Origin of the sequence: Agrococcus sp. SGAir0287 (genome assembly GCF_005484985.1) — a bacterium.
GTDB lineage: Bacteria > Actinomycetota > Actinomycetes > Actinomycetales > Microbacteriaceae > Agrococcus.
The window spans coordinates 1286137-1342569 of sequence record NZ_CP027942.1 but is presented as its reverse complement, the minus strand read 5'-3'; the positions used below and the strand labels follow the sequence as shown (position 1 = coordinate 1342569).

Genomic DNA, 56433 nt, shown 5'->3' with positions numbered 1-56433 from the left:
TCACGAGCGTCGTGCCGAAGCCGGCCTTGAACTCGTGCAGCTCGGAGCCATCGACGAGGCGCGCGATGATCTCCCGCACGTCGTACGGCGTCTGGAGGTCGACGGGCACCGCCGCGGCGAGCGTCGCGGGGTCGACGGCGGGCTCGGAGGCAGCGAGCACCTCCCAGGGCGGCGCGGGGCTCGGCTGCAGGGTCGCGACGATGTCGCGCACGATGCGCAGGGCGTGCTCGTCGTCGTCGGCCAGGTGGTCGGCGACGCCCGACACCGTCGTGTGCAGCTCGCCGCCGCCGAGGTCCTCGGCCGACACGACCTCGCCCGTCGCGGCCTGCACGAGCGGCGGACCGCCGAGGAAGATCGTGCCCTGCTCGCGCACGATGATCGTCTCCTCGCTCATCGCGGGCACGTACGCGCCGCCCGCCGTGGACGAGCCCATGACGCAGGCGATCTGCGGGATGCCGTCCGCGCTCATCCGCGCCTGGTTGTAGAAGATGCGACCGAAGTGCTCCTTGTCGGGGAAGACCTCGTCCTGCATCGGCAGGAAGGCGCCACCCGAGTCGACGAGGTAGACGCACGGCAGCCGGTTCTCGCTCGCGATCTCCTGGGCGCGCAGGTGCTTCTTCACCGTCATGGGGAAGTACGTGCCGCCCTTCACGGTCGCGTCGTTCGCGACGACCATGACGTGGCGACCGGCGACGAGGCCGATGCCGGCGATGACCCCCGCCGCCGGCGCCTCGTCGTCGTACATGCCGGTCGCGGCGAGGGGCGCGACCTCGAGGAAGGGGCTGCCGACGTCGAGGAGCCGCTCGACGCGCTCGCGCGGCAGGAGCTTGCCGCGGGCGACGTGCCGCTCGCGAGACCGCTCGGGCCCGCCGAGTGCGACCGTCTCGAGCCGCGCGCGCAGGTCGTCGACGAGCGCGCGCATGGCCTCGGCGCGCGCCGCGCCCTCGGGCGAGCCCGCGTCGACCGACGTCGTCAGCCGCTCCATCAGCGCCTCGCGAGCGCGAGCCCGGGGTGCTCGAGCAGGGCGCCGACGTCGGCGATGAAGGCGCTCGCCTCCTTGCCGTCGAGCACGCGGTGGTCGAACGACACCGTGATCTGCATGACGTCGCGCAGCGCGATCTCGCCGCGGTGCTCCCACGGCGTGCGCCGCACGGTGCCGAGCGCGAGGATGACGGACTCGCCGGGGTTGAGGATCGGCACGCCGCCGTCGACGCCGAAGACGCCGACGTTCGACACCGTCATGGTCGACGACGTGAGCTCGGCGGGGCTGAGCCGCCCCTCGCGGGCCTTCTCGGCCTGCTCGCGGATGCGCACGGCGAGCTCGGTGGCGTCGAGCAGGTCGGCGTCGTCGACGCTCGCCACGACGAGGCCGCGGTCGGTCGCGACGGCGATGCCGAGGTTGACCGCGCCGTGCACCTCGATCTCGCCGGCGTCGGCGTGGAAGGTGCTGTTGACCTCCGGCGTGCGCGCCGCGGCGAGCAGGATGGCGCGGCACGCCATCGACAGGAAGGTCGGTGCGTCGCCGCCGCGAGCGCGTGCGCGCAGGTCGTCGACGAGCTCGCGCGTCTCGGTGACGTCGACCTGCAGGAAGACGGCGGCGTGCGGCGCCGTGAAGGCGGAGTCGCTCATCGCCTTGGCCGTGTGCTTGCGCAGGCCGGAGACGCGCTCGCGACGCGAGGCGCGCGCCGGCGCCGTGGCGGCCGCAGGCGTCGCGCTGCCGACGCGGTCGAGGTCGGCACGCGTGACGACGCCGCCCTCCCCCGTCGGCTCGACGCTCGACAGGTCGATGCCGCGCTGCCTGGCGAGCGCACGCACCGGCGGGAACGCGCGCACCGGGCGGCGCTCGTCGCGGACGAAGGGCGTGGGCTCGAACGTGCGACGACGACGCGTCGCCCGCGCGCCCGAGCCGAGCTTGACGGATCCCACGAGCACGCTCACTCGCTCCTGCGCGGGCTTCGCCGCCTGCTCGCCGGCGCGGTCCTCGACCGGCAGCGCCGGAGCGGGCTGCTGCTCGGGCTCCGGTGCCTCGGGCGCCGGCGCCTCAGGCGCTGCTGCGGGCTCGGCGCCCTCGACGTCGTACTCGATGAGCGGCGCGCCGACGGCGATCGTCTCGCCCTCGGCGGCGTGCAGCCTGCGCACCGTGCCCGCGTAGGGGCTCGGCAGGTCGACGACCGCCTTCGCCGTCTCGACCTCGGCGAGGATCTGGTTCAGCTCGACGGTGTCGCCCTCGGCGACGAGCCAGCGCACGATCTCGGACTCCGTGAGTCCCTCGCCGAGGTCCGGCAGCTTGAACGTGGTCATCGTGCGCCTCCCTGGGCGGCGGGCTCGGTCGAGCGGGAGTGCCTGCGGCCGAGCGTGCGATCGACGGCGTCGAGGATGCGGTCGACGCTCGGCAGGTAGGACTCCTCGAACGCGCTCGGCGGGTACGGCGTGTCGTAGGCGGTGACGCGCTCGGGCGCCGCCTGCATCGACGCGAAGGCGCGCTCCGCGACGCTCGCGACGAGCTCCGACGAGACGGACGCCTCCTTCGGCGCCTCGTGCGCGACGACGAGCCTGCCGGTGCGCTCGACGCTCGCGACGACGGTGTCGACGTCGAGCGGCGAGATCGAGCGGAGGTCGATGACCTCGATCTCGATGCCCTCGTCGGCTGCCGCCTCGGCGGCCTCGAGCGCCGTCTGGACGACGGGTCCGTAGGTGGCGAGCGTCACGTCGCGTCCGGGCACGAGGATGCTCGCCGCGTCGAGGTCGCGCACGATCGAGCGGTCGACCTCGCCCTTCGACCAGTAGCGCGACTTGGGCTCGAAGAAGAGCACCGGGTCGTCGCTCGCGATGGCTGCGCGGAGCGTCGAGTACGCCTCCTGGGGCGTCGCGGCGGTCACGACGCGCAGCCCGGCGGTATGGGCGAAGTACGACTCGGGGCTCTCGGAGTGGTGCTCGACCGAGCCGATATCCCCGCCGTACGGCACGCGGATGACCATGGGCATCCGCACGCGACCCTTGGTGCGGTAGTGCAGCTTGGCGACCTGCGCGACGATCTGGTCGAAGCCCGGGTAGATGAAGCCGTCGAACTGGATCTCGACGACGGGCCGGTAGCCGCGGTAGGCCATGCCGACGGCGGTGCCGATGATGGCCGACTCGGCGAGCGGCGAGTCGATGACGCGCTGCGGGCCGAAGGTCGCCTGCAGGCCGTCGGTCACGCGGAACACGCCGCCGAGCTGGCCGATGTCCTCGCCCATGAGGAAGACCTTGTCGTCGGCCTCGAGCGCGTCGTGCAGCGCGGCGCCGATGGCCTTGCCGAGCTGCAGCGTCTCGGTGCGGACCTGGGCGTCGACGGCGGTCATGCGTGCTCCTCGGGGACGACGCTCGCGACGAACGCGTCGTGCTCGGCGCGCTGGCGCTCGAGCCGCGCGGTCGGCGTCGTGTAGACGTGGTCGAACAGGGCGCGGTGGTCGGGCACGGACACCGCCGTCACGGCCGCGCGGAGATCCTTCGCGACGGCGTCGCAGCGGATCCGCGCCTCCTCGCGGATGCGGTCGATCGGCGCGCCGAGCGCCTCGAGGTGGCGCTCGAGGCGCACGATCGGGTCCTTCTCGCGCCACGCGGCGACCTCGTCCTCAGAGCGGTAGCGCTTCGGGTCGTCGGTCGAGGTGTGCGGGCCCATGCGGTACGTCATCGCCTCGATGAACGTCGGGCCGCCGCCGGAGCGGGCGCGCTCGACGGCGATGCGGGTCGCCGCGAGCACCGCGAGCACGTCGTTGCCATCGACGCGCAGCGACGGGATGCCGAACCCCGTGGGTCGCAGGGCGAGCGGGAAGCCCGACTGCACGGCCACGGGCTCGGAGATGGCGTACTGGTTGTTCTGGCAGACGAAGATCACGGGTGCCTGGAACGCGCTCGCGAAGACCATGGCCTCGTTCACGTCGCCCTCGCTCGTCGCGCCGTCGCCGAAGTAGGCGACCGCGACGTCGTCGGAGCCGTCGAGCCGCGACGCCATCGCGTAGCCCGTCGCATGCAGCGACTGCGCGCCGATGATGATCTGCGGGGTGGCGAGGTGGTGCTCCATCGGATCCCAGCCCGACTGCTGCACGCCCTTCCAGACGCGCATCGCCTCGCCCTGGTCGACGCCGCGCAGGTACGCGAGGCCGTGCTCGCGGTAGGAGCCGAAGACGAAGTCGGTGTCGCGCAGCGCCCGGCCGGAGCCGATCTGCGCGGCCTCCTGCCCCTGCGACGGCGGCCACAGCAGCAGCTCGCCCTGCCGGGTGAGCGCGAACGCCTCGGCGTCGATGCGGCGCAGGATCGACAGGTCGACGTAGAGGTCGGTGAGCGCGTGCTCGTCGACGTCCCCCAGGTGCGCATCGAGCAGCTCGCTCGCATGGCGCGAGCCGTCGGGGTGCAGCACCGTCAGCGGCTCGTCGAGTCCTGCCGCGAGCGCCGGGTTCGGCGCGGGTGCGGTGAGCGACCTGTCTTCGATCAACGACATGGTGGACCTCCTCGTCCGGCGCGCCTCGTGAGCGCTCGCGGTCCTGGGTGCGGGTCCGCGTCCAGCCACGGTAGCGAGGCGGCGCAGATCGAGCAATCCCGACGCGCCGGATTGCGCAGAATGCTGTTCGACCTGGCATCCGAGGCATAGGATGCACGCCATGCGCATCGTCGACGACACCGATCGGAAGATCCTGCTCGCGATGACCGAGCATCCCCGGTCGACGATCGTCGCGATCGCCGAGCGGCTCGGCCTCGCCCGCAACACGGTCCAGGCGCGCGTGCAGGCGCTCGAGGCGTCGGAGGCGCTGCAGGGCTTCGATCGGCGCCTGCACGCCGAGGCCCTCGGCTACCCCCTCACGGTCTTCATGGCGACGCACGTCGACCAGCCGAAGATCGACCACGTCGTCGCGCAGCTGCGCGAGATCCCCGAGGTCGTCCAGGCGCACGGCATCGCCGGCCAGGCCGACGTGCTCGTGCGCTGCGTGTGCAAGGACGCCGAGGACCTCTACCGCGTGAGCAGGCTCGTCCTGCAGTGCGACGGCGTCGAGCGCACCGAGACGTGGCTGTCGATGGGCGAGCTCATCCCCTTCCGGCTCGCGCCCGTGCTCGAGCGCGACCTCGGCGCCTGATCGTCGGCACGCACGGCATCGCCTGGATGCATGCATCGTCTGCATGCACAGTGCAGCCGATTCGCGCTAGCCTGCCCTCGAGCGCCCGTGAATGCATGCACTGACGGCGGGCCGGCCGACGGGGGATGCGATGCGCGCGAGCGAGCGGGTCTACGCGGCGCTGCGCGACGACATCGAGACGGGCGCGCTCGCGCCAGGCGCCGTCGTCGGCGAGGTCGAGCAGTCCGCGCGGCTCGGCGTCAGCAGGACGCCGCTGCGGGAGGCCATCGACCGGCTCGAGGCCGAGGGCCTCGTCGTGCAGCGCAGCCCGCGCGTCACCGTCGTCGCCGACCTCGACCTCGATCGCATCCGCGACCTCTTCGCCGTGCGACGCGCGCTCGAGGAGTCGGCCGCGCGCCTCGCCGCCGCGCGGCCCGAGCAGGCGCGAACCGCCTTCGCGCCCCTCGCCGAGGCGTTCGCGCGCGCCGATGCCACCGAGGACGTCGGCGCGTACTACGACCGCGTCGCCCACCTCGACGCCGCGATCGAGGAGGCCGTCGCCAACGACTTCCTCGCCAGGGCGCTGCAGCCGGTGCGCGCGCACCTCGGCCGCGTCCGCAGGCTCGCCCGCGACCGCCCGGCTCGCCTCGCGGCTTCGGCGCGCGAGCACGCGCTCATCGCTCGCGCGATCGCCGACGGCGACGGCGACCTCGCCGCGCATGCGACCCACGTCCACCTCCACCACGCCCTCGCGAGCGTCGAGCACGAGCTCGCCGCGACCGTCGACGACCACCGCGCCACCGAGAGGATCCGATGACCGAGCTCCACCACCTCCGCGCCCATCGCAGCGCCGAGCACCTCCCCCGCGAGCGGCAGCTCGCCTGGCGCATCGCCGAGGTCGCTGCCGACCCCGTCCCGGTCGAGGACGACGTCGCCGAGATGATCGTGAACCGCGTGATCGACAACGCGTCGGTCGCGATCGCGAGCCTCACGCGCGCCCCCGTGACGGCCGCACGCGAGCAGGCGCAGCGCCATCCGTACGCTCCCGGCGCGTCGGTCTTCGGCGTCGACGACCGCGTGAGCCCCGAGTGGGCGGCGTGGGCGAACGGCGTCGCGGTGCGCGAGCTCGACTTCCACGACACGTTCCTCGCCGCCGACTACTCGCACCCCGGCGACAACATCCCGCCGATCCTCGCCGTCGCGCAGCACGTCGGTGCCGACGGCGCGGCGCTCGTGCGCGGCATCGCGACGGGCTACGAGATCCAGGTCGACCTCGTGCGCGCCATCTGCCTCCACGAGCACAAGATCGACCACGTCGCGCACCTCGGCCCCTCGGCCGCCGCCGGCATCGGCACGCTGCTCGGCCTCGCGCCCGAGACGATCTTCCAGGCCGTCGGCCAGGCGCTCCACACGACGACCGCGACGCGGCAGTCCCGCAAGGGCGAGATCTCGACGTGGAAGGCGCACGCTCCCGCCTTCGCGGGGAAGATGGCCGTCGAGGCCGTCGATCGCGCGATGCGCGGCCAGACGAGCCCGACGCCCATCTACGAGGGCGAGGACGGGTTCATCGCCTGGCTGCTCGGCGGCTGGGACGCGCGCTACGAGGTGCCGCTGCCCGTCGCAGGCGAGCCGAAGCGCGCGATCCTCGACACGTACACGAAGGAGCACTCGGCCGAGTACCAGGCGCAGGCGTGGATCGACCTCGCGCGCCGCCTCGGACGCGAGCGCCCCGAGCTGCGCGATGCCGCGAACGTCGCCTCGATCGTGCTGCACACGAGCCACCACACCCACCACGTCATCGGCTCGGGCGCGAACGACCCGCAGAAGTACGACCCGACGGCGTCCCGCGAGACGCTCGACCACTCGATCCCGTACATCGTCACGGTGGCGCTGCAGGACGGCGGCTGGCACCACGTCGACTCGTACGCGCCCGAGCGCGCCGGCCGACCCGACACCGTCGCGCTGTGGCAGAAGGTCACGACGGTCGAGGACCCCGCCTGGACCGCGCGGTACCACGATCCCGATCCCGACCGGAAGGCGTTCGGCGGCCGCATCGAGATCACGCTGACGAGCGGCGAGCGCATCGTCGACGAGATCGCCGTCGCCGACGCGCACCCCGCAGGCGCGCGGCCGTTCGGCAGGGCGCAGTACCTCGAGAAGCTGCACACGCTCGCCGACGGCGTCGTCGAGGCGAGCGAGCTCGCACGCTTCGTCGCGCTCGCCGAGCGCCTGCCGGAGCTCACGGTCGACGAGGTGCGCGAGCTGCACGTCGTCGCTCCCGCCGGGCTCATCGCGCCGGCGACGACGAGCGGGCTCTTCTGATGCTCTCCTCCCCCGTCGACGCGCGCGCGAAGCGCCAGGCGTTCCGCCACGGCCTCGCGTCGGGACGCATCCAGCGCTTCCCCGGCGCCTTCACGCCGCTGTCCACCGCGCTCATCGAGGCCAAGGGCTTCGAGGGCGTCTACCTCTCGGGCGCGGTCATGGCCGCAGAGCTCGGCCTGCCCGACATCGGCCTCACGACCCTCACCGAGGTCGCGCAGCGCGCCCACCAGGTCGCACGCCAGACGTCGCTGCCGGTGCTCGTCGACGCCGACACCGGCTTCGGCGAGCCGATGAACGTCGCGCGCACGGTCCACGAGCTCGAGGATGCGGGCGTCGCCGGCCTGCACGTCGAGGACCAGGTGAACCCCAAGCGGTGCGGGCACCTCGACGGCAAGGAGGTCGTGTCGACGGCGACCGCCACCCAGCGCATCGCCGCAGCGGTCGCCGCCCGGCGCGACCCCGGGCTCGTCATCATGGCCCGCACCGACGTGCGCGGCGTCGACGGCCTGGACGCGGCGATCGACCGCGCGAAGGCGCTGCAGGACGCCGGCGCCGATGCGATCTTCCCCGAGGCGATGGCGTCGCTCGACGAGCTCGCCGCCGTCCGCGCCGCCGTCGAGGTGCCGATCCTCGCCAACATGACCGAGTTCGGCAAGAGCCCGCTGTGGACCGCGCAGCAGCTCGAGGACGTCGGCGTGAACATGGTCATCCACCCCGTCTCGCTGCTGCGCGTCGCGTTCGGCGCGATCGAGCGGGCGCTCGACGCGCTCGACGCCGAGGGATCCCTGGCGTCGCAGGTGCCGACGATGCAGACTCGAGCGAGGCTCTACGAGCTCAACGACTACCAGGCGTACGCGGCCTTCGACGCGGGCGTGTTCGACTTCGAGGTGCCCGGCGCACCGAGGCAGGACTGAGAGCAAGGGAGCAGCATGACCGACCAGGACGTCAAGAAGGGCCTCGCGGGCGTCGTCGTCGACACGACGGCGATCTCGAAGGTCAACCCCGACACGAACAGCCTGCTCTACCGCGGCTACCCCGTGCAGGAGCTCGCGGACACGCAGTCGTTCGAGGCCGTCGCGCACCTGCTGTGGCACGGCGAGCTGCCGACCGGGTCCGAGCTCGCGGCGCTGCAGGAGCAGGAGCGCGGCGACCGCGCGCTCGACCCGCTCACGCGCGAGCTCATCGACCGCGCGCCGACGACGGCGCACCCCATGGACGTGCTGCGCACGGCCGTGTCCGCGACGGGCGCGAACGACCCCGACGCGAACGACCCGTCGTCGACGTCGGACCTCGACAAGTCGGTGCGGCTGCTCGCGCGCATCCCGGCGATGGTCGCCTACGACCAGCGCCGCCGCCGCGGCCAGGACGTCGTCGAGCCCCGCGACGACCTCGACTTCTCGGCGAACTTCCTCTGGATGACGTTCGGCGAGGAGCCCGAGGAGGTCGTCGTCGACGCCTTCCGGCGCTCGATGGTGCTCTACGCCGAGCACTCGTTCAACGCGTCGACGTTCACGGCGCGCGTCATCACCTCGACGACCTCCGACCTCTACTCGGCCGTCGTCGGCGCGATCGGCGCGCTGAAGGGCGCGCTGCACGGCGGCGCGAACGAGGCCGTCATGCATCTCTTCGACGAGATCGGCGAGGCGTCGAACGTGTCGACGTGGCTGGATCGGGCGCTCGCCGAGAAGCGCAAGATCATGGGCTTCGGCCACCGGGTCTACAAGCACGGCGACAGCCGCGTGCCGACGATGCGCGCCGCCCTCGACCGGCTCGTCGAGCACTACGGCGCGCAGGACATGCTGGCGCTGTACGAGGAGCTCGAGCGCGAGTTCGTGGAGCGGAAGGGCATCCATCCGAACCTCGACTACCCCTCGGGTCCGGCCTACCACCTCATGGGCTTCGACACCCCGACGTTCACGCCGCTCTTCGTCGCATCGCGGATCACGGGATGGACGGCGCACGTCATGGAGCAGGCCGCGTCGAACGCCCTCATCCGTCCGCTGTCGGCCTACGACGGCCCCGACGAGCGGCACGTGCCGGGCGCGACCGAATGACGCTCGCGGTCGGCGGAATGCGGAGGGCGTCGGCGCCGTTCCTTCGAATGTGAACGATCTGCTGCCTGACGCGACCCGCATGGGTCCCGTCACCCTCCGCACCGCCCACCTCGCGCGCCTCGAGCGCTGGTACCAGGACGGGCCGGGCCTCGAGCCCGTCGGCCACGCGCCCGGCGCCGTCGAGCTCGGCGTCGACGGCGCGACGCTCGTGCGCCTCGAGGAGGCGCCGGACCTGCGCGGTCCGAACCCGCACGACGCGGGTCTCTTCCACACGGCCGTGCTGTACCCCGACCACGCGTCGCTCGCCGCGGCGGTCGTGCGCATGACGCAGGTGCCGGGCATGGTCTTCGCCGGCGTCGGCGACCACCACGTGTCGCAGGCGTTCTACTTCGTCGACCCGGACGGCAACGGCGTGGAGCTGTACGTCGATCGACCGCGCGAGACGTGGCGGTGGCAGGGCGATCGCGTCCACATGACCACGGAGGGATTCGACCCGCGCGCGTTCGTCGCCGAGCACCTCGGCACGAGGGACGTCGCAGGCATCCCCGCGGGAGCCACCGTCGGCCACGTGCACCTGCAGGTGGGCGACGTCTCCACCGCGCGCGACTTCTACGTGGACGCGCTCGGGTTCGCCGAGACGGCGTCCTACGGCGCGCAGGCGCTCTTCGTGAGCGCCGGCGGCTACCACCACCACATGGCGATGAACACCTGGAACTCGGCGGGCGCCGGCCGTCGCGACGACACGCTGGGCCTCGGGCTCGTCGACGTCGTTGTGCCGGGCGCCGACGATCTCGGCGCCGCGCGCGAGCGCCTGCAGGCGCGCGGCGTCGCCGTCGCCGACGACGGCCGCGCGCTGGCGTTCGACGACCCGTGGGGGAACCGCATCCGCCTGAGCGCCTGAGCCGCCGGCGGCCGCGGTCGCGGCGTCGTCAGCGCAGCCGCGCGAGGATCGCTCGTGCACGACGCGCCATCGCCTCGTCGACCATCTGGCCGTCGCCCAGCGTCGCGACCCCCGCATCGCCGAGCGCGTCGAGGGTCGCCCGCGCCCAGGCGACCTCGTCCTCGGAGGGCGCGAACGCGCTGCGGATGCGTTCGACCTGGGCCGGGTGGATCGCGGCGCGGCCGCCGAACCCGAGCGCGGCGCCCGCGCGGCAGTCGGCCTCGAGGCCGTCGAGATCGCGCACCGCGGGGTAGGCGGCCATGAGCGGCGCGGGGAGGCCGGCGGCGCGCGCCGCGACGACGAGCAGGATGCGGGCGTGCTGCAGCACCGCGTCGCTCGACGCGCCGAGATCGGCACGCAGGTCGGCCTCCCCGATCGCGAGCGAGGCGACGGCCGGGTGCCTGCCGATCTCGTCGAGGGACGTCAGCCCGGCGGCGTCCTCGACGAGCGCGTGGATCGGTCGGTCGAGCCGGTCGACGACGGCGTCGACGTCGGCGGCGCCGCGCACCTTCGGCAGCCGCACGTCGACGGCGTGGACGGCGAGCATCGCGAGGTCGTCGCTCGATCCGGCGGCGACGCGCACCTGGAGGCCCGCCGGGCCGTGCTCGGCCAGCCACGCGTCCACGGCCTCCCTTGCCGTCGCCTTCGCATCGGCGGCCACGGCATCCTCGAGGTCGAGGATCACGACGTCGGCGCCGGATGCGACGGCCTTCGCGAAGCGATCGGGTCGATCACCCGGCACGTAGAGCGCGACGGTCATGCGATCCCCCGCTCCCGCAGCGCCGCGAGCTGCTCGGGCGTCACGCCCACCTCGGCGAGCACGGCGGCGGTGTCGGCCCCGTGCCGCCTGCCGGTGTGCTGGACGGCGCCCGGGGTGCGCGACAGGCGGAAGAGCACGTTCTGCATGCGCATGCGCCCGAGCTCGTCGTCGTCGATCTCGAGGATCGTGCCGAGCGCGTCGTACTGCGGGTTCGCCATGACCCCCGCGACGTCGTCGACGACGCCGATCGCCGCCTCGACCCGCTCGAACGCGTCGACGACCTCCGCGAGGTCGCGCGCGCCGATCCAGCCGGCGACGGCGTCGTCGAGCTCGTCGACGTGCGCCGCACGACCCCTGCCGGTCGCGAACCACGGCTCGTCGACGACGTCGGGGCGCCCGACGAGCCGCATGACGCGCTCGGCGATCGACTGCGACGACGTCGATACGGCGACCCAGCGGCCATCGCGCGTCCGGTACACGTTGCGCGGCGCGTTGTTCACCGAGCGGTTGCCGGTGCGCGGCTGCAGGTAGCCGAGCTGGTCGTAGGCGGTGATGCCGCCGCCGAGCAGCATGAGGATCGGCTCGATGATGGCCATGTCGACCACCTGCCCCTCGCCCGTGCGCTCCGCGTGCCGCAGCGCGATGCTGCAGGCGTAGGCGGTGGCGAGCGCGGTGATGCCGTCGGCGAGGCCGAACGGCGGCAGGATGGGCGGGCCGTCGGGCTCGCCCGTGAGCGCGGCGAAGCCGCTCATCGCCTCGGCGATCGAGCCGAAGCCCGGCTGCCTCGCCAGCGGTCCCGTCTGCCCGAACGCGGTGACGCGCGCGAGGACGAGGCGCGGGTTCGCCGCGAGCAGGCGATCGGGCCCGATGCCCCAGCGCTCGAGCGTGCCGGGACGGAAGTTCTCGACGAGCACGTCGGCGTGACGCGCGAGATCGACGAGCAGGTCGCCGCCGTCGGGCGTCGACAGGTCGAGCGTCGCGGCGCGCTTGTTGCGTCCGAGCGTCTTCCACCACAGGTTGACGCCGTCCTTCGCCTGCCCGTGGCCGCGCGCGGCGTCGGGTCGCGAGGGGTGCTCGATCTTCGTGACGTCGGCGCCGAAGTCGCCGAGGAACGTCGCCGCGAGCGGCCCGGCGAACAGCGTCGAGGCGTCGATGACGCGCACCCCCTCGAGCGGACCGGTCATGCTCGCTCCTCGCGATCGGCGGCGTGCAGGTCCCAGGCGAGGCGCAGGCCGATCGCGTCGCTGCGGTCGAGCCCGGTGCGCAGCCAGGCCAGGACGCGCTCGGGCGGCTGCGGGCCACCGTCGGCGTACCAGTCGGAGCCCTCCACGGCGCGCGCGCTGCCGCCGACGAGCAGCACGCGGCGCGTGATCCCGTCGCTGCGCTCCGTCTCGGTCCACTCCCACGGCGTGGGCGCGGGCCGCTCGAATGCCGGATCGGCGGCGGCCTCGCGCCATTCGGCATCTGTGGGCAGCCGTGCGCCGCGATCGCGGGCGAACGCGCGCGCCTCGTCGAGGTCGACGCGCGTCGCCGCGGCGTCCGCGTCGGCGGATGCGGGCTCGCCGCGCCAGGCGGCGAGCTCCCCGACCGTCACGGGGCGCGCGGCGACGGCCACGGATCCCAGCGTCACGGTTCGCTCGAGCCGCTGCACGTCGTGCAGGCGCGGCGGCAGGGGCTTCCACTCCTCGACGTAGGGTGCCTCGCCTTCGAGCCCCGTCTCGCGTCGGCGCCACTCGATCATGTGCGTCCGCGTGCCGGGTGCGATGCGGATGGCGTCGGCCGGCGGCGCACCCGTGCTCGCAGCGTGCGGCACGAGTCGGGCCTCCCGCGCGGGGAACGACGCGTCCGGGTCATGGCGGTCGGCGTCGGCCTCGGCGACGAGCGCTGCGAGCCAGGCGGGCTCCTCCCCCTCCACGACGACGACGCCCGCGATGCCGTGCGCGGGGATCCGCACGACGCCGTCGACCACGGCGGCGCCTGCGGTGACGTCCCACGCGCTGCCCGACGACGCCGGCAGGTACGGGCCCTCGCGGTCGACGTCGACGCGGTTCACGAGCGTCACGAGCGTCGTGCCGTCGAGCCGGAACGTCGAGCCGTAGACCCCGTCGGCCGCGGCGGCCGCCGTCGCACCTCCGAGCGGCGTCCACGCGCCGGCCTCGAGCAGGTCGTGCGCCGCCCGCTGCACGCGCGCCATGCGGCGCAGCGTGGAGCGATCGCGGGCGTTCCAGCCCACCCACACGCCGAAGACCGCGTCCCACACGAGCACGCCGACGCCGTTCATCCAGCTCGACTGCAGCTCCTCGTGGTGGTCGCGGTTCCAGCGGCGCACCGAGTGCAGCATGTGGCGGCGCTCGACGAGGCGGGCGCGCATGACGCCGGGCGCGGTCGAGTCTGCGAACCACTGCGCCCAGGACAGGACGTGGTCGCGCAGGCGCTCGGTCGGCGCGCGAGACTCGCCCTCGAGCGCGAGCGGGCGATCGCCGCCCATCCAGCGCAGGAAGTCCTCGTCGGCGTGCTTGAGGGTGTCGAGGAAGACGCCGTCGACGCCGAGCGCGTCGGCGAGGCGGCGCAGCGCCTCCCCGTCCGAGCGGGTGCGGCCGTCGGCGTCCTTCTCCCGACGCGTGCCCGTGTCCCACGGGTTGTAGTCGACGAACACGCGCACGCCGCGCCCGCGGAGCTCGGCGACGAGCTCGGCGAGCCCGGGCGCGTCGCGGTACCAGTCGAACTGGTTGCGATCGTCGATGCCGATGCACGGGTACGCGTGCCACAGGACGAGCCCGTCGAGCCCGCCGACGTCGGCGTAGGCGGCGAGCAGGCGGTCGGGGGTGAAGCGGCGCTCGCGCCAGTCGTAGAGGCGCTCGTCCCACAGCCAGATCTGCGCGGCGACGCGGCAGCGCGACGCCCACGGCACCGCGTCGTAGGCGGCGTCGTCGTGGGCGAGCCGTGCGCGCGCATCCTCGGCGAGGTGCGCGATCGCGGCCCGCCAGGCCGGCCAGGCGTCCGGATCGTCGGGCGCGGCGAGGATCTTCGCGACGTCGAACGCGGCGGCGTCGAGCCCGCTGTCCGGCGGGACGAGGGTCGGGCGGTCGATGAGCCGGGGCACGAGCGGGTCGAGCGTGTTCGTCGCCGCCTCGTCCGGGTCGTGGGCGCTCATGCGCGCACCGGTGCGAGGGCGAGCGTCCGTGCTGCGAGCGCGTCGAAGGCCACGCCGTCGAAGCCTGCGAGGGTCGTGCGGTAGATCCCGCGGATGGGAGCCGCGAGGTGCGCCGGGATCGCCGCGGTGCCCTGGGCGGCCACGAGCCCGCCGACGGTCGCGCCTGCGGAGTCGGTGTCCCAGCCCGCCGAGACGGCGAGGCCGACGGCATGGCCGAGGTCGTCAGCCCCCCGGATGGCCGCGAGGGCGATCACGGCCGCGTTGTGCAGCACGTGCACCCAGTGCAGGGCGCCGTAGCGCTCGTGCAGCACGTCGAGCGCGGCCTCGTCGTCGAGGTCGGAGGCGGCGAGGTCGCGGCCGAGCCGCACGGCCTCCGCCAGGCGCGAGCCGCTCGGCACGCAGGCGAGCCCCGCCTCGATCGCCTCCGGGGGTGCGGCGCCTGCGACGGCGGCCGCCGCGGCACCGGCCATGCAGGCGGCGCCGTGCACGCCCGCGCGGCGATGCGTGAGGCGCGCGTCGGCGACGGCGAGCCGTGCGGCGCGTGCGGCGTCGCCCGGATGCGCCCAGCCGTAGGCGTCGGCGCGGATGAGTGCCCCGATCCAGTCGACGAAGGGATTGCCCGCCTCCGCCGCCACGTCGGGCTCGTCGCCGGCGAGGAGGTTGCGCAGCGCGATGCGCTCGGCCGTGAAGATTCGGCCCGCCGGCAGGTGCTCGAGCCAGAGCCGCGCGACGTCGTCCGTCGTGAGCGCGTCGCCGTGCCGCTCCTGCGCGACGAGGGCGAGGACGGCGAAGTTGAGATCGTCGTCCTCGGGCATGCCGTCGATGACGCCGTCGAGGCTCGTCGGCCGTGAGCGGCGGTTCCAGGGCCATGCGGCCGCGACCGCGTCGGGCAGCCCCCGCTCGGTGAAGTAGCCGCGCACGGGCCATCGCCCCGTGGCCTCCGCGATGGCGCGGATGCCTGCGCGCGGGATCTTCTCGACGGGCTTGCCGACGAGGCAGCCGATCGCGCGACCGAGCCACGCGCCGCGCAGGCGATCGTCGAGCCCCGGCGCGACGGGCACGGATGGCGGTGCGACGGCCATGGCCGACCACTCGTCGGGCTCGGCCTCGAGCAGCGCGCGCGGCCTCGGTCGCGCGCACGCCGCCGCCGTGACCCGCGTCGCGACCGCGCGCAGCGCATCCGAGGCTCGCGTCGGCGTCGCGCCGGATGCGGGCGCGTCGAGCGATCCGCCCGCTGCGACGAGCTCGGCCTCGAGATCGGCGACGTCGACGCCGTCGAGGCGCGCGGCGGCGAGCGCGTGGGCGGCGAGGTCCTCCGGCTGCGTCCAGGTCAGCCGCAGCATCAGGCGGCGATCCCGAGTCGCTCGGCCACCGACCGGCGCGCGGCGAGCCGCGCCTCGTCGCTCGCGAGCACCTCGCGTGCGACGGCGGCGACGACGCCACCCGGCGCGCGCAGGTCGAGTCGCGACGCGGCGCCGACCTCGTCGATCCACTCGGCAGGCACCGCCGCCTCCCCGCCGAGCGCGCCGGCGACGGCCCCCGCCATGACGGCGATCGAGTCGGAGTCGCGCCCGTAGTTCACGGCGCCCAGCACCGCCTCGCGGTAGTCCCCGCCGCACGCGACGAGCATGCCGAAGGCGATCGGCAGCTCCTCGATGGCCTTGGTGCGGCTCGGCAGCCGCGCATCCATCGCGGGCTGCCGGTAGTGGTCCCCCACCGTGTCGAACGGTCGCACGGCGTCGCGCAGCGCCGCGAGCCCGTCGCCGCGCCAGCCGTCCAGCGACGACGCCGCCTCGACGACGGCCTCGATGGCGGCGCGCGTGCCGTCCTTCGCGAGCGCGAGGGACGCGTCGACGACGCTCGCGACCGTCGCGTCCGGCGCAGCCGCGGCCGCGACCGCCGCGGCGAAGACCCCCGCGGCCTCGCGGCCGTAGCTCGACTGATGCGCGCCGGCGACGTCGATCGCCTCGGCGTAGGCGCCCGCGGGGTCTCCCGCGTTCACGAGACCGATCGGTGCGACGTACATCGTCGCGCCGCAGTTCACGACGTTGCCGACGCCGGCCTCGCGCGGGTCGACGTGCCCGTAGTGCAGGCGCGCGACGAGCCACTTCTCCGCGAGGAACACGCGCTGCAGGGGCAGCGCCTCGGCCTCGAGCTCCGGGATCCACCGGACCTCGCGGATCATGCGCGGCACGAGATGCTCGGCGACGTCGTGCGCCGTGAGATGCCTGCGCACCTCGGCGTAGACGTCGACGAGCAGTCCCGTCATGAGGGTGTCGTCGGTGACGTGCCCGTCGCCCTTGTGGTACGGCGCGATGGGCCGTGCCGTGCGCCAGTCCGCGTGGAACGGGGGCACGATCCCCTCGATCGTCCCGCCGTAGCGCTCCTGGATCACGGCGGGCGGGTTGCCCTCGGCGGCGCCGCCGAGCGCGTCGCCCACCGCCGAGCCGGCGAGCGCGCCGGTCGCGGCGTCCTCAATCGATCGTGCCACTGCGTCCTCGCTCCTGTCCTGTCGTGTCGTGCGCGGTCCGGCGTCCGTCAGGACCCGACCTGATCCCAGCCGTCGGTCAGCCGCTGCTGCAGCTCGTCGAGCGAGATCGTGCCCGCGAGGTACTCCTGGAAGGCGGGCGTCGCGTACTGGTCCTTCCACTGCGGGTAGTCCGCGGCGAGCTGGAACGGTGCGGCCTCGAGCGTCGCGCCGGACGCGAGCATCTCGGACCAGCCGGTCTGCCCATCGGTCGCCGCCTCGAGCTCGGCACGCGCCGCCTCGCTCGCGGGGATGAGGCAGTCGCCCTGCCCGATCGCGGCGAGGTTGTCGGCCTGCATGAAGTAGTCGATGAACGCGGCCGCGCGGTCGACGTGCTCGGACTCGGCGGGAACGGAGAGCGTCTGCGGGCTCGTGCCCTGCGCGCTGCCGTCGGAGCCTGCGAGCGGGGGCAGCACCGTCCAGGCGAAGCCGTCGGGCGCCGAGTCGGCGATCTGCTGCGCCAGGTAGGAGCCGCCGACGTACATGGCGTACTGGCCCCCGAGGAAGCCGGGCAGCACGTCGCCGCCGGACTGCGTGAGCGTCACGGGGTCCAGCGAGGCGTCCTCGTAGGCCATCGCGTGCACGGCCTCGGGCACCGCGAGCTCGCCTTCGCCGACGTCGATCGTCGCGCTGCCGTCGTCGGCGACGTCGAAGAACGTGCCGTCGAAGCCGAGCGCGAGGTTCATGAACGGCGCCGTCGGCTGGCGCAGGCCCCAGCCCACGCCGAAGCGCCCGTCCGCCGTGAGCTGCTGGGCGGTCGAGCGCAGATCGTCCCACGACAGGGCGTCGCCCGAGGGCACCTCGACGCCGGCCTCCTCGAAGGCGGCCGTGTTCGCGAACACGACGTACGACTGCATGACCGTGGGCGCGGCGAAGACCTCGTCGCCGATGCTCACGGCGTCCCAGATGCCCGCGCCCACCGAGTCGACGACGTCGTCCGAGAGGTACGGCGAGAGGTCGGCCAGGAAGCCGTCCTGCGCGAAGCCCGTCATGTCCGAGGCCTCGTTGTGGATGATGTCCGGCGCCTCGCCGCCCTGGAACTGCGTCACGAGCTGGTCGTGCACGTTGTCCCACGAGCCCTGCGTCACCTCGACCTGCGTCTCGGGGTGGTCGGCGTTCCAGGCGTCGACGATGTCCTGCGTCGCCTGGATCGTCGCATCCTGGAACGCGAGCGACTGGAAGGTGAGCGTCACCTCCTCGTCGGGGTCGGTGGACGACTGGGTGCCGCCGCCGCCGCCAAAGGCGCAGCCGGTGAGCAGCGCGGCGCAGGCGCCGATGCCTGCCACCGCCTTCATGGATCGGTGCATGGGGTTCCCTCCCTGGTGAGCCGTCATCCCTTGACCGCGCCCGAGAGCAGGCCGGAGGTGAGACGACGTTGGATGATGGCGAAGAAGACGAGCGACGGGATGCAGGCGAGGAGGCTGCCCGCGGCCAGCTGCCCGAGTGCGACCTGGCCCTCGGAGCCGACGAAGAGCGCGAGCCGCTGGGGCAGCGTCTGCAGCGCCTCGTCCTTGATGAGCACGAGCGCGAAGAAGAACTCGTTCCACGATCCGATGAACGCGAACAGGCTCGTCGCGACGAGTCCGGGACCGAGCAGCGGCATGATGATCGACCGGAGGACGCGGAGGCGGGAGGCGCCGTCCACGGCACCCGCCTCCTCGAGCTCGCCGGGGATCGCGGCGACGTAGCCGCGCAGCATCCACAGCGCGAAGGGCAGCGACCAGACGACGTACACGACGACGAGGCCCGCGAGGGTGTCGTTCAGCCCGATCGGCCGCAGCATGAGGAAGAGCGGGATGATGATGAGGATGAACGGGAAGACCTGGCTGAGCAGGATCCAGCCGGTCGCGAGCCCGCGCAGGCGCGTCTGGAAGCGGGCGAGCGCGTAGGCGGCCGGCAGCGCCACGGCGACCACGATCACCGTCGTGGCGAGCGCGACGACGAGGCTGTTGAGCGCCGCCTGCCCGAGGCCGGCGCGCTCGATCGCGCCCACGAAGTTGTCGAGGTTCCACTGCGAGGGCAGCAGCTGCGGGTCGGGCGACTGCAGCTCCTGCTGCGTCTTGAACGCCGCGGTGACGAGGAAGAGCAGCGGGAAGCCGAGGAAGACGACGAAGAGCGCGAGCGCGACGTATTGCAGTGCGCGCAGCGTGCGGTCGGTCGTGCGGCGGGTGCTCATGCGGTCCTCGCCTTCGCCTGGGCCCGCAGGTAGACGAACAGGAAGACCGCGATCACGACGACGATGACGTTGCCCATCGCGCTCGCCAGGCCGAAGTTGCCGTATCGGAACGCCTCGTTGTAGGCGAAGAGCATCGGCAGCATCGTGCCGTAGGCGCCCGCCGTGAGCACGTACACCAGGGCGAACGAGTTGAAGTTGTTGATGAAGTCGAGCGTCGTGATCGCGACGATGACGGGACGCAGGCCGGGGATCGTGATGTTCCAGAACCGCTGCCAGCGACCGGCGCCGTCGAGCTGCGCGGCCTCGTGCAGCTGGTCGTCGATGCCCTGCAGCCCCGCGAGCAGCGTGATGGTCGTCTGCGGCATGCCCGCCCACACGCCGACGAGGATCACGGCGGGCAGCGCCCACTGCGCCGTGCCGAGCCAGTTCGTGTCGTCGGGCAGCCCGAGCGCGCCGAGCCCGCCGTTGATGGCGCCGTAGGTGGGGTGGAGCATGAACCGCCACATGATCGCGATGATGACGGGCGGCATCGCCCACGGGATGAGCGCGATCGTGCGCGCGATGCCCTGGCCCCAGAGGTTCGCGTTCAGCAGCATCGCGAGGCACAGCGAGGCCACGAACTGGATGAGCGTCACCGAGAACGCCCACACGAGTCCGATCCCGAACGACTGCCAGAACAATGAGTAGTCGGCCAGTCGCACGTAGTTGTCGATGCCCGTGAACGTCGTCACCGCGTTCAGCCCCGATTGCGCGTCGGTGAAGCCGAGGGCGATGCCCTGGGCGAGCGGGTAGACGCTGAAGGCGAGGATGGGGATCATCGCGGGCACGAAGAGCAGGTAGGCGCTCCACTCCTGCCGCCCGCGACGGCGGCGCGACGGCGCGGGAGGCGTCGGCGCCTCCGGCCGCGTGGCGACGGCGGTCATGCGGTCTCCTCCGTGGTCGACTCGCGCACGACGAGCCGCGGCGCGACGGCCGTGGCGCCGGACGGGCCGGCGCCGTCGATGCGCGCGAGCAGCGTGCGCGCGGCGATGCGTGCGCGCTCGTGGGCGCCGAGGTCGACGCTCGTCAGGCTCGGCACCGAGAGCTCGGCCGGCTCCGTGTCGTCGAGCCCGGCGAGCAGCAGGTCGTGCGGCACACGCAGCCCCAGCGTCGCGCACTCGCGCAGCGTGGCGAGGGCCATCGCGTCGTTCGCCGCGACGATGGCGTCCGGCACGCCGCGCGCCAGCAGCGCGCGCGCCGCCGGGCGCGCAGCCGCGTGCGTGAAGTCCTCGGCTACCTCGACGAGCCCCGCGTCGACGCCCTGCGCACGGCACGCGGCGACGAAGCCGTCGAGACGCGTGCGACCCGGCGTGGTGTCCGTCGGGCCCACGACGAGCCCGACGCGGTGCGCGCCGCGCGAGGCGAGGTGCTCGACGAGCAGCGCCATGCCCGATCGCGAGTCCGCCCGCACGCTGTCGATGCCCGCCGCCTCGACGAGGCCGAGGACGACGACCGGCACGGCCGCCCGGCGCACGGCGCGCACGAGCGCGTCCGTGACGCGCAGCGCCACGACGACCGCGCCGTCGACGAGCCCCGCGCTCAACGCGTCGATCGCGTCGACGGGCTCCGCGGGCACCTGCTGCATGAGCAGCCGGATGCCGTGCGCGTCCAGCTCGGACTGCAGCGCGCTCATCATGCGCGCGTACACGGGGTTCGCGGCGTCTGGCACGAGCATCGCGACCTGCCCCGTGCGGCCGGACTGGAGGCCGCGCGCCATGAGGTTCGGGCGGTAGCCGAGGTCGTCGGCCGCCTGCTGCACGCGGGCGATCGTCGCGGTGGACGCGATGCCGCCGTTCAGCGCACGGGAGGCGCTGGCGATCGAGACGCCGGCACGCGCGGCGACGGCTGCCAGCGTCGAGCCCTCGGCCATCGCGTGCTCCCTCGCACCTCGGATGCGCATCCCGTCACCGCTCGGGGCACTGACTGGAAACGTTTACAACGCGACGGTAGCCCACGGCCCCGCCGCTGCGCAAGCGGCGCGGGGGACGCGGACGTCAGTCCGCGGCGGGCAGGTCGAGCGCGATGGTCGGGCAGTCCCGCCACAGCCGCTCGAGCTGGTAGTACTGCCGCTCGTCCTCGTGGAAGACGTGCACGACGAGGTCGCCGAGGTCGATGAGCACCCAGCGGCCGTCGGCGCGGCCCTCGCGACGCAGCGGCTTCGCGCCGAGCTCGAGCAGGTCGTCCTCGATCGCGCGTGCGATCGCCGAGACCTGCCGCTCGGACGAGCCGGTCGCGAGCAGGAACGCGTCGGTGAGCGGGAGCCGCTCCGACACGTCGAGGCCGACGATGTCGGTGCCGAGGACGCCGTCCGCCGCCTTCGCGGCGGCCTGCACGAGCTCGATGGTCCGTTGGGTTGCGGTCACGGTCCTCAGATCCAGCCGGCGATGAAGGCCACGACGGTCGCGCCGACGGCGACGATGCCGATGCCGCCCGCGACGCCGATGACGATGGGGGTCGCGTTGCGCGACCGGCGCTGCGGCGCGATGCGCACGCGAGCGTTGGCGTACGACGAGACGGCGCGGCTCGCGCGCACGGGCTGCGTCTCGGGGCTGCGCACCTCTCCGGCGTCGTCGACGGCGTCGACCTCCGCGGTGTCGATCGTGCCGCGGCTGCGGCCCGAGGACGCGAAGCCGTCGGGCAGATCGATGGAGCCCGTGACGATGACGCCGTCGGCGGTCTCGACCGTGATGGGCTCGTGGGCGCCCGAGGCGGGCAGCACGAGCGCGTTCGCCGTGATCGTGGAGGTGCCGGTGCCGACGCTCGACGCGCTGATGGCGCTCGTGTCGTCGTCGCGCAGGTCGGCGATGTGGTGACGCGAGGTGTCCTCGACGACGTTGACGATGACGGGGATGCGACCGGTCGCGCGAGCGGGCCCGGTGCGCACCTCCTCCTCGTCCTCGTCGTCGACGGCGGGCTGGCGACGATCCTCGAGCTGCGCAGGCGTCGAGTCGGCGATGCGCCGCGACGAGACGCGGGCGTCGGCGACCTCGACCTCGTCGATCTCGAGTCGATCGACCTCGGCGTCGTCGACGGGGTCGAGGTCGTCGACCTCGATGCGGGGCATGGGGGTGCCGGCCGGACGCGTGGGCTCGGGACGATCGCCCTGCAGGTCGGCGAAGACGTCGGCGATCGACTCGTGCTGCTGCGCGGGCTCGTCCGTCGAGTCCTGGGCGGGCCCACGACGGCCGAAGAAGCGGCCGAAGCCGGACGACGAGCCCTGCTCCGCCTCGGCCGCCGCCGCGTCGGCCTCGCGGGCCTCCTGCACGCGGGCCTCGCCCGATGCGGGCACGCCGGCGACGGGGCCCTCGGGGGCGGGGGTCGACTGCGGGCGGAGGTCGGCGATGAGCTCCGAGACGTCGATGGCCTCGGTCTCGGCCGGCTCGGGCGCCTGCTCCGGCTCGGCCGTCGGCGTCGACGGCTCCGCGATCGGTGCTGCGACGGGCGGCGTCTGGCCGGTCGCCTCGGCAAGGGCGCGCTCGCGCTCCTTGCGTTCGCGGCGCGTCAGCGGCGGGCCGTCGTAGTCGGTCATGCGTCGATCATCCTGTACAGAGCGTGCTTGGTGATGTATTGAACCACCCCATCGGGGACGAGATACCACACCGGGTAGCCGGCTCCCACACGGGCTCGGCAGTCGGTGGACGAGATGGCGAGCGCGGGAACCTCCAACGAGGATACCGCGTCGTCGGGGTACCCCAGGACGGAGAGCTGGTGCCCGGGTCGCGAGACGGCGACGAAGTGCGCGAGCTCCCACAGCTCGCCGACGTCCTTCCAGCCCACGATCGACTGGAAGGCGTCGGCACCCGTGATGAAGAAGAGGTCCGCGTCCGGGTGCAGCGCACGCATGTCGCGCAGGGTGTCGATCGTGTACGTCGGACCCGAGCGGTCGATGTCGACGCGCGAGACCGTGAAGCGCGGGTTCGAGGCCGTCGCGATCACCGTCATGAGGTAGCGGTGCTCGGCCGGGCTCGCGTCCGACTTCATGTAGGGCGTGCCCGTGGGCACGAACACGACCTCGTCGAGCTCGAAGTGCTGCGCGACCTCGCTCGCTGCGGAGAGGTGACCGTGATGGATGGGGTCGAAGGTGCCGCCCATCACGCCGAGACGACGGCGGCGAGGTGCCATGCGGCGCTGCCCGAGCCCGCGGCCTAGTGGTGGCCGGACGTGTTCTGCGTGCTCTGGTCGAACTTGTGGCTGTGCCGGTTCGCGACGTCGCGGTACGAGTGCGTCACGATGCCGAGGATCGCGAAGACCGCCGCGGCGATGCCGCCGACGACGTACGGCATGATGCCGGGATCGCTGTGGTGCTCGGTCGCCGCGAGGAGGAGGTCCATGCCTCGATCCTACCCGCGGCGCGCAGGTTCAGGCGCGCACCTGGCCCGTGCCGCGCACGAGCCACTTCGTGCTCGTGAGCTCCGGCAGCCCCATGGGTCCGCGCGCGTGCGCCTTCTGGGTCGAGATGCCGACCTCGGCGCCGAAGCCGAACTGGCCGCCGTCGGTGAACCGCGTCGACGCGTTCACCATGACGACCGCGGAGTCCACCTCGGCGAGGAAGCGCTCGGCGGCGACCGCGTCCTCGGTGAGGATGACGTCGGTGTGGTGGGTGCCGTGCCGCTCGATGTGGTCGATGGCGGCGTCGAGGTCGTCGACGACGCGCACCGCGACGTCCATGGAGCCGTGCTCCGTCGACCAGCCGCCTGCTCCGAGCGGCTCGGCGTCCGCGACGTCGCCGTCCGAGTGCACCGTGACGCCCGCGGCGCGCATCGCCTCGACGACGACGGGCACCGCGCGATCCGCGATGGACCGGTGGACGAGCACGGTCTCGAGCGCGTTGCAGACGCTCGTGCGCTGCGTCTTCGCGTTGAGCAGCAGCGGGACCGCCGCGTCGAGGTCCGCGGCGGCGTCGACGAAGGCGTGCACGACGCCGGCGCCGGTCTCGATGACGGGCACGATCGAGTCGCGCACGACGGCGTCGATGAGCGACTGGCTGCCGCGCGGCACCAGCAGGTCGACGAGGCCGCGGGCGCGCATGAGGTCCGCGGCGCCGGCACGGCCGAGCGGGTCGATCGTCTGCACGGCCTCGGCGGGCAGCCCCACCGACGCGATCGCCTCCTGCATCGTCGCCACGAGCACGGCGTTCGTGCGCTGCGCGGCGCTGCCGCCGCGAAGCACGATGGCGTTGCCGGAGCCGAGCGCGATGCACGCGAGGTCGACGGTGACGTTCGGGCGAGCCTCGTAGATGGCGCCGACGACGCCGAACGGCACGCGCACCTCGGTGAGCTCGAGGCCGTTCTCGAGCGTGCGGGAGCGCGTGACCTCGCCGACGGGGTCGGGCAGCTCCGCGAGCTCGCGGGCGGCGGCGGCGAGCGCGGCGACGCGGCCCGCGTCGAGCGCGAGCCGGTCGAGCAGCCCCTCCGCGAGGGTGCCGCGCCCGCGCTCGAGGTCCTCGGCGTTGGCGGCGACGATGGCGTCGACGGACGCGTCCACGGCGTCGGCGATGGCACGGATCGCGGCCTTCCGCGGCTCGGTGCCCGCGACCGCGAGCACCCTCGCGGCGCGTCGGGAGGCGTGCAGCAGCGTCTCGAGGTCGGTCACGGATCGATCCTAGGCGTCGAGCCAGCGGCCGAGGACGCTCGTCGCCTGCAGCTCGTAGCCGAGGTGCTGATAGAGGCTCACGGCCGGATTCCCGTCGCGCACCATGAGCTGCACCTTGCGGATGCCGCGGGCGGCGAGCCACCGCTCCCCCGCCGTCACGATGGCGCGCGCGAGGCCCGTGCCGCGATGCGGCTGCGCGACGGCGACGTAGTAGAGCCAGCCGCGGTGTCCGTCGTGGCCGACGAGCGCCGTCGCGACCAGCTCGTCGTCGACGTCGATGCCGAGGATCGTCGACGAGGGCCCGGCGAGCGCGAGCGCGACGTCGGCGTGCGGCGGATTCCACGGCCGGGTCAGCCCCGCCGCCTCCCACAGCGCGACGATCGCCTCCGTCTCGCCGGCCGCGAGCTCGCGGACCTCGGGCGCGGTCATGCCGAGCGGATCGCCGCGGCGGGTCGCGCCTCGAACACGGTGCCGTGATCGTCGCCCGAGAGCGCCCCGGCGAGCAGCCGCGTCGCCGTCAGCAGCACCTCGACGCCGGCGTCGGCGGCGAGCCGCGCGGCCTCGACCTTCGTGCCGGCGCCACCCGTGCCCACGAGGCTCTGGGAGACGCCGAGCGTCACGCCGGCGAGCGCATCCCCGTACGGCACGCGCGCGATGCGCGTCGCCCCGGGCGTGCCGGGCGGCGCCGTGTACAGCGCATCCACGTCGCTGAGCAGCACGAGGCGATCGGCGCGCACGAGCCGAGCGACGAGCGCCGCGAGCTGGTCGTTGTCGCCGAAGTTGATCTCGTGGGTCGCGACCGTGTCGTTCTCGTTGACGATCGGCAGCATCCCGAGCTCGAGCAGTCGCTCGAGCGCGTTGAACGCGTTGACGCGGTGCTGCTCGACGCCCATGTCGCTCGCCGACAGCAGCACCTGCGCCGCGACGATCTCGAAGCGGTTGAGGCTGCGCTGGTACCGGTTCATGAGCACGTTCTGCCCGATGGCCGCGGCCGCCTGCACCGTGGGGAGGTCGGCGGGCCGCTGCTCGAGGCCGAGGAAGGGCAGCCCCGTCGCGATGGAGCCCGAGGAGACGAGGATGACGTCGGCGCGCGCCCGCAGCGCCGCGATGTCGTCGACGAGCGTCTCGATCTGCCCGCGGTGCTCGCCGGAGATCGACGACGAGCCGACCTTCACGACGATGCGCTCGGGGCGCTCGAGCCGCTCCTCGATCGGCGTGGCCTCGATGGGCGTGGCGTCGCTCACTCCGCGTCCTCCCGCGCCCGGTCGTCGGCATGACGCTCGCCGCGAGGCACCTCGACCTCGAAGCCCTCGTCGTCGACCCACAGGCCCGCGTCGCGCTCGCGGGCGAGCTCGTCGCGCGCGGCCTGCTTCGCGTCCATGCGCTCGTGGTAGCCGGCGCGGCGCTCGGCGGTCGTCTGCCGCCCCGGTCCGTGGAGCCTCGCGTCGGTGCCGCGATCGCCGAGCTCGGCCATCGACGTCATCGTCGGCTCCCAGTCGAAGACCATGCCGTCGCCGGGACCGATGACGACCATCGAACCGGGCACGGCACCCGCCTTGGCGAGGGCGTCCTCGATGCCGAGGCGCGCGAGCCGGTCGGCGAGGTAGCCGACGGCCTCGTCGTTGCGGAAGTCGGTCTGCTGGATCCAGCGCTCGGGCTTCGCGCCGCGGATGCGGTAGAGCGGCCCGTGCGTGCCGCCCTCGACGCGCACCGTGAAGCCGGAGTCGTCGATGGCGCGCGGGCGCAGCACGATGCGCTCGGGCTCCGGGTCGGCGGCGCGGCGCGCACGGTCGGCCTCCACGAGCTCCGCGAGCGCGAAGGAGAGCTCGCGGAGCCCCGTGCGCGCGACGGTCGAGATCTCGAGCACGCGGTAGCCGCGCTCCTCGAGGTCGGCGCGCGCGAACGCGGCGAGCTCGGCGGCGTCCGGCACGTCGACCTTGTTGAGGGCGACGAGCTGCGGCCGCTCGAGCAGCGGGGTCTGTCCCTCGGGCACCGGGTAGGCGCCGAGCTCGCGGACGATGACGTCGAGGTCGCTCAGCGGGTCGCGGCCCGGCTCGAGCGTCGCGCAGTCGATGACGTGCAGCAGGGCGCTGCAGCGCTCGACGTGGCGCAGGAACTCGAGGCCGAGCCCCTTGCCCTCGCTCGCACCCTCGATGAGGCCGGGGACGTCGGCGATCGTGTAGCGCGTCTGCCCCGCCTCGACGACGCCGAGGTTCGGGTGCAGCGTCGTGAAGGGGTAGTCGGCGATCTTCGGGCGCGCGGCGCTCAGCGCGGCGATGAGGCTCGACTTGCCCGCGCTGGGGAAGCCCACGAGGGCGACGTCGGCGACGGTCTTCAGCTCGAGCTGCACGTCGTGCGACTGGCCCTCGGTGCCCAGCAGGGCGAAGCCGGGCGCCTTGCGCTTCGACGAGGCGAGACGCGCGTTGCCGAGGCCTCCCTGGCCGCCCTCGGCGACGACGACGCGCATGCCGGGATGCGCGAGGTCCGCGAGCGGCTCGCCGTCGGCGTCCGTCACGACCGTGCCCACGGGCACCGGCAGCACGAGGTCGGCGCCCGTGAACCCCGTGCGGTGGTCGCCCATGCCCGGACCGCCGTTGGCGCTCGAGCGGTGCGGACGCCGGTGGTACTCGAGCAGCGTCGTGACCTGCGAGTCGGCGACGAGCACGATGTCGCCGCCGTCGCCGCCGTCCCCGCCGTCGGGGCCGGCGAGCGGCTTGAACTTCTCGCGGCGCACCGACACGCAGCCGTGGCCGCCGTTGCCCGCCGTCAGGTGCAGCGTGACGCGGTCGACGAACGTCGCCATCGGGCCCTCCTGGGATGCAGCGAGGGGGCGGGCATCAGCCCGCCCCCTCGCGTGGAATGTCTGGTGTGCGCGAGCCCGTGAGGACTACGCCGCGACCTCGACCACGTTGACGACCTTGCGGCCGCCCTTCTGGCCGAACTCGACCGCGCCCGCCTGGAGGGCGAACAGCGTGTCGTCGCCGCCGCGGCCGACGCCCGCGCCGGGGTGGAAGTGCGTGCCGCGCTGGCGGACGAGGATCTCGCCGGCCTTGACGACCTGGCCGCCGAAGCGCTTCACGCCGAGGCGCTGCGCGTTCGAGTCACGGCCGTTGCGGGTGGACGATGCGCCCTTCTTGTGTGCCATCGTGCATCTCCTACTTGATCGAGGTGACCTTGAGGCGCGTGAGCTCCTGACGGTGGCCCTGGCGCTTCTTGTAGCCGGTCTTGTTCTTGAACTTCTGGATCACGATCTTCGGGCCGCGCAGGTCGCCCACGACCTCGGCCTTCACGGTGACCTTCGCGAGGCCCTTCGCGTCCGACGTGACGGTGTCGCCGTCGACGAGCAGCACGGGAGCGAGCTCGACCGTGCCGTCCTGGTCGCCTGCGATGCGGTCGACGACGAGCACGGAGCCCACCTCGACCTTCTCCTGACGCCCGCCGGCGCGCACAACTGCGTAGACCACGTGAATCCCTCACTCGGTTGGAATGGAAGCCTCTGGCGCGCACGAGCAGATCGCGCTGGCGCCAACGAACGACGATACAGGGTGCGCAGGCACCCGGTCAAACGGCGACACGCGCCGCGAGCCATCGCGTCCGACCCCCAGTCTAGGGTCTCGGACATGGCCACCCGTGCAGCGACGCTCCGCGAGATCCCCCTCGTCGAGGCGCGGCGCATCGCGGTGCGCGCGCAGCTGCTCGACGCCCGCGGGCTCGGCGATCTGCTCTCGGTCGTCGAGCACCTCGGCTTCCTGCAGGCGAACGTCACCGACATCGTGATGCCGTCGGCCGAGCACGTCGCGTGGTCGCGGCTCGGCGACGAGATCGCGTACGCCGACGTGCGGCGTGCCGTGGAGGTCGAGCAGCGACTCTTCGAGCACCTCGGGCAGCCGACGCCCATCGAGCCGCTCGCGATGTCGCTGCGGCCGACGTCGCTGCTGCCGGAGCTGCTCCCGGCGATGCGCTCGTGGGGCGACGACCATCCGAACGTCGCCGCGTGGGTCGAGCAGAACGCCGCCTTCCGCGACCGCGTGCTGGACCTGCTGCACGACGACGGTCCCCTCCCCCAGCGCGCGGTGCCGGACACCGCCGACTGGCCGTGGGACTCGAGCGGCTGGAATGCGAACCGCAACGTCGCGATGCTGCTGGAGTTCCTGCAGTGCTCCGGCGTCGTCGCGGTCGTCGAGCGCATCGGCTCCGAGCGCGTCTGGGACCTCGCGGAGCGCGTGCTGCCGCCCGCCGAGCCGCTCGATCCGGACGTCGCCGTGACGCGCCGCCACGAGCGCGTGCTCGCCTCCCTCGGACTCGCCCGTCCCCGCGTCGTCGGCGACGTCGGCGAGCCCGTGCGGGTCGAGGGCACGCGCGGCGAGTGGCGGCTCGCGCGCGGCGCGACCGCGGAGGGATTCACCGGTCGCGTCGCGGTGCTGTCGCCGCTCGATCGGCTCATCTTCGACCGGAAGCGGATGCGCGAGCTGTTCGCCTTCGACTACGCGCTCGAGCAGTACACGCCTGCCGCGCGGCGGCGGTGGGGCGCGTTCGCCCTGCCGGTCCTCGACGGCGACGCGCTCGTGGCGAAGGTCGACGCGCGGCGCGACCGCGACGCGGGCGTGCTGCGCGTCGCAGCCATCCACTGGGACCTCGAGCCGGATGCGCGACTGCGCGACGCCGTCGCGAGCGAGCTCGCCCGCATGGCGGCCTTCCTCGGCGTGGGGCTCGCGCTGCCGTGAGCACGGCGCGCGCGACGCGGTAGCGTCGCCCCATGGCGATCCTCGTCGACGAGCCCCGCTGGCCGAAGCACGGCACCACGTGGGCGCATCTCGTGAGCGACGCGTCGCTCGACGAGCTCCACGCCTTCGCGCGCCGCGCGGGCCTGCCGGAGCGCGGCTTCGACCGCGACCACTACGACGTGCCCGCCGAGCGCATCGACGACCTCGTCGCGCTCGGCGCCGAGGCCGTGCCCGGCCGCGAGCTCGTGCGCAGGCTGCTGGCGAGCGGCCTGCGCGTGCGCCCCCGCGATCGCTGACCCGGACGCTGGGTCAGTCCTCGTCGGGCTTCGCCGTCACGATGCCGCCGCTCGAGGCGCGACGGCTGCGGCGCGCGGCCTTGCCGGTGCCGGCAGCGGGCGCGGCGAGCGCATCGAGGGCGCCCGAGAGCAGCCCCTCGACGTCGCGCGGTCGCTGCGCGGGCTCGACCTGCTCGTCGCGACGCGCGGCGACCGGGATGTCGAGGATCGTGACGGCCGCCTGCTCGGGAGCGGGCGCCGAGGCGGGAGCCTGGGCGTCGCGATCGACGCCCCGGCTCGAGGCGCGACGGCCGCGCCGGGAGGACTGCTCGCGCGCGGGCTGCCGCTGCTCGGGCGCCTGCTGCGTCTGCTGCTGCTGGACGTCGTCCGCAGGCGCCTCGTGGGCGTGCTCGTCGTCGTGCGCGTGGTCGCGGCCCTTCGTCGCCGCCGCCATCTGCGACAGGCCCTTGCGCGCGTCGTCGGTGATGGCGTGGGTGCCCTGCTGCTGCGAGTGCTGCTGCTGGCCGCTCCCGCCGCCGCCGTTCGACTCCTGGCGCTTGCCCCCGCGTCGACGACCGCCCTCGGCGGCGCCGTTGCCGGCGCGCGAGGACTTGGAGACCGGCTCGTGGTGCACGATGAGGCCGCGGCCCGCGCAGACCTCGCACGTCTCCGAGTACGCCTCGAGGAGGCCGAGGCCCAGGCGCTTGCGCGTCATCTGCACGAGTCCGAGGCTCGTCACCTCCGCGACCTGGTGCTTGGTGCGGTCGCGCGAGAGGCACTCGATGAGCCGGCGCTGCACGAGGTCGCGGTTCGACTCGAGCACCATGTCGATGAAGTCGATGACGACGATGCCGCCGATGTCGCGCAGGCGCAGCTGCCGCACGACCTCCTCCGCGGCCTCGAGGTTGTTCTTCGTGACGGTCTCCTCGAGGTTGCCGCCCTGGCCGACGAAGCGGCCGGTGTTCACGTCGATGACCGTCATGGCCTCGGTGCGGTCGATGACGAGCGAGCCGCCGGAGGGCAGCCACACCTTGCGGTCGAGCGCCTTGTCGATCTGCTCCGAGACCCGGAAGTGCTCGAACGGGTCGACGTCGAGCTCGTACGGCTCGATGCGCTCGAGGAGGTCAGGCGCGATCGCCCCGAGGTACTCGCGGATGGTCGCGAGGGCCTCGTCGCCCTGGATGACCATGCGCTGGAAGTCCTCGTTGAAGACGTCGCGGACGATCTTCACGAGCAGGTCGGGCTCGGCGTGCAGGCGCGCGGGCGCGCTGCCCCTCGCCGCCTGGTCCTGGATCGACTGCCACTGGCGACCGAGCCGCTCGACGTCGCGCGTGAGCTGCTCCTGCGTCGCGCCCTCGGCGGCGGTGCGCACGATGACGCCCATGCCCTCCGGCAGCACCTCCTTGAGGATCTTCTTCAGGCGCGCGCGCTCGGTGTCGGGCAGCTTCCTGGAGATGCCGCTCATCGAGCCGCCGGGCACCGAGACGAGGTAGCGGCCGGGCAGCGAGATCTGGCTCGTCAGCCGGGCGCCCTTGTGGCCGATCGGATCCTTCGTCACCTGCACGAGCACCGTGTCGCCGGGCTTGAGCGCGAGCTCGATCTTGCGCGGCTGGTTCTCGAGGCCCGCGGCCTCCCAGTCGATCTCGCCGGAGTAGAGCACGGCGTTGCGGCCGCGGCCGATGTCGACGAACGCCGCCTCCATGCTCGGCAGCACGTTCTGCACCTTGCCGAGGTAGACGTTGCCGATGAGGCTCGTCTCCGACGACTTCGCGACGTAGTGCTCGACGAGGATGCCGTCCTCGAGCACCGCGAGCTGCACGCGGTCGTGGCGCGAGCGCACGACCATCGTCCGCTCGACGGACTCGCGCCGCGCGAGGAACTCGCTCTCGGTGACGACGGCGCGGCGACGACCCGCGTCGCGGCCCTCGCGGCGTCGCTGCTTCTTGGCCTCGAGCCGCGTGGACCCCTGGACCTTCTGCGGCTCCGTGATGAGCGGACGCTCGGCGCGCGGCGCGTCGGACTCGCCGCGGCCGCGGCCCCGACGGCGGCGCCTGCCGGCGCGCGGCTCGTCGTCGTCCTCGTCGTCCTCGTCGTCCCGGCGCTGCGTGGGCAGCGCCGGCAGCGGCGGCAGGCTCGCGATGTCGGGCGCGAAGAACTGCACCGCGAACGGCAGCGCGTCCTCGTCGGGCTCCGGCAGCCGCACCTCGGCGGGTCCCTCGAGCCCCGGCTCGTGCCCGGGCTCCGGTGCGCCGTCGGAGGCGACGGGCTGCTCGGGCTCGGCCTGCGCGGCCTGGCCCTGATCGATCACCGTGGTCTCGACGACGGGCGCCTCGGCCTCGGTGCTGGTCTCGTGGTTCGCGTCTGCCGACGCGTCGTGTGCATCCACCATCGCTGGCGTACTCCTCGGCACCGGCTCGTCGCCGATGCGATCCTCGCGCGTCGGGCTGCGCCCGACGCGAATCCCTGTGGCCACGTGCGGTGTCGCACGGCACCTGTTCGTCTGCTCGGAGCTGGCGATCCGACGACCCCTCGCGGGGCCGGCCCGGTATGCCCGGTCAAATCTGCGGCGCGCTGAGGCGCCGGCACCCACGATACCCCACCGGCCGCCGCGCAGCCGTGCGCGGCGCCGCCGCGGTGCGACGCCCGGGTCGGCGCTTCCATAGGCTCTGCTGGTGGGATGCTCGAGGCAGGGCATCGCGCCAGCAGCAGCCGAGAGGTGGACATGGCCACGAAGACCGAGGATCGGGCGTCGAGCGACGCCGTCGCCCAGGCGCCCGCGGGCTTCGCGCCGCCGCGCTGGCTCGCGATCCTGCTCGTCGTCACGGGTGCCGCGGGCCTGCTCGCGGCGTTCACGCTCGCGGTCGAGCGCGTGCACCTCCTCGAGAACCCCACCGAGGGACTCGGCTGCGACATCAGCCCGTTCGTCAGCTGCTCGGGTGCGATGGAGTCGTGGCAGGGCAGCCTGCTCGGCTTCCCGAACCCCTTCATCGGACTCATGGCGTTCCCGCTCGTCATCGTCATGGGCGTGCTCGGCATCGCCCGCGTGCGCATGCCGCGCTGGGTCTGGTCGACCTTCACGATCGGCGTGCTCGGCGGCCTCGCCTTCGCGCTGTGGCTGTGGCAGCAGAGCGTCTTCGAGCTCGGCCTCGTCTGCCCCTGGTGCTTCCTCGTCTACATGACGATGTCGGCGATGGCCCCGACGTTCGTGACGTGGGCCGTCGGCTCGGGCGCCATGGTCGCACCGGCCGCCCTGCGCCGCGTCGCGGCGCGGTGGGGATCGTGGTCGTGGGTGCTGAGCCTCGTGCTCGCCATGGTCGTCGTGCTCGTCATCGTCGTGCGGCTGCCGGACATCCCCCGCTACCTGCTGCTCGGCTACTGAGCCGCTCGCCGGCTCCAGACGCGAGGACGCCCCGACCGAGACGGTCGGGGCGTCCTCGCGTGCGGAGGGCGTATCAGGCGAACCAGAGCGCGAGCTCGCGCGCCGCCGACTCCTCCGAGTCCGAGCCGTGCACGAGGTTCTGCTGCACCTTCAGGCCCCAGTCGCGGCCGAGGTCGCCGCGGATCGTGCCGGGCGCCGCCGTCGTCGGGTCGGTCGTGCCGGCGAGGGAGCGGAAGCCCTCGATGACGCGGTCCCCCTCGAGGCGCACGGCCACCGACGGGCCCGAGAGCATGAACTCGACGAGCGGCTCGAAGAACGGCTTGCCCTCGTGCTCGGCGTAGTGCTCGACGAGGAGCGCGCGCTCGGGCTGCACGAGCCTGAGGTCGGCGATGCGGTACCCCTTCGCCTCGATCCGGGCGAGGATCTGGCCGGTGAGTCCACGGGCGACGCCGTCGGGCTTCACGAGGACGAGGGTCTGCTGCATCGGGTCCCTTCCCTGTGCGTGCTGCCGCGGATCCGGCAGCGAGGTCACTGCTGCCCGCGCAGGATCTGGCGCGCGCGCACGAAGCAGAATATCCACATCGCGATGAACGCCAGGGAGACGCCGATCATCACGGGTTCGACGAACGCGAGGCACGCCATGAGCAGCTGCGCGGCGAGGCTCGCGAGCCATCCCCACGAGAAGCGCAGCAGCTGGAGCGTGAGGATGAGCACGACGGCGACGACGCCGAACGCCGTCGGCGCCGGCCAGTCGCGCGTGACGCCCCACACCGCGAGGGCGCCGAACGCGAGGGCGATGACCTCGAGGCCGTGGACGATCGTGAAGAGCTTCTCCAGCAGGCCGCGCTCGCGGCGGGGTGCGGCGCTCATCGACGCATCCAGCGCTCGGCGCGCGCCTTGGCCTGCACGGCGCCCAGCAGCGTGATCGATCCCGTCACGACGACGGCGCCGCCCCGATCCTCGGCCTGCTCGCGCGCGGTCTCGAGCGCGCGCTCGAGCACGGGCTCGACCGACACGCGCTCGGCGCCGAGCACCGCGACCGCGACGCGCGCGAGGTCGTCGGCGGGCACGGCCCGCTCCGAGTCCGACTGCGTCACGACGACCTCCTCGACGTGCGGCTCGAGGATGCGCAGCACGCCCTCGGCGTCCTTGCCCTCCACCATGCCGATGACGAGCTGCACGTGCTCGAACGCGAAGACCTCCTCGAGCGCCGTCGCGAGCGAGCGAGCGCCGTGCGGGTTGTGCGCCGCGTCGACGACGACGGTCGGGTCGGTGCCGACGACCTCGAGCCGGCCGGGCGACGTCACGCGCGACAGCCCTTCCGTGAGCACCTCCTGCAGGATCGGCCGCTCGCCGCCGCCCAGGAACGCCTCCACCGCGACGAGCGCGAGCGCGGCATTCTGGCCCTGGTGCCTGCCGAGCAGCGGCAGCGGCTGATCCTCGTACGCGGCGGCGAGGCCGCGCACCGTGAGCAGCTGGCCACCGACTGCGAGCGTGCTCTCGCGCTCGAAGTCGCGTCCCTCCAGGAGCACGCGCGCGGCACCGACCTCGGCGGCGCGCGCCTCGATGACCGCGAGGGCCTCGGGCTCCTGCGCCGCGGTCACGACGATGGCGTCGGGCTTGACGATGCCCGCCTTCTCGGTGGCGATCGCCTCGACGGTCGACCCGAGCCGGTTCGTGTGGTCGAGCGCGATGGGCGTGAGCACCGCGACGTCGCCGTCCGCCACGTTCGTCGAGTCCCACGTGCCGCCCATGCCGACCTCGACGACCGCGACCTCCACGGGCGCGTCGGCGAAGATCGCGAAGGCGAGCACCGTGATGGCCTCGAAGAACGTGAGCCGGCGCTCGCCGCGCTCGGCGAGCTCGCCGTCGACGAGCTCGAGGAACGGCCGCGTCTCGTCCCACACGCGCGCGAAGACGGCGTCCGACACCGGCTCGCCGTCGATGAGGATGCGCTCGGTCACCCGCTCGAGGTGCGGGCTCGTGAGGAGCCCCGTGCGCAGCCCGTGCGCGCGCAGCAGGGACTCCGCGATGCGCGCCGTGGAGCCCTTGCCGTTCGTGCCCGTGACGTGGATGACGCCGTAGGAGCGCTGCGGGTCGCCCAGCAGCTCGACGGCGCGCGCCGTCGCGGCGATGCGCGGCTCGATCGCCGTCTCGCCCGCGCGCTCGAGCAGCTGCGCGTACGCGGCGTCGGCCGCCTCGCGATCGGCGAGGGAGTCGAGGATGCGGTCGTCGACGTCGTCCTCGTCCGCCTCCGCGGCGCCGGGCAGCGCCTCCGACGCCTCGTCGTCGGCGTCGTCGAGGTCGGTCGCGTCCGGATCGAGCTCCTCCTCGTACGCGTCGTCCCAGGCGTTCAGCTCGTCGCCGTCGGCGTTGCGCCGGACCGGCTCGGGGTGTCGCGGATCGCGGTCGTCGCTCATGCGCGCTCCAGTCGGATGGTGAGCGGGGAGCCGTCGCCGACGCGCACGTCGGCGGCGTCGGCCGCCTCGCCCGCGCTGTCGTCGACGCGCTCGATCGAGAGGCTCGTCGCGAGGGTCTCGCCGGCCACGAGGTCGCGGTGCGCCTCGAGCGCGGCGACGCCGTGCGCGTCGCTGCCGAGCACGAGGGCGATGCGGTCGGAGACGTCGAGCTCGGCGCGCTTGCGCGCGTCCTGGATGGCCCGGACGGCGTCGCGCGCGAGACCCTCCGCCTCGAGCTCGGGCGTCGTGCGCGTGTCGAGGTCGAGGTGCGTCGCACCCAGCAGCGCCGTCTCGCCCCCGGGGTAGGCCGACTCGGTCGGCTCGTCGAGCAGCTCGAACTCGCCCGGCTCGAGCACGAGGCCGTCGACGTGCAGCCGGTCGCCCTCGAGCGTCCAGTCGCCGCGGCGGATGCCCTGGAAGGCCCGCTGGAAGTCGCCCTTGAGCCTCGGCGCGGCGACCTTCGAGACGACCTGCGCCGTCTTCGACAGGCCGGGCAGCGATGCTCCGTCGGCGACGTGCTCGACGCGCACGGCCTTGAGGTTCACCTCGTCGCGGATCAGGTCGGCGAACGACGACAGGTCGACGCGGCTCGCGATCGTCGCCTCCTGCAGCGGCAGGCGCACGCGCAGCCTGCGCTGCTTGCGCATCGCGTGCAGCGCCGTCACGACGGCGCGCGCCTCGTCCATCTGCGCCACGAGCTCCGGATCGGCGGGCAGGCTCGCCGCATCCGGCCAGTCGGTCAGGTGCACGGAGCGCCCGCCCGTGAGCCCGCGCCAGACCTCCTCGGCGACGAGCGGCGCGAGCGGTGCCGCGAGCGTCGTGACGACCTCGAGCACGAGCGCGAGCGTGTCGAACGCCTCCGTCGAGCGCGCGTCGTCGGTGACGCCCGCCCAGAACCGATCGCGCGAGCGGCGCACGTACCAGTTCGTGAGCACGTCGGCGAACTCGCGCAGCGCGAGCGTCGCGCCCGTCGCGTCGAGCGCATCCATCGAGGACGTGACCGTCTCGACCGTCTCGCGCAGCTTCGCGAGCACGTAGCGATCGAGGACGTCGGTCGAGTCGGCGCGCGGCGTCGCGACGTACGGTCGGCCGTCGCGCGCCCGGTTGGCGTACGTCGTGAGGAAGTACCACGTCGACCACAGCGGCAGATGGAACTGCCGCAGCGCCGCCGCGATGCCCTCCTCCGAGACGATGAAGTTGCCGCCGCGCAGGATCGAGCCCTGCAGCAGGTTCCAGCGCACCGCGTCCGACCCGTAGCGATCGAACGACTCGCGCACGTCGGGGTAGTTGCGCCTGGACTTCGAGGCCTTGAACCCGTCGTCGCCGAGGATGATGCCGTGGCTGATGACGGTGCGGAACGCCTCCCGGCCGAAGAGCGCGACCGACAGCACGTGCAGGACGTAGAACCAGCCGCGCGTCTGCCCGATGTACTCGACGATGTAGTCGGCGGGGCTGTGGGTGTCGAACCACTCCTGCTGCTCGAACGGGTAGTGCACCTGTGCGAACGGCATCGAGCCCGAGTCGAACCACACGTCGAGCACGTCGGGGATGCGACGCATCGTCGACCGACCCGTCGGGTCGTCGGGATTCGGGCGGGTGAGCTCGTCGATGTACGGGCGGTGCAGGTCCGTCGGGCGCACGCCGAAGTCGCGCTCGAGCTCGTCGAGCGACCCATACACGTCGATGCGCGGGTGGTTCGGGTCGTCGCTCTTCCACACCGGGATGGGGCTGCCCCAGTACCGGTTGCGGCTGATCGACCAGTCGCGGGCGCCCTCGAGCCACTTGCCGAACTGCCCGTGCTTGACGTTCTCGGGCACCCAGGTGATGCGCTCGTTCGCCGCGATCAGGTCGTCCTTGATCTCCGTGACCCGCACGAACCACGACGAGACCGCCTTGTAGATGAGCGGGTTCCGGCAGCGCCAGCAGTGCGGGTAGGGGTGCAGGTACGACGCCTCGCGCAGCAGCCGACCCTTGGCCTGCAGGGCGCGGATGATCGTGCGGTTCGCCTCGAAGACCTGCACGCCCGCGATCGCGGCGAGCTCCCCCGCCTCGAACAGCTGCAGGAACCGGCCGCCGTCGTCGACGGAGAGGATCGTGGGGATGCCGGCCGCGGCGGTCACGCGCTGGTCGTCCTCGCCGTACGCGGGAGCCTGGTGCACGACGCCCGTGCCCTCGCCCGTCGCCACGTAGTCGTCGACGAGCACCTGCCATGCGGCCTGCGTGCCCCACTCCTCGGCGTCGGCGAAGTCGTCGAAGAGCCGCTCGTAGGCGAGGCCGCCGAGATCGGAGCCCGCGACGGTGGCGAGCACCTGCGGCGCACCCTCGTCGTAGCCGAGGATCGCGGCGTGGGCCGCGAGCGTGTCGGCGGCGAGCAGGTAGCGCGTCTCCCCCGCGACGCCGCCGTCGGCGGCGCCCGCGGGACCGGCCGCGACGACGACGTAGTCGATGGCGGGACCGACCGCGAGCGCGAGGTTCGTCGGCAGCGTCCACGGCGTCGTCGTCCAGGCGAGCATGCGCACGCCCTCGAGGCCCGCCGCGCGGGCCGCCTCGCCGACGAGCGGGAACGTGACCGTGACCGACGGGTCCTGCCGCTCCTGGTAGACGTCGTCGTCCATGCGCAGCTCGTGCGCCGACAGGGGCGTCTCGTCGCGCCAGCAGTACGGCAGCACCCGGTAGCCCTCGTACGCGAGCCCCTTCCGGTACAGCTCGGAGAACGCCCAGATCACCGACTCCATGTAGCCGACGTCGAGCGTCTTGTAGTCGTGCTCGAAGTCGACCCAGCGCGCCTGGCGCGTGACGTACTCCTGCCACTCGCGCGTGTACTCGAGCACCGACTCGCGCGCCTTGGCGTTGAAGACGTCGACGCCCATCGCCTCGATCTCGGACTTCTCGGTGATGCCGAGCTGCTGCATGGCCTCGAGCTCGGCGGGCAGGCCGTGCGTGTCCCAGCCGAAGCGGCGCTGCACCTGCTTGCCGCGCATCGTCTGGTAGCGGGGGAAGACGTCCTTGGCGTAGCCGGTGAGGAGGTGGCCGTAGTGCGGCAGGCCGTTCGCGAAGGGCGGCCCGTCGTAGAAGACCCACTCCTCGCAGCCGTCGCGGCGATCGATCGACGCCTGGAAGGTGCCGTCGCCCTTCCAGAACGCGAGGATGCCCTCCTCGACCGCGGGGAACGACGGGGTGGGCGCGACGGTGCCGCCGTGCCTGGGGTAGCGCTGCTCGTCCACTCGACTCCTCTTGTCCAGCTGCTGCTGCCGACGAAGAGCCGGGACGCTCTCGCGCGGTACCACCCGGCTTGCAGACCCTCGAGGAGGGCTGCCGCTCGCTCTTCGGCTGTGACGGGCCGGACCCGCTCGGATCTACTGGGCGCTCACCCTGGCGGGATCGTGCCGTTCTGCCGAGGACTCCCCGGTGATGGCCGGATCGACGTCTGTGCTCCCATCCTACGCCTCGCGGAGCGGGCCGCTCCACCGGTCGACACAGGTGCCGCATGGGATCGCGTCTTACGGTGGAGGTCATGCGCATCCGCACCACGGTCCCCCTCGCCCTCGCGGCGATCGCGATGCTCACGGCCTGCTCCGGCGGCGGCCAGCCCGACCCCTCGACGAGTCCGACGCCGACGGTCGAGGCGAGCACGTCGGCGCAGTGCGACCAGGTGCTCGCGGACGCGCAGCAGCTCATGGCCGACGTGTCGGAGCTCGCGACGCGCTTCGGCAGCGACCCCCTCGGCGCCCTCGCCTCGGTGCCCGGGATCGTCGACCGCGTGTCGACGCTCGGCGACCAGGTGACCGATCCCGAGCTCGCGGAGCGCGTCGACGCCGTGACGTCGGTCGCGACGACGGCGGTGGAGGACGCGCAGTCCGCGATCGCGCAGGGTGACACGCAGGGCGCGATCGACGCGCTGTCGCAGGCGGCCGTCGACGTGCAGCCCGCCGTCGACGAGCTGCAGGCGTACTGCGCGGCGCAGTGACCGCGCACCCGCATGCCTCGTAGCCTGCAGGCATGACCGCTCCCCTGCTCGCGCTGCTCGACGGATCGATCGTCGACGTGGCCACGCCCATCGTCCGAGCCGACGACCTGGGGGTCGTGCGCGGCGACGGCGTCTTCGACGCGACGCTCGTGCGTCGCGGAGCGCTGCGCGACGCCGACGCGCACCTCGATCGGCTCGCACGATCGGCGCGGCTCCTCGCGCTGCCGCAGCCCGACCGCGACGGCTACCGCCGGGCGATCGACGCGCTCGTGGCGGCCTGGGACTGGGATGCGGCACCCGAGGCCGTCGCACGCCTCGTGCTCACGCGCGGCCCCGAGGGCGGCGGCCCCGCCACGGCCTACGTCCTGCTGCAGGCGCTGTCCGCCTCCGTGATCGCGGAGCGCACGTCGGGGGTGCGCGTGCAGCTGCTCGACCGCGGCTTCGACGGCGAGGTCGTGGCGTCGATGCCGTGGCTGCTGCCCGGCGCGAAGAGCCTGTCGTACGCGATCAACATGGCGGCGAGGCGGCACGCGCTCGAGCACGGCGCCGACGACGTGCTCTTCGTCGCTCCGTCGGGTCGGCTCCTCGAGGGCCCGACGTCGACGCTCGTGCTCGACGTCGACGGCGAGCTGCTCACGCCCGAGCAGGACGGCATCCTCGCGTCGATCACGCTCGAGCAGCTCGAGCGCGACGCCCCCGCGGCCGGGCTGACCGTCCGCCACGCCCCGCTCGTCCGCGACGACCTCGCACGAGCGCGCGGCGGCTGGCTCGTCTCCTCGGGCAGGCTCGCCGCGGCGATCACGGCGATCGACGGCGAGCCCTACCCCGCGTCGCCGCTGCACGAGGCGCTGTTCCGCGTGCTCGAGGTCCACGCCTGACGAGCGGGTCGTGGCGTCTCGGCCCGGACCGGCTCAGCCCAGGGCAGCGCCCGCACGGCGCACGGCGTCGGCCGCCGGGCCGCGCGCGCGACCGTCCTGCGACCACTCGACGACCGCGGTCGCGGCGGCGGTGACGAGCGCGGCGGCGACGTGCAGCGCCGCGCGGCCCTCACGGGCCCGCAGGGTGCGCTCGATGCGAGCGACGAGCGGCTCGAGGCGCTCGAAGACCGACTGGCGCAGCACCTGGTCGGTGCCCATGATCGCCGTCTCGCGCAGCATCCAGGGCACACGATCGCCCCACGGCTCGAGCGCCGCCGCGATCGCATCGACGACGGCTGCGCGATCCATGCCGTCCGCGAGGCTGATGCGCCCGAGCACCTGGTCGACGTCGTGCCACAGGAGGTCGGACTTCGCGCCGACGTAGCCGAAGAACGCGCTGCGGGAGATGCCCGCGCGCCGCGCGATGTCGTCGATCGACGTCGACTCGTAGCCCTGCTCGAGGAAGAGCTCGACCGCCGCCTCCTCGAGGTCCGGGACCGAGGTGGAGCGCGGCCTGCCGCGGACGCCTGATGCCATGGCACTACAGTATGCGAGGGCCCACGGCGTTCCTGGACCCGATCCACCATCTCCTTGGAGCATCCGTGAGCAGCATCTCGCGCACCTCGAGCCCCCGCCGCGTCGCCGCGGCAGCCACGATCGGCACCGCGCTCGAGTCGTACGACTTCTACGTCTACTCGTACTTCGCCGCGTTCTTCGCGGGCCCCTTCTTCTTCTCGGCGCTCGGCGACGCCGGCGCGCAGCTGGCGGCGTTCGCGACCATCGGCATCGCCTTCGTCGTGCGTCCGATCGGCGCGGTGCTCTTCGGGCACCTCGGCGACCGCCTCGGTCGGCGCCGCACGCTGATCCTCACCGTGACGCTCATGGGCGTCGCGACGGGGCTCGTGGGCCTGCTGCCCACGGGCACCGAGTGGGCCGCCATGAGCGCCGTCGTCCTCGTGCTGCTGCGCGTCGTGCAGGGCCTGTCGCTCGGCGGCGAGTGGGGTGGGGCGATCCTGCTCGCGACCGAGCACGCCGACGCGCGCCGCCGGCCGTTCTTCGCCTCGCTGCCGCAGCTCGGCTCCCCCATCGGCTCCGTCGCGGCGGGCGGCCTCATGCTCGCGCTGTTCTTCGGGCTCGGCCCCGAGGCGGTGTCGGCGTGGGGCTGGCGCATCCCCTTCCTCGTGGCGATCCCGCTCATCGCCGTGTCGCTCTACCTGCGCGCGTCGGTCGACGAGACGCCCGTCTTCCAGGCCCTCGAGCGTCGCGGCGAGCGCGAGCGCGTGCCCGTCGTCGCCGCCATCGTGCGCCAGCCGGCCGCCTTCGTCGTCGCGATCCTCACGGCGCTGCTCGGCATCGGCTCGTACTCGCTCATGAACACCTACACGATGGACTACGGCGCCGAGTCGCTCGGCTTCGACCCCATGCAGCTGCTGCTCGCCGCCACGATCGGCGGTCTCCTGCAGTTCGTGACGGTGCCGGCCTTCGGCTGGCTCGCGACCCGCATCGGCTCGCCGACCGTGGTCGCGATCGGCGCGATCGGCACCCTCGCGATCGCCTTCCCCATGTACTGGCTGCTCTCGAGCGCGAGCTTCGCGTTCCTCGTCACGATGATGCTCGTCGGCGGCGTGCTGCCGACGGCGTCGTGGGCGGCGCTCGGCGGCACCATGAGCGAGCTCTTCCGCGGACGGCACGCGTACTCGGCGCTGTCGATGGCGTACGCGGTCGCGGCCGTCGTCTCGGGCTTCATCCCGCTCGTCACCGACGCGCTCGGCGAGGCCACCGCCGGCGCGTGGTGGCACCCCGGCGTCGTGCTCGCGGCGCTGTCGCTCGCGACGCTCGTCGGCGCCCTCGCGGCCCGGTCGATGCGCAAGCTCGGCGACGAGGAGGCCGACGCGGCGCTCGCGGAGCCCGCACGGGAGGCCGTGCGCGTCTGACGCGACCGATCGCGCACGCGGGCGGCGGATGGCACGATCGGCTCGTGACCATCCCGCCGCCCGACCTGCGCATCCACCTGGCCCGCGAGGTGCGCGCCATGGTCGCGCTCGCGCGCCGCGCCGACGACGAGGACGCGTGGGATGCTCCCGTGCCCTCGTGCCCGGGCTGGTCGCTGCGCGACCTCGTCGCGCACGTCGGCGGGATCGAGCGGTGGGTGCTGCACGCCCTCGCGCATGGCGACGGCGACGCGCCCGCGCCGCGCGTGCCGGACGACGCGGGCCTCGCCGCGTGGCTCGCGGGCTCGGCGCAGGCGCTGCTCGAGGCGCTCGCGGTCGACCCGGCGACGCCCGCGTGGACGATGGCGCCGCCGAGGACCGTCGGCTTCTGGATCCGCAGGCAGGCGCACGAGCACGCGATCCACGCGTGGGACGCGGCCGTCGCGCTCGGGGATGCGCCGTCCCTCGACGCGGGCCTCGCCGCCGATGGCATCGAGGAGGTCGTCGGCACACTGTGGCCCAGGCAGCTACGGCTCGGCCGCGTCGTCGCCCCGGACCTCGGGCTCGCCCTCGTCGCCGACGGCGGCGGCACCTGGCTTCTGGGCGGCGAGGCGGCGACGACGCTCGCCGGCGACGCCGAAGCGCTCGCGCTCGCGCTGTGGCACCGCATCCCGGCCGACGACCCCCGCCTGCGCTGGTCGGGCGACGTCACCGTCGGCCGCTCCGTGCTCGCGCTGCCCCTCGCGCCCTGACCGGCCAGCACCCCCCGCTGGCTACGCTCGAGGCATGCTGCGCCGCATCCCCCGCGCCACCTGGATCCTCGTCGCCGTCGCCGCCGTGCTCGGCCTCGTCGGCATGACGATGGAGCACATGCTCGTGCGGGACGTGCTGCTCATGGGGTCGATCGGCACGCTGGCGTTCGCACTCATCCTGGTGATCAAGCCCAGCCGCGAGCGGCGCTACCCCGACGCGCCGCCGAGCGACGACGCGCCCTGACCCGGTCCGCCCGATCCATCGCGGATCGATAGACTCGAGCGCACAACCAGGCATCCACGGACACGATGCCGCGCAGAGCGAGAAGGGGACGCCATGAGCGCCATGCCGGAGAAGCCCGCCCTCGAGGGACTCGAGGCCAAGTGGGACGCCCGCTGGGAGCAGGAGGGCACGTACCGGTTCGACCGCACGGGCCAGAGCCGCGAGACGATCTACTCGATCGACACGCCGCCGCCGACCGCCTCCGGATCGCTCCACGTCGGCCACGTCTTCTCGTACTCGCACACCGACGTCATCGCGCGCTTCCAGCGCATGCGCGGTCGCACGGTCTTCTATCCGATGGGCTGGGACGACAACGGCCTGCCCACGGAGCGCCGCGTGCAGAACTACTACGGCGTGCGCGTCGACCCCGCGCTGCCGTACGACCCGGGCTTCACGCCGCCGTTCGACGGCGACGCACCTGCCAAGGCGCAGCAGGTGCCGGTGTCGCGGCAGAACTTCATCGAGCTGTGCGAGCGCCTCACCGAGGAGGACGAGCGTCGCTTCGAGGAGCTGTGGCGCACGCTCGGCCTGTCGGTCGACTGGTCGCAGACGTACCGCACGATCTCGGACCATGCGCGCGCGACGAGCCAGCGCGCGTTCCTGCGCAACCTCGAACGCGGCGAGGCCTACCAGTCGGACGCGCCGACGCTGTGGGACGTGACGTTCCGCTCCGCCGTCGCGCAGGCGGAGCTCGAGGACCGCGAGCAGCCCGGCACGTTCCACACGCTGCTGTTCACGAGCACCGACGGCGACCTGCGCATCGACACGACGCGCCCCGAGCTGCTGCCCGCGTGCGTCGCGGTCGTCGCGCATCCGGACGACGAGCGCTACCGGCACCTCGTCGGCACGACGGTGCGCACGCCGGTCTTCGACGTCGAGGTGCCCTTCGTGGCGCACCACCTCGCGCAGCCCGACAAGGGCACGGGCGTCGCGATGATCTGCACGTTCGGCGACATGACCGACGTGATCTGGTGGCGCGAGCTCGACCTGCCCGCTCGCGCCGTCATCGGCTTCGACGGCCGCTTCCTCGCCGAGGCGCCGAGCGCCATCGTCTCGGAGGCGGGCACGGCGCTCTACGCGGAGCTCGCGGGCAAGACCGTGTTCTCCGCCAAGGAGGCGATCGTCGCCGCGCTGACGGCGGCGGGTCGCACCGTCGGCGAGCCGCGCCGCATCACGCATCCCGTGAAGTTCTACGAGAAGGGCGACAAGCCGCTCGAGATCGTCTCGACGCGGCAGTGGTACATCCGCAACGGCGGCCGCGACGCCGAGCTGCGCGAGCGCCTGCTCGAGCTCGGGCGCGGCATCGAGTGGCACCCCGACCACATGCGCGTGCGCTACGAGAACTGGGTGCAGGGCCTCGCGGGCGACTGGCTCATCTCGCGTCAGCGCTTCTTCGGCGTGCCCATCCCCGTCTGGTACCGCGTGGGCGAGGACGGCGAGACGCGCTTCGACGACGTGCTGCTGCCGAACCCGTCGCAGCTCCCCGTCGATCCGTCGACCGACGTCCCCGATGGCTTCGACGCCTCGCAGCGCGGCCAGGCGGGCGGCTTCGTCGGCGAGGTCGACATCATGGACACGTGGGCGACGTCGTCCCTCACCCCGCAGCTCGCCGGCGGCTGGGGCGGCGTCGACGACGAGCTCTGGGACCTCGTGGCGCCGTTCGACCTGCGCCCGCAGGGCCAGGACATCATCCGCACCTGGCTGTTCTCGACCGCGCTGCGAGCGCTCTTCGAGGGCGGCAGGGCGCCGTGGCGGCACACGGCCATCTCGGGCTGGATCCTCGATCCCGACCGCAAGAAGATGTCGAAGTCGAAGGGCAACGTCGTCACGCCGCTCGGCATGCTCGAGGAGCACGGCGCCGACGGCGTGCGCTACTGGGCGCTGTCGTCGCGCCTCGGCGTCGACGCGACGCTCGACCCGCAGAACCCGAAGATGATCAAGATCGGTCGTCGCCTGGCGATGAAGGTGCTGAACGCGGCGCGCTTCGTGTACCAGATGGAGGGCGAGCCGGGCGAGATCGCGAACCCGATCGACATCGACATGCTCGCCGAGCTCGGGCAGGTCGTCGACCAGGCGACCGCGGCGCTCGAGCGCTACGACCACGCGCGGGCCCTCGAGCTCACGGAGACGTTCTTCTGGACGTTCTGCGACGACTACCTCGAGGTCGTGAAGCAGCGCGCGTACCAGGGCGACGAGATCGGCCGCGCCTCCGCGATCGGCGCGCTGCGCGCGGCGATCGACGTGCTGCTGCGCCTCCTCGCACCCGTGCTGCCGTTCGCGACCGAGGAGGTCTGGTCGTGGACGCACGAGGGCTCGATCCACGTCGCGGCGTGGCCGACCCGGGCCGACCTGCCGACGAGCGCGAGCCCCACGGGGCTGCTGCCCGCCGTGTCGGAGGCGCTCATCGGCATCCGCCGCGCGAAGTCGGACGCGAAGGCGAGCCAGCGCACGCCCGTGCGGCACGCCGTGCTCGCGGCGCCCTCGACGCAGCTCGGGCTCCTCGAGCAGGCCGCGCACGACCTGGCCGACGTCGGCCGCATCGAGCACCTGGAGATCGTCGCGGGCGACGAGATCGCCGTGCGCTCGATCGAGCTCGCGCCCGAGTCGGAGCAGCAGGCGGGTCGCTGATGGACGCGGATCGCTGATGCAGATCGGCTCCCGCTGGCCGGTCGGCGGCGACGCACCCGCGTCGCTGCCGCCGGTCGTGCGCGAGGCGATCGCGGCGGAGGAGCGCACGCTCGTCGACCTCGGCGCGGACACGACGGGGTGGGGCTGGACGCTCACCTACCTCGAGGGATCGCCCGTCGTCGAGTGCGACGACGGCACCCGCATCACCCTCGCCGACGACGGCGTGCTCGTCGAGCGGGACTGAGTCCGCGGCGGCCGCGGCGTCTCAGCCGCGCGCGACGATCCAGCCGTGGATCATCGCCATCCACCCGTCGGGATCGGCCGCCCACGCCTTCCACGCGTCCGCGATGGCCACGCGGTCCTCGTGGGTCGCGAGCCCGTGCGCGTCGGTGCCGGACGCGAAGCTCGACGCGAGCGCCCGCTCGGCCCACTGGCCTCCCCACCACGCGCGGGCGGCGTCGCTCTCGAAGCACCACGTCTCGACGTCGGTCGCGACGGACGCGAAGCCCGCGGCGCGCGCCCACGCCTTCAGGTGCGATCCCGCGTCGGCCTCGCCGCCGTTGGCGCGCTGCAGCGCGACGATGATGCGTCGCCACTCGGTCAGGGCCTCGCTCGCCGGATGGATCGTCGTCGCCGAGTAGACGACGTCGCGCGCCGCCACGATGCCGCACGTGACGCGCCGCCACTCCGCGAGCGCTGCGACGGGGTCGCCGAGGTGCTGCAGCACCTGATGCGCGTGCACGACGTCGAACGCGCCGTCGGCGGCGCCCAGCGCGTACGCGTCCCCGACCTCGAAGCGCACGTTCGTCACGCCCGACGTCTCCGCGAGGGCCCGTGCCTGCGCGACCACCTCGGCGCTCGCATCGACGCCCACGACCTCGCCGTCGCCGACCCGCCGTGCGAGGTCGATCGTGATGGACCCCGGCCCGCATCCGACGTCGAGGATGCGCTGGCCCGGCTCGAGGTACGGCACGAGGTAGGCGGCGGAGTTCTGCACGGTGCGCGCCGCGTGCGCGCGCGTGACGGACTCGTGGTGACCGTGGGAGTAGACGACGTCGCTCACCCCGCGAGCCTACGACGCCGCGGGGCGCCCGCCGCGCCGACGCCGCACGGCGATCGCGACGCCGACGCCGACGAGCACGAGGCCGACGGTCCCGAGCACGATGCCCAGCACGTCAGGGCCGGTCGCCGCGTCGTCCGAGCCGCCCGCCGCCGCCGCATCCGACGTCGCCGGCTGCGGCGGCGGCGCGACGTACTCGGGGCCGGGACCGGCCTCGCCCTCCAGCGCCGTCGTGAGCGTGTACGGGATCGTGCTCGTCATCGGCGTCGCGGCGCCGCTCGCCGACACGACGATCGTGTACGTCCCGGCGATCGACGGGCACGTCGACGCGCACGACGCCGTGCGGCTCGCGTACGCCACGGGAGGGACCGCGACCGTCATGGTCGGGATCGTGCCGGGAGCGAGCCGCACGAAGTCCGGCCCCACGTTCCCCGCGAGCACGTCGGCGCGGTAGGGATCGGCGACGTCGAGCGTCACGAAGAGCCCGTCGAGCCCCGGCGGGCTCGTCGGCACGTCGGCCTGGATGCGCAGCTCCTGCCCCCATCCGACCTCGATCGCGAGCGTCTGCGACTCCCCCGGCGCCACGTCGAGCGCGTACGCCACGCCGGGCTCGATCGTCGGCGCGTCCGAGAAGGCGGTGCCGGGCACGAGGTCGTCGACCGTCGCGGCGGCGGCGAGCGACCATCCCTCGCCGGCCTCGGTCGCCGCGGGCGGCAGATCCTGCCCCGCGACGATCGGCGGCTCCTCCGTCACGACGATCTCGACGCGCTGGCCGGCGAGCGCCCCGCCGTCGCGCACCTCGAGGATGACGTCGCCCTCCATGCACGCGGCATCGACGTCGCCCTGCGCGAGCCCGTCGGAGACGACGAGCGCCGTCGCCGCGAGGCGGTTCGCCTCGCTCGACGACCCGCCGGTCGCGACGCCCTCGGCGCAGCGGAAGCCGGACCGCGACTCGCCGCCCGGCGGGTACGCCGCTGCGAAGATGGACTCGTACGCGTCCGTGCCGTTGAGGGTCGTCAGCCCGACGTGGAGGGTCGACCCGGGGATCGTGCGCTCGAGGCGGTAGTAGCCGTCGGTCGAGCCGAGCGTCCCGAGCCAGGAGCCGGTGGCGAGCGCGGTGGCGTCCTGCTCGGTCGCACCCGCCTCGATCGGCTCGCCGGTGAGGGCGAAGGGACGGAAGGCGCGAGTGGCGAGCGCGCCGATCGCGGCGGTGAGGGTGTCGGTGTCGTCGGCATCGACGTACGAGCCCCCGGTCGCACTCGCGATGCACGACAGCTGGGCGCGCGCCGCCGCGTCGACGTCGAGGCCGACGACGTTCACGACGAGCTCGACGCCCGCGGCCTGCAGCGACGCCGCGACCTCGCACGGGTCGGGCTGGCAGTTCGACAGGCCGTCGGAGACGAGCAGGATCGTGCGGCGGCCCTCGTCGCCGAGGTCCGCGGCGGCACCGAGGAGACCGGCGCCGATCGGCGTCTCCCCGTACGGCTCGTACGCGTCGACGGCGTCCGCGAGCGCGTCGCGGTCTACGGCGCCCACCGGCACCACCTGCTGCGTGTCCTCGCACGCGCCCGCCGTCTCCTGGCCCACCACCGTCGCGCCGAACACGCGGAAGCCGACCTGCGCGTCGTCGTCGAGCGCGCCGATCGCCGCGTCGAGCGCGGTGCGGGCGGCGTCGATCCGTGGCGCGCCGCTCGCGTCGGGCTCGGCCATCGAGCCGGATGCGTCGAGCAGGAGCACGAGCCGCGCGTCGTCGACCTCGTCCCCCGGTGCGGGAGCCGCGGCGGCGACGCCCGCTCCCGTCGCCGCGAGGGCACCCGTCAGCACGGCAGCGCCCGCGCGCATCCACGTCGTCCGCATCGCCCATCCTCCGCTCGTCCAGGCGGACGTCACGGTACCCGCCCGTGCTGCGACGACGCCGAACGCGTCGGGCGCCTCAGCGCGGCAGCAGCAGCGCGACCGCAGCGGCGCACAGCGCCGCGCCCACCGTGACGAGCGCGGCGGGCAGCAGCAGGCCGCGACGCGACGCGCGAGCGGGCGGTGCCGTGGGCGCGGATGCCTGGATGCGCAGCGCGCTCGCCGCCTCGGCGGCACGCTGCCAGCGTCCGGTCTCGTCGGTGCCCGGCCCCTCGGCCGTCCAGCCGGCGGGCAGCGGCGGCAGGCGGTCCGGCACGACGACCGAGCCGTCGAGCGGCGCATGGGCGAGGCCCGTCGCATCGATCGCCGCGCGCACCTGCGCGGGCGTCGGTCGCGCCGCGGGATCCTCGTGCGTCATCGCGGCGGCGATCGCGAGCAGCGGCTCCGGGGGCGCGGCGCGCAGGGCCGGGGCGTCGGCGGCGAGGCCGAGCCGCAGCTGCGCGAGCAGCACGCCGGCGGCGAACACGTCGATCGGCGGCGCCGTCGAGCCGGCCTCCCACGCCTCGGGAGCGAGGTAGCGGCGGGTGCCGAGCACGAGCGAGCCCTCCGTGAGCCGCGGATCCTCCTCGCGCCGCGCGATGCCGAAGTCGCCGAGGTACGCGTGCGGCTCGCCCGCGCCCGTCGGTCGCAGCAGCACGTTGCCGGGCTTCACGTCGCGATGCGTCACGCCCTCCGCGTGCACCGCCGACAGGGCGTCCGCGAGCTGCAGTGCCACGCGCGCGGCCCACGGCGCCGGCAGCGTGCCGCGCTCGTCGAGCAGCTGCAGCAGCGAGCCGCCCGCGACGAGCGGCATCGTCAGCAGCACGCCCTCGTCGTCGCCCGCCCAGCCGACGGGGGTGACGACGTGCGGATGCCGGATGCGCACGGCCTGCTCCCGCAGGAAGCGCAGCAGGAAGACCGCGTCGGCCTCGCGCAGCACCTTCGCGGCGCGCCACACGTGGTCGCGGCCGTCCCACGCCCGCCAGACCACCCCGTACGCGCCACGACCGATCTCGTCGACGAGGACGTACCGACCGCTCATGCGCACGGTCGTCATCGTAGGCGCGCGGCCCGCACCTAGGCTGGCGGCATGCGGAACCCCTTCTTCGAGCCCTCCCCCCTGCCCTACCAGCTGCCGCCGTTCGCGGACATCCGCGACGAGCACTACCGGCCGGCGTTCGAGGCGGGCTTCGCGCAGCAGCTCGAGGAGATCGCCGCGATCACGACGCAGGAGGGCACGCCGACGTTCGACGACACCATCGCGCCGCTCGAGGCGTCCGGTGCGATCCTCGAGCGCGTCGGCCACGTCTTCTTCGCGCTCTCCTCCGCCGACACGACGCCGTTCCTCGACGAGCTCGAGGCCGAGATCGCGCCGCGCTGGGCGGCGCACTCGGACGCGATCGAGCTCGACCCCGCGCTCTACGCGCGCATCTCCCACCTCCACGAGCACCCCGATCCGGCATGGACGCCCGAGCAGGCGTGGGTCGTCGAGCAGTGGCACCTGCGCATGACGCTCGCGGGCGCCGGCCTCGACGAGGCGAGCACGACGCGCCTCAAGGAGCTGAACCAGCGCCTCGCGACCCTCACGACGACGTTCGACCAGCAGCTGCAGGCCGACACGAACGACCTCGCGGTCGTCGTGGACGCGGCCGAGGAGCTCGACGGTCTGTCGGCCGGCGACATCGCCTCGGCAGCGCAGGCCGCCGCGGACCGCGGCCTCGAGGGCAAGCACCTCATCACCCTGCCGCTGTTCTCGGGCCATCCCTGGCTCGCGCAGCTCACGAACCGCGCGCTGCGCCAGCGCATCATGGAGGCCTCCCTCGCGCGCGGCACGCGCGGGAACGCGCACGACAACCGCGCCGTGATCCTCGAGATCGTGGCCCTGCGCGCCGAGCGCGCCGCCCTGCTCGGCTTCCCCACGCACGCGCACGTCGTGACGGCGGAGGCGACGGCGAAGACGCCCGAGGCGGTCGACGCCATGCTCTCGCGCCTCGCGCCGGCCGCGGCGCGCAACGCGGCGGCGGAGGCCGCCGACCTGCAGGCGCTCGTCGACGAGGCCGGCGAGGGCTACGAGCTCGCATCGTGGGACTGGGCGTTCTGGACCGAGCGGCTGCGCACGGCCCGCTACGACGTCGACACGCAGGCCCTCAAGCCGTACTTCCCGGCCGAGCGCGTGCTGCAGGACGGTGTCTTCGCCGCCGCGACCCAGATCTACGGCGTCACGTTCACCGAGCGCGACGACCTGCACGGCTACCACCCCGACGTCCGCGTCTTCGAGGTGCACGACGCCGACGGCAGCGAGGTCGGCCTGTATCTGCTCGACCTCCACACGCGCGACTCGAAGCGCGGCGGCGCGTGGATGAACCCGCTCATCTCGCAGAACCGCCTGCTGGGGCATCCGACCGTCGTCATGAACAACCTCAACGTGCCGAAGCCGCCCGCAGGCTCCCCCACGCTGCTGACGTTCGACGAGACGAACACGCTCTTCCACGAGTTCGGGCACGCGCTCCACGGCCTGTTCGCGATCGTCGGCTACCCGAGCGTCGCCGGCACGAACGTGCCGCGCGACTTCGTCGAGTTCCCGAGCCAGGTGAACGAGATGTGGATGCTGTGGCCCGGCATCGTCGAGCGCTACGCGCGCCACGTCGAGACCGGCGAGCCGATCCCCGCCGACGTGCTCGAGCGCATCCGCGCGACCGAGACCTTCGACCAGGGCCACGCGACGAGCGAGTACCTCGCGGCCGCGCTGCTCGACCAGGCGTGGCACTCGCTCGCGCCCGGCGAGCAGGTGCAGGACGTCGCCGCGTTCGAGCGCGCGGCGCTCGAGCGCGTCGGGCTCCTCCTCGACACCGTGCCGACGCGCTACTCGTCCGGCTACTTCCAGCACGTCTTCTCGGGCGGCTACTCCGCGGCGTACTACTCGTACATCTGGTCCGAGGTGCTCGACGCCGACACCGTGCAGTGGTTCGAGGAGCACGGCGCCACGCGCGAGTCGGGGCAGCGGTTCCGCGACCGGCTGCTGGGCGTCGGCGGCTCGAAGGACCCGCTCGAGGCGTACCGCGACTTCCGCGGCCGCGACGCGGAGCTCGCGCCGCTGCTGCGGCGCCGCGGCCTCGAGTGAGGTCGCGGCGCTGCGTCAGCCCTGGCGCACGCGCCTGGACTGCAGCACGAGCAGGATGAAGTAGGGGACGCCGACGATGGCGGTCATGACGCCGGCGGGCAGCTGCTCGGGGAAGATGAGGCGTCGCCCGAGCAGGTCGGCGGTGCCGACGAGCGCGGCGCCGAGCAGGATGGCGAGCGGCACGAAGCGGTGGTGCGCCGAGCCGACGAGCGAGCGAGCGGCGTGCGGCGCGATGAGGCCCACGAACGCGACGACGCCGACGGCCGCGACCGCGGTCGCCGTGAGGAGCACGGCGAGCACGAGGGCGACGAGCTGCATGCGTGCGAGGCGCACGCCGAGCAGGCGTGGCGTGTCCTGATCGAGCTGCACGAGGTCGAGGTCGTGCCGCATGCCCCACGCCAGCGCGCCGCACACGACGATCGCGACGAGCACGGGCAGCGAGTCCTCGAAGCCGCGGCCGTAGGTGCTGCCGCCGAGCCACACGATCGCCTTTGACGCGTTCCACGGATCCGTCGTCGTGATGAGCAGGCTCGTCAGCGCGCCGAAGGCGGCGCTCACCCCGATGCCCGTGAGCACGAGCCGCAGCGTGCCGAGCATCCGCCAGCCCGTGACCGCGAGCACGATGCCGGCGGCGAGCACGGCGCCCACGAGCGCACCGCCGGCGATGAGCCAGCCGGAGGCTGCGGCCGACAGCGTGATGACCGTGACGGCGCCGAGGCCCGCGCCGTTCGCGACGCCCAGCAGGTACGGGTCGGCGAGCGGGTTGCGCGCCACGGTCTGCACGAGCGAGCCGCCGAGCGCGAGCGCCGCACCGGCGAGCACGCCTGCGAGGACGCGCGGCGCACCCACGTCGAGCGCGAGGGTGACCTCGCGGCCGGCGACGCCCTGCAGCCAGTTGACGAGGTCGCCGAGCAGCATCGGGCGCCCGCCGACGAGCAGCGCCACGACCACGACTGCGACGAGCACGGCGCCCGCGATCGCCATCGGGATCCACGCGCGCCGGAAGACGGAGCGCTCGCCGAGGCCCGCCATCTGCTCGGCCTGGTTCGCGCCCGGCAGCGTGCGTGCGAGCACGACGAGGAAGACGGCGCCGAGGATGCTCGTGACGACGCCGGTCGGCACGTCGAGCGAGGCGCGGCCCTGCAGCACGGCGCGCAGCAGCACGTCGGCGCCCACGACGAGCACCGCGCCCGCGAGGCCCGCGATCGGCAGCGCGACGACGTGCCGATGCAGCCCGGACACGCGCGAGCCGAGGAGTCGGATGGCGGCGGGCGCCGCGAGACCCACGAAGCCGATGGGGCCGGCGATCGCGACGGCGCTCGCCGCGAGCAGCACGGCCGCGAGCAGCGTGGAGAGGCGCAGCGAGCGCACCCCGACCCCGAGCAGCGAGGCCGTGTCCTCGCCGAGCGCGAGGAGGTCGAGCCTGCGTGCGAGGAGCAGCAGCACGACGACGCTCACGGCGACGACGGGCAGCGCCTGCGCGACGGTGTCGATGCCGTTCTGCGACAGCCGCCCCACGCCCCACGCGTACAGGCCGCGGGTCTGCTGCTCTGCGAGCAGGATCGTGACGACCACGACGCTCTGCAACGCGAGCGCGAACGCGGTGCCGACGAGGATCATCCGCGTGCTCTGCCCCTTGCCGCGCCCGATGGCGACGACGACGGCCGCGGCGGCGAGGCCGCCGACGAAGGCGAGCGCCGCCCCGCCGACGAAGGGCAGCGTGATGCCGAGGGCCGCCGTGACGCCGAGCGCGGCTGCGGCCCCGGCGTTGACCGCGAGCGTGTCGGGCGACGCGAGCGGGTTGCGCACGAGCGACTGCATCGCGTAGCCGGCGACGCCGAGCGCCAGCCCGACGACGAGCGCCGCGGCGAGCCTGGGCACGCGACCGTCCTGCAGGATCGCGTCGGAGGTGCGGTCGCCGAGCGCCCACGCGACGACGTCGCCGAAGCCGAGCGACGTCGTGCCCTGCGAGAGGTGCCAGACGGCCAGGGGCGCGAGGAGCACGACGAGGGCGACCGCGAGCGCTCCGACGCCGGCGCCGATGCGCCGCGCGGGCGCCGGCGTCGGAGCGCTCGCGGTCGCCGTGCTCATGCCTGGACGGCTGCGACGAGCTCGTCGAGGTACATGGACACCGAGTGGACGCCGCCGAAGAGCCAGATGCCGTCGGGCAGACGGTGCACGTGGCCCTCCTGCACCGCCACGAGTCCCGTATAGATCGCGTTGGAGAGCAGGTCCTGCGAGAACACGTCGCGGTCGCCGACCGTCATGTAGACGATCTGCGCGTCGTCGGGGAGGTCCGTGAGCCCCTCGACGTCCGTGATGCCGAGGCCGTACTGCGGGTCGCCCTCGCCCGTGAGCGCGTTCGCGAAGCCGATGCGATCGGCGGCGGCCGCGAGCAGCGAGCCGTCCTCGTAGGTCCGGATCTCGACCTGGCCACCGTTCTCGTACCCGTCGAGGTGCGCGATGGGCGTATCTGCGAGCCCGGCATCCTCGACCGTGGTCTCCAGCTCGTCGAGGTGCGCCTCGAAGTCCGCGATGGCGGCCTCGGCCTCGTCCTCGCGGCCCGTGGCCTCGCCGACGAGCCGCAGGTCGGAGAGCATCGTGTCGAGCGGCGCCGACGCGTCGGCGGCCTGCAGGATGACGACGGGGGCGATGGCCTCGAGCTGCTCGACCTGCTCGTCGGTGCCGCCCTGCACGCCGATGATGAGGTCGGGCGCGATCTCGGCGATGGCGTCGATGCTCGACTCGCCGCGCGTGCCCACGTCGACCGGATCGCCCTCGAGCGGCTCGCCCGTGCCCGACCAGTCCTCGTAGCCCTCGACGTCGGCGACGCCGGCGAGCTCGAGGCCGACCGTCTGCACGTGCTCGACCGCGACCCACTCGAGCGCGACGACGCGCTCGGCGTTCGCCGGGACCTCGACCTCGACGCCGCGGGCGTCCGTCACCGTGACGGTGTCGCCGGAGGCGGCACCCTCCTCCTCGGGCGCCTCGGTGGTGCCGCAGCCCGTCAGGGCGAGCGCGACGGCGGCCGCAGCGGCCGCCATGGTCATGGTGCGACGCATGGTCGTTCCTCTCGTCGGGCGCGCCGATGCGCGCCGCTGGGTGGCCGCGTCAGGCGGCGGCGTGGATGCGTCGCCTGCGACGCGTCGGACGGATGCGCAGATGCCCATCCGAGTCGGTCGCGACGTCGATGGCGACGCCGTACGCCAAGCTCAGGCGCTCGGCGGTCAGCACCTCGCGCGGAGCGCCGGAGGCGACGATGCGGCCGTCGACGAGCAGCACGGCGTCGTCGGCCACGTCGGCGGCCTGGTCGAGGTCGTGCAGCACCACGCCCACTGCCACGCCGTCGTCGGCGAGCTCGCGCACGATGTCGAGGATCTCGATCTGGAAGCGCAGGTCGAGGTAGGTGGTCGGCTCGTCGAGCAGCACGATGCCCGTGTGCTGGGCGAGGCAGGAGGCGAGCCACACGCGCTGGCGCTGCCCGCCGGAGACCTCGGCGACCGGACGGTCGGCGAGGTCGGCGACGCCCGTCGCCGCGAGGGCCCGGTCCACGATCGCGGCACCCTCCGGGTCGCGTCGGCGCAGGCGTCCGCGATGCGGGAAGCGCCCGTATTCGACGATCTCGCGCACCGTGACGCCCGACGGCGTCGGCCGCGACTGGGCCAGCATCGCCACGCGCTGCGCGAGCTGACGCTCGTTGAGGTCCGCGGCGAGGGTGCCGTCGCCGTAGACGATCGCGCCGTCGGCCGGCCGATGGAGGCTCGTGAGCCCGCGCAGGAGCGTGGACTTGCCGCTGCCGTTCGGGCCGACGAGCACGGTCACGCGCCCCGGCTCCAGCGTGATCGACGCGTCGTGCACGACGTCGCGCCTGCCGTACGCCAGGCGCAGGTCGGTCGCGGAGAGGCGCTGCGGATCGGTCACACAGGCAAGGCTACCCTTACTTCGATCCTCGGCGCGAACGCAGTCGTGCGGATCAGGCGGAGAGCTGCTCGATCTCGTCGGCGGTGAGCATGACGGGCGTCTCCCCCGCCGTCACCGACTCCTCGGTCACGATGACGCGGGCGACGCCCTCGTGCGAGGGCACCTCGAACATCACGGGCGAGAGGATGTCCTCGAGGATCGCGCGCAGCCCGCGCGCACCCGTCTTGCGCGAGACCGCGAGGTCGGCGATCGCGTCGAGCGCCGCGGGCTCGAAGTCGAGGCGCACGCCGTCGAGCTCGAACATGCGCTGGTACTGCTTCACGAGCGCGTTGCGGGGCTCGGTGAGGATCTCGACGAGGGCGGCGCGATCGAGCGGCGAGACGGTGGCGATGACGGGGAGACGACCGATGAACTCGGGGATGAGCCCGAACTTGTGCAGGTCCTCCGGCAGCACCTCGCTGAAGATGTC

53 protein-coding genes (2 of these 53 cut by a window edge) are annotated in these 56433 nt (G+C 73.6%); 17 read left to right on the top strand and 36 right to left on the bottom strand.

Going from position 1 to position 56433, the window contains the following annotated elements; all coding sequences use genetic code 11:
- The 4 genes in view from C1N71_RS06375 to C1N71_RS06360 are tightly spaced (each overlapping or abutting the next) and all read right to left on the bottom strand, a layout consistent with a single transcriptional unit that may run on beyond the window.
- Window positions 1-985, bottom strand: the 5' portion of a protein-coding gene (locus tag C1N71_RS06375) for a carboxyl transferase domain-containing protein (RefSeq protein ID WP_137755636.1). It extends 623 nt beyond the left edge of the window; the window shows 985 of its 1608 coding nt (coding positions 1-985); its start codon is at window positions 983-985; its stop codon lies beyond the left edge, outside the window.
- Window positions 985-2301, bottom strand: a complete 1317-nt coding sequence (locus C1N71_RS06370) for a dihydrolipoamide acetyltransferase family protein (RefSeq protein ID WP_137755635.1) — start codon at window positions 2299-2301, stop codon at window positions 985-987. The genes C1N71_RS06375 and C1N71_RS06370 overlap by 1 nt, the downstream gene beginning before the upstream one ends.
- Window positions 2298-3341 carry an alpha-ketoacid dehydrogenase subunit beta gene (locus C1N71_RS06365; RefSeq protein WP_137755634.1) on the bottom strand — a complete coding sequence of 348 codons (1044 nt, stop codon included), beginning with the start codon at window positions 3339-3341 and terminating at the stop codon, window positions 2298-2300. The genes C1N71_RS06370 and C1N71_RS06365 overlap by 4 nt, the downstream gene beginning before the upstream one ends.
- On the bottom strand, window positions 3338-4480 hold the full coding sequence (locus C1N71_RS06360) for a thiamine pyrophosphate-dependent dehydrogenase E1 component subunit alpha (RefSeq protein WP_137755633.1): 1143 nt from the start codon (window positions 4478-4480) through the stop codon (window positions 3338-3340). Before C1N71_RS06360 ends, C1N71_RS06365 begins: the two co-directional genes overlap by 4 nt.
- A 160-nt stretch (window positions 4481-4640) precedes the next feature.
- Between C1N71_RS06360 and C1N71_RS06355 the strand changes: the two genes are divergently transcribed.
- From C1N71_RS06355 to C1N71_RS06330, 6 genes are all read left to right on the top strand, one after another.
- Window positions 4641-5111, top strand: coding sequence for an Lrp/AsnC family transcriptional regulator (locus C1N71_RS06355; protein WP_137755632.1), 471 nt, complete (start codon window positions 4641-4643; stop codon window positions 5109-5111).
- Between the two features lie 130 nt (window positions 5112-5241).
- Window positions 5242-5907: a GntR family transcriptional regulator gene (locus tag C1N71_RS06350; RefSeq protein ID WP_137757230.1), complete on the top strand. Its 666-nt coding sequence runs from the start codon at window positions 5242-5244 to the stop codon at window positions 5905-5907.
- Window positions 5904-7412, top strand: coding sequence for an MmgE/PrpD family protein (locus C1N71_RS06345; RefSeq protein WP_137755631.1), 1509 nt, complete (start codon window positions 5904-5906; stop codon window positions 7410-7412). Before C1N71_RS06350 ends, C1N71_RS06345 begins: the two co-directional genes overlap by 4 nt.
- A complete protein-coding gene (gene prpB, locus C1N71_RS06340) occupies window positions 7412-8326 on the top strand; it encodes a methylisocitrate lyase (RefSeq protein WP_137755630.1) in 915 nt (304 codons plus the stop codon). The genes C1N71_RS06345 and prpB overlap by 1 nt, the downstream gene beginning before the upstream one ends.
- 15 nt (window positions 8327-8341) lie before the next feature.
- Entirely contained in the window at window positions 8342-9466 is a 1125-nt protein-coding gene (locus C1N71_RS06335) for a bifunctional 2-methylcitrate synthase/citrate synthase (RefSeq protein ID WP_137755629.1), read from the top strand.
- Between the two features lie 79 nt (window positions 9467-9545).
- Window positions 9546-10367, top strand: a complete 822-nt coding sequence (locus C1N71_RS06330) for a VOC family protein (protein ID WP_137755628.1) — start codon at window positions 9546-9548, stop codon at window positions 10365-10367.
- A 28-nt stretch (window positions 10368-10395) separates the two neighbouring features.
- On the opposite strand, the gene C1N71_RS06325 is transcribed toward C1N71_RS06330, so the two are convergent.
- From C1N71_RS06325 to rplU, 19 genes are all read right to left on the bottom strand, one after another.
- Entirely contained in the window at window positions 10396-11166 is a 771-nt protein-coding gene (locus C1N71_RS06325; protein ID WP_137755627.1) for an HpcH/HpaI aldolase/citrate lyase family protein, read from the bottom strand.
- Window positions 11163-12350, bottom strand: coding sequence for a CaiB/BaiF CoA transferase family protein (locus C1N71_RS06320; RefSeq protein ID WP_137755626.1), 1188 nt, complete (start codon window positions 12348-12350; stop codon window positions 11163-11165). The genes C1N71_RS06325 and C1N71_RS06320 overlap by 4 nt, the downstream gene beginning before the upstream one ends.
- Entirely contained in the window at window positions 12347-14320 is a 1974-nt protein-coding gene (locus C1N71_RS06315; RefSeq protein WP_137755625.1) for an SUMF1/EgtB/PvdO family nonheme iron enzyme, read from the bottom strand. The genes C1N71_RS06320 and C1N71_RS06315 overlap by 4 nt, the downstream gene beginning before the upstream one ends.
- Entirely contained in the window at window positions 14317-15663 is a 1347-nt protein-coding gene (locus C1N71_RS06310; RefSeq protein WP_175414130.1) for an ADP-ribosylglycohydrolase family protein, read from the bottom strand. The genes C1N71_RS06315 and C1N71_RS06310 overlap by 4 nt, the downstream gene beginning before the upstream one ends.
- Window positions 15663-16811, bottom strand: coding sequence for an ADP-ribosylglycohydrolase family protein (locus C1N71_RS06305; RefSeq protein ID WP_254678124.1), 1149 nt, complete (start codon window positions 16809-16811; stop codon window positions 15663-15665). The genes C1N71_RS06310 and C1N71_RS06305 overlap by 1 nt, the downstream gene beginning before the upstream one ends.
- 47 nt (window positions 16812-16858) lie before the next feature.
- The gene (locus tag C1N71_RS06300) at window positions 16859-18154 is read right to left on the bottom strand and encodes an ABC transporter substrate-binding protein (RefSeq protein WP_137755624.1); all 1296 of its coding nucleotides are present in this window, start codon (window positions 18152-18154) and stop codon (window positions 16859-16861) included.
- A 23-nt stretch (window positions 18155-18177) separates the two neighbouring features.
- Window positions 18178-19023, bottom strand: a complete 846-nt coding sequence (locus tag C1N71_RS06295; RefSeq protein ID WP_137755623.1) for a carbohydrate ABC transporter permease — start codon at window positions 19021-19023, stop codon at window positions 18178-18180.
- Window positions 19020-19946 (bottom strand): carbohydrate ABC transporter permease, encoded by a 927-nt coding sequence (locus tag C1N71_RS06290; protein ID WP_137755622.1) that lies wholly within the window; start codon window positions 19944-19946, stop codon window positions 19020-19022. Before C1N71_RS06290 ends, C1N71_RS06295 begins: the two co-directional genes overlap by 4 nt.
- Window positions 19943-20932: a LacI family DNA-binding transcriptional regulator gene (locus C1N71_RS06285; RefSeq protein WP_175414129.1), complete on the bottom strand. Its 990-nt coding sequence runs from the start codon at window positions 20930-20932 to the stop codon at window positions 19943-19945. Before C1N71_RS06285 ends, C1N71_RS06290 begins: the two co-directional genes overlap by 4 nt.
- Before the next feature lie 124 nt (window positions 20933-21056).
- Complete coding sequence (rsfS, locus tag C1N71_RS06280; protein ID WP_137755620.1) at window positions 21057-21425, bottom strand: ribosome silencing factor; 369 nt, start codon at window positions 21423-21425, stop codon at window positions 21057-21059.
- Between the two features lie 5 nt (window positions 21426-21430).
- Complete coding sequence (locus tag C1N71_RS06275; RefSeq protein WP_137755619.1) at window positions 21431-22591, bottom strand: hypothetical protein; 1161 nt, start codon at window positions 22589-22591, stop codon at window positions 21431-21433.
- Window positions 22588-23184, bottom strand: a complete 597-nt coding sequence (gene nadD, locus C1N71_RS06270) for a nicotinate-nucleotide adenylyltransferase (protein WP_137755618.1) — start codon at window positions 23182-23184, stop codon at window positions 22588-22590. The genes C1N71_RS06275 and nadD overlap by 4 nt, the downstream gene beginning before the upstream one ends.
- Window positions 23185-23207: 23 nt before the next feature.
- Window positions 23208-23393, bottom strand: coding sequence for a hypothetical protein (locus C1N71_RS06265; RefSeq protein ID WP_137755617.1), 186 nt, complete (start codon window positions 23391-23393; stop codon window positions 23208-23210).
- Between the two features lie 28 nt (window positions 23394-23421).
- On the bottom strand, window positions 23422-24654 hold the full coding sequence (locus C1N71_RS06260; RefSeq protein ID WP_137755616.1) for a glutamate-5-semialdehyde dehydrogenase: 1233 nt from the start codon (window positions 24652-24654) through the stop codon (window positions 23422-23424).
- A 9-nt stretch (window positions 24655-24663) separates the two neighbouring features.
- Window positions 24664-25083, bottom strand: coding sequence for a GNAT family acetyltransferase (locus C1N71_RS06255; RefSeq protein WP_137755615.1), 420 nt, complete (start codon window positions 25081-25083; stop codon window positions 24664-24666).
- A complete protein-coding gene (gene proB, locus C1N71_RS06250; RefSeq protein WP_137757227.1) occupies window positions 25080-25865 on the bottom strand; it encodes a glutamate 5-kinase in 786 nt (261 codons plus the stop codon). Before proB ends, C1N71_RS06255 begins: the two co-directional genes overlap by 4 nt.
- Window positions 25866-25894: 29 nt before the next feature.
- The gene (gene obgE, locus C1N71_RS06245) at window positions 25895-27457 is read right to left on the bottom strand and encodes a GTPase ObgE (RefSeq protein ID WP_137755614.1); all 1563 of its coding nucleotides are present in this window, start codon (window positions 27455-27457) and stop codon (window positions 25895-25897) included.
- Window positions 27458-27541: 84 nt separating this feature from the next.
- Entirely contained in the window at window positions 27542-27799 is a 258-nt protein-coding gene (gene rpmA / locus C1N71_RS06240) for a 50S ribosomal protein L27 (protein ID WP_137755613.1), read from the bottom strand.
- 10 nt (window positions 27800-27809) lie between these two features.
- Window positions 27810-28118, bottom strand: a complete 309-nt coding sequence (rplU, locus tag C1N71_RS06235; RefSeq protein WP_137755612.1) for a 50S ribosomal protein L21 — start codon at window positions 28116-28118, stop codon at window positions 27810-27812.
- A 156-nt stretch (window positions 28119-28274) separates the two neighbouring features.
- Here rplU and C1N71_RS06230 point away from each other — a divergent pair, with 156 nt between their 5' ends.
- Together C1N71_RS06230 and C1N71_RS06225 are read left to right on the top strand one after the other, a co-directional pair.
- A complete protein-coding gene (locus C1N71_RS06230) occupies window positions 28275-29378 on the top strand; it encodes a DNA glycosylase AlkZ-like family protein (RefSeq protein ID WP_137755611.1) in 1104 nt (367 codons plus the stop codon).
- 32 nt (window positions 29379-29410) lie between these two features.
- Window positions 29411-29674 carry a DUF4031 domain-containing protein gene (locus C1N71_RS06225; protein ID WP_137755610.1) on the top strand — a complete coding sequence of 88 codons (264 nt, stop codon included), beginning with the start codon at window positions 29411-29413 and terminating at the stop codon, window positions 29672-29674.
- Between the two features lie 13 nt (window positions 29675-29687).
- Here the strand turns inward: C1N71_RS06225 and C1N71_RS06220 are convergent, their stop codons facing one another.
- Complete coding sequence (locus tag C1N71_RS06220; protein WP_137755609.1) at window positions 29688-32042, bottom strand: Rne/Rng family ribonuclease; 2355 nt, start codon at window positions 32040-32042, stop codon at window positions 29688-29690.
- Window positions 32043-32375: 333 nt separating this feature from the next.
- Between C1N71_RS06220 and C1N71_RS06215 the strand changes: the two genes are divergently transcribed.
- A complete protein-coding gene (locus C1N71_RS06215) occupies window positions 32376-33032 on the top strand; it encodes a vitamin K epoxide reductase family protein (RefSeq protein WP_175414128.1) in 657 nt (218 codons plus the stop codon).
- A 73-nt stretch (window positions 33033-33105) separates the two neighbouring features.
- Here the strand turns inward: C1N71_RS06215 and ndk are convergent, their stop codons facing one another.
- The 4 genes from ndk to ileS are packed head-to-tail and all read right to left on the bottom strand — an operon-like array spanning window position 33106 to window position 38715.
- Window positions 33106-33516, bottom strand: a complete 411-nt coding sequence (ndk, locus tag C1N71_RS06210) for a nucleoside-diphosphate kinase (protein ID WP_137755607.1) — start codon at window positions 33514-33516, stop codon at window positions 33106-33108.
- Window positions 33517-33560: 44 nt separating this feature from the next.
- Entirely contained in the window at window positions 33561-33902 is a 342-nt protein-coding gene (locus C1N71_RS06205; RefSeq protein WP_137755606.1) for a DUF4233 domain-containing protein, read from the bottom strand.
- Entirely contained in the window at window positions 33899-35452 is a 1554-nt protein-coding gene (locus C1N71_RS06200) for a bifunctional folylpolyglutamate synthase/dihydrofolate synthase (protein WP_137755605.1), read from the bottom strand. Before C1N71_RS06200 ends, C1N71_RS06205 begins: the two co-directional genes overlap by 4 nt.
- A complete protein-coding gene (ileS, locus tag C1N71_RS06195; protein WP_254678123.1) occupies window positions 35449-38715 on the bottom strand; it encodes an isoleucine--tRNA ligase in 3267 nt (1088 codons plus the stop codon). Before ileS ends, C1N71_RS06200 begins: the two co-directional genes overlap by 4 nt.
- Window positions 38716-39005: 290 nt before the next feature.
- On the opposite strand from ileS, the gene C1N71_RS06190 reads away from it, so the two are divergent.
- The gene (locus C1N71_RS06190) at window positions 39006-39458 is read left to right on the top strand and encodes a hypothetical protein (RefSeq protein WP_137755604.1); all 453 of its coding nucleotides are present in this window, start codon (window positions 39006-39008) and stop codon (window positions 39456-39458) included.
- A 32-nt stretch (window positions 39459-39490) separates the two neighbouring features.
- Window positions 39491-40336, top strand: coding sequence for an aminotransferase class IV (locus tag C1N71_RS06185; protein ID WP_137755603.1), 846 nt, complete (start codon window positions 39491-39493; stop codon window positions 40334-40336).
- A gap of 33 nt (window positions 40337-40369) precedes the next feature.
- Here C1N71_RS06185 and C1N71_RS06180 read toward each other — a convergent pair whose 3' ends face one another.
- Window positions 40370-40912 (bottom strand): TetR/AcrR family transcriptional regulator, encoded by a 543-nt coding sequence (locus tag C1N71_RS06180; protein ID WP_137755602.1) that lies wholly within the window; start codon window positions 40910-40912, stop codon window positions 40370-40372.
- Window positions 40913-40977: 65 nt separating this feature from the next.
- On the opposite strand from C1N71_RS06180, the gene C1N71_RS06175 reads away from it, so the two are divergent.
- The 5 genes from C1N71_RS06175 to C1N71_RS06155 all read left to right on the top strand — a co-directional run bounded on the left by C1N71_RS06175 (window position 40978) and on the right by C1N71_RS06155 (window position 46213).
- Window positions 40978-42309, top strand: a complete 1332-nt coding sequence (locus C1N71_RS06175; protein ID WP_254678122.1) for an MFS transporter — start codon at window positions 40978-40980, stop codon at window positions 42307-42309.
- Window positions 42310-42353: 44 nt separating this feature from the next.
- Window positions 42354-43058, top strand: a complete 705-nt coding sequence (locus tag C1N71_RS06170; RefSeq protein ID WP_137755600.1) for a maleylpyruvate isomerase family mycothiol-dependent enzyme — start codon at window positions 42354-42356, stop codon at window positions 43056-43058.
- Window positions 43059-43092: 34 nt separating this feature from the next.
- Complete coding sequence (locus C1N71_RS06165; RefSeq protein WP_137755599.1) at window positions 43093-43302, top strand: hypothetical protein; 210 nt, start codon at window positions 43093-43095, stop codon at window positions 43300-43302.
- Between the two features lie 93 nt (window positions 43303-43395).
- On the top strand, window positions 43396-45969 hold the full coding sequence (valS, locus tag C1N71_RS06160) for a valine--tRNA ligase (RefSeq protein WP_137755598.1): 2574 nt from the start codon (window positions 43396-43398) through the stop codon (window positions 45967-45969).
- 16 nt (window positions 45970-45985) lie between these two features.
- Entirely contained in the window at window positions 45986-46213 is a 228-nt protein-coding gene (locus C1N71_RS06155) for a hypothetical protein (RefSeq protein WP_137755597.1), read from the top strand.
- Window positions 46214-46234: 21 nt separating this feature from the next.
- Here C1N71_RS06155 and C1N71_RS06150 read toward each other — a convergent pair whose 3' ends face one another.
- The 3 genes from C1N71_RS06150 to C1N71_RS06140 form a co-directional block, all read right to left on the bottom strand.
- Window positions 46235-47032 (bottom strand): methyltransferase domain-containing protein, encoded by a 798-nt coding sequence (locus tag C1N71_RS06150; RefSeq protein ID WP_137755596.1) that lies wholly within the window; start codon window positions 47030-47032, stop codon window positions 46235-46237.
- A 9-nt stretch (window positions 47033-47041) separates the two neighbouring features.
- Entirely contained in the window at window positions 47042-48886 is a 1845-nt protein-coding gene (locus tag C1N71_RS06145; RefSeq protein WP_175414127.1) for a vWA domain-containing protein, read from the bottom strand.
- Window positions 48887-48962: 76 nt separating this feature from the next.
- Window positions 48963-49964 (bottom strand): serine/threonine-protein kinase, encoded by a 1002-nt coding sequence (locus C1N71_RS06140; RefSeq protein ID WP_175414126.1) that lies wholly within the window; start codon window positions 49962-49964, stop codon window positions 48963-48965.
- Between the two features lie 48 nt (window positions 49965-50012).
- Between C1N71_RS06140 and C1N71_RS06135 the strand changes: the two genes are divergently transcribed.
- Window positions 50013-52043 carry a M3 family metallopeptidase gene (locus C1N71_RS06135; RefSeq protein WP_137755593.1) on the top strand — a complete coding sequence of 677 codons (2031 nt, stop codon included), beginning with the start codon at window positions 50013-50015 and terminating at the stop codon, window positions 52041-52043.
- A gap of 15 nt (window positions 52044-52058) precedes the next feature.
- Here the strand turns inward: C1N71_RS06135 and C1N71_RS06130 are convergent, their stop codons facing one another.
- The 4 genes in view from C1N71_RS06130 to clpX are tightly spaced (at most 52 nt apart) and all read right to left on the bottom strand, a layout consistent with a single transcriptional unit that may run on beyond the window.
- The gene (locus tag C1N71_RS06130) at window positions 52059-54134 is read right to left on the bottom strand and encodes an iron ABC transporter permease (protein ID WP_137755592.1); all 2076 of its coding nucleotides are present in this window, start codon (window positions 54132-54134) and stop codon (window positions 52059-52061) included.
- The gene (locus C1N71_RS06125) at window positions 54131-55105 is read right to left on the bottom strand and encodes an ABC transporter substrate-binding protein (RefSeq protein ID WP_175414125.1); all 975 of its coding nucleotides are present in this window, start codon (window positions 55103-55105) and stop codon (window positions 54131-54133) included. The genes C1N71_RS06130 and C1N71_RS06125 overlap by 4 nt, the downstream gene beginning before the upstream one ends.
- Before the next feature lie 49 nt (window positions 55106-55154).
- Window positions 55155-55964 carry an ABC transporter ATP-binding protein gene (locus tag C1N71_RS06120; RefSeq protein WP_254678121.1) on the bottom strand — a complete coding sequence of 270 codons (810 nt, stop codon included), beginning with the start codon at window positions 55962-55964 and terminating at the stop codon, window positions 55155-55157.
- 52 nt (window positions 55965-56016) lie between these two features.
- Window positions 56017-56433 carry the 3' end of an ATP-dependent Clp protease ATP-binding subunit ClpX gene (gene clpX / locus C1N71_RS06115; RefSeq protein ID WP_137755590.1) on the bottom strand. It continues 861 nt past the right edge of the window, so 417 of the gene's 1278 nt are visible here — the last part of the coding sequence; its start codon lies off the right edge, out of view — the gene reads right to left on this strand; the stop codon is at window positions 56017-56019.

Bases quoted from the DNA above. Each gene is read 5' to 3' on its own strand.
- C1N71_RS06275 (WP_137755619.1), bottom strand. From the start codon at position 22,591: ATGACCGACTACGACGGCCCGCCGCTGACGCGCCGCGAACGCAAGGAG.
- C1N71_RS06200 (WP_137755605.1), bottom strand. From the start codon at position 35,452: ATGAGCGACGACCGCGATCCGCGACACCCCGAGCCGGTCCGGCGCAAC.
- C1N71_RS06325 (WP_137755627.1), bottom strand. From the start codon at position 11,166: ATGACCGTCGCGCTCTACGTGCCGGGTGATCGACCCGATCGCTTCGCG.
- ndk (WP_137755607.1), bottom strand. From the start codon at position 33,516: ATGCAGCAGACCCTCGTCCTCGTGAAGCCCGACGGCGTCGCCCGTGGA.
- obgE (WP_137755614.1), bottom strand. From the start codon at position 27,457: ATGGCGACGTTCGTCGACCGCGTCACGCTGCACCTGACGGCGGGCAAC.
- C1N71_RS06310 (WP_175414130.1), bottom strand. From the start codon at position 15,663: ATGCTGCGGCTGACCTGGACGCAGCCGGAGGACCTCGCCGCCCACGCG.
- C1N71_RS06180 (WP_137755602.1), bottom strand. From the start codon at position 40,912: ATGGCATCAGGCGTCCGCGGCAGGCCGCGCTCCACCTCGGTCCCGGAC.
- nadD (WP_137755618.1), bottom strand. From the start codon at position 23,184: ATGGCACCTCGCCGCCGTCGTCTCGGCGTGATGGGCGGCACCTTCGAC.
- C1N71_RS06215 (WP_175414128.1), top strand. From the start codon at position 32,376: ATGGCCACGAAGACCGAGGATCGGGCGTCGAGCGACGCCGTCGCCCAG.
- C1N71_RS06140 (WP_175414126.1), bottom strand. From the start codon at position 49,964: ATGAGCGGTCGGTACGTCCTCGTCGACGAGATCGGTCGTGGCGCGTAC.
- C1N71_RS06295 (WP_137755623.1), bottom strand. From the start codon at position 19,023: ATGAGCACCCGCCGCACGACCGACCGCACGCTGCGCGCACTGCAATAC.
- C1N71_RS06230 (WP_137755611.1), top strand. From the start codon at position 28,275: ATGGCCACCCGTGCAGCGACGCTCCGCGAGATCCCCCTCGTCGAGGCG.
- C1N71_RS06220 (WP_137755609.1), bottom strand. From the start codon at position 32,042: ATGGTGGATGCACACGACGCGTCGGCAGACGCGAACCACGAGACCAGC.
- C1N71_RS06165 (WP_137755599.1), top strand. From the start codon at position 43,093: ATGCTGCGCCGCATCCCCCGCGCCACCTGGATCCTCGTCGCCGTCGCC.
- C1N71_RS06205 (WP_137755606.1), bottom strand. From the start codon at position 33,902: ATGAGCGCCGCACCCCGCCGCGAGCGCGGCCTGCTGGAGAAGCTCTTC.
- C1N71_RS06285 (WP_175414129.1), bottom strand. From the start codon at position 20,932: ATGGCCGAGGGCTCGACGCTGGCAGCCGTCGCCGCGCGTGCCGGCGTC.
- C1N71_RS06135 (WP_137755593.1), top strand. From the start codon at position 50,013: ATGCGGAACCCCTTCTTCGAGCCCTCCCCCCTGCCCTACCAGCTGCCG.
- C1N71_RS06335 (WP_137755629.1), top strand. From the start codon at position 8,342: ATGACCGACCAGGACGTCAAGAAGGGCCTCGCGGGCGTCGTCGTCGAC.
- C1N71_RS06290 (WP_137755622.1), bottom strand. From the start codon at position 19,946: ATGACCGCCGTCGCCACGCGGCCGGAGGCGCCGACGCCTCCCGCGCCG.
- C1N71_RS06345 (WP_137755631.1), top strand. From the start codon at position 5,904: ATGACCGAGCTCCACCACCTCCGCGCCCATCGCAGCGCCGAGCACCTC.
- C1N71_RS06320 (WP_137755626.1), bottom strand. From the start codon at position 12,350: ATGACCGGTCCGCTCGAGGGGGTGCGCGTCATCGACGCCTCGACGCTG.
- C1N71_RS06155 (WP_137755597.1), top strand. From the start codon at position 45,986: ATGCAGATCGGCTCCCGCTGGCCGGTCGGCGGCGACGCACCCGCGTCG.
- C1N71_RS06185 (WP_137755603.1), top strand. From the start codon at position 39,491: ATGACCGCTCCCCTGCTCGCGCTGCTCGACGGATCGATCGTCGACGTG.
- C1N71_RS06145 (WP_175414127.1), bottom strand. From the start codon at position 48,886: ATGCGGACGACGTGGATGCGCGCGGGCGCTGCCGTGCTGACGGGTGCC.
- C1N71_RS06355 (WP_137755632.1), top strand. From the start codon at position 4,641: ATGCGCATCGTCGACGACACCGATCGGAAGATCCTGCTCGCGATGACC.
- C1N71_RS06360 (WP_137755633.1), bottom strand. From the start codon at position 4,480: ATGTCGTTGATCGAAGACAGGTCGCTCACCGCACCCGCGCCGAACCCG.
- C1N71_RS06330 (WP_137755628.1), top strand. From the start codon at position 9,546: ATGGGTCCCGTCACCCTCCGCACCGCCCACCTCGCGCGCCTCGAGCGC.
- C1N71_RS06225 (WP_137755610.1), top strand. From the start codon at position 29,411: ATGGCGATCCTCGTCGACGAGCCCCGCTGGCCGAAGCACGGCACCACG.
- C1N71_RS06190 (WP_137755604.1), top strand. From the start codon at position 39,006: ATGCGCATCCGCACCACGGTCCCCCTCGCCCTCGCGGCGATCGCGATG.
- valS (WP_137755598.1), top strand. From the start codon at position 43,396: ATGAGCGCCATGCCGGAGAAGCCCGCCCTCGAGGGACTCGAGGCCAAG.
- C1N71_RS06315 (WP_137755625.1), bottom strand. From the start codon at position 14,320: ATGAGCGCCCACGACCCGGACGAGGCGGCGACGAACACGCTCGACCCG.
- C1N71_RS06265 (WP_137755617.1), bottom strand. From the start codon at position 23,393: ATGGACCTCCTCCTCGCGGCGACCGAGCACCACAGCGATCCCGGCATC.
- C1N71_RS06365 (WP_137755634.1), bottom strand. From the start codon at position 3,341: ATGACCGCCGTCGACGCCCAGGTCCGCACCGAGACGCTGCAGCTCGGC.
- C1N71_RS06255 (WP_137755615.1), bottom strand. From the start codon at position 25,083: ATGACCGCGCCCGAGGTCCGCGAGCTCGCGGCCGGCGAGACGGAGGCG.
- C1N71_RS06130 (WP_137755592.1), bottom strand. From the start codon at position 54,134: ATGAGCACGGCGACCGCGAGCGCTCCGACGCCGGCGCCCGCGCGGCGC.
- C1N71_RS06370 (WP_137755635.1), bottom strand. From the start codon at position 2,301: ATGACCACGTTCAAGCTGCCGGACCTCGGCGAGGGACTCACGGAGTCC.
- C1N71_RS06125 (WP_175414125.1), bottom strand. From the start codon at position 55,105: ATGCGTCGCACCATGACCATGGCGGCCGCTGCGGCCGCCGTCGCGCTC.
- rpmA (WP_137755613.1), bottom strand. From the start codon at position 27,799: ATGGCACACAAGAAGGGCGCATCGTCCACCCGCAACGGCCGTGACTCG.
- C1N71_RS06300 (WP_137755624.1), bottom strand. From the start codon at position 18,154: ATGCACCGATCCATGAAGGCGGTGGCAGGCATCGGCGCCTGCGCCGCG.
- C1N71_RS06350 (WP_137757230.1), top strand. From the start codon at position 5,242: ATGCGCGCGAGCGAGCGGGTCTACGCGGCGCTGCGCGACGACATCGAG.
- prpB (WP_137755630.1), top strand. From the start codon at position 7,412: ATGCTCTCCTCCCCCGTCGACGCGCGCGCGAAGCGCCAGGCGTTCCGC.